Genomic DNA, 52,779 nt, shown 5'->3' on the forward strand with positions numbered 1-52,779 from the left:
TTGAACTCACGGCTAAACTTCCTTCGTTGCATCGATGCTCTCCGTTCGATGAAAACACCTTATCTCGGTGTCCATCAAACCGGCAGCACCTCAGAGGAAAGATGCTTGAGCGGCGCTCCAACTCAGCATTCTTCCGGTATGTCTCCGCGACCACATTCGCCGACGATGAATATCCGGGGCCGCTTGAGCATTGGTCGCTTACTACGCTCAATCACTGCGTTGATGTAGTGAGCGTGGGGCCACCGCGTGTGGTGTGGAGCACGCAACAAGGCTGAACGTCGAGGCGACGCCGAGGTCCGCAAGCCACCATAATGAGACGGGCGGCTCGCGCCCAGTCTTAGCCGTTCCGCAGCTTGCGCTTTGGCGCTAGAAGCGGACGTTCGTAGCAGGAGAGACACGTGCACGACCATCCGTGGCTAAGCGCATATGGTGAACCTTATGACCCTCGGCCCGCGATTGAATTTTGGCGCGCCGGGCAAGTCGAGGATGCCACGCAGGAACTATGGGATAAGCTCTACCATCAGGGGACGGTTAATTCGGCCTCATATGCGGCGGTTGGCGAAATCGTTATGATGATGCAGGAGCAATCGAAGCCTGATTGGAGCGCCTATTCGCTGGTAGCTTCAATCGAGGAAGCGCGCTTGGCCGATGGAAATCCACCTGTCCCTTCCGAACTCAAGCAGGATTACGAAAACGCTTGGGCCGCCATCCTCCCTATGGCATTACGAGACCTTGCGGAGGCGCAGGACGACCTTGTCGTCAGGGGCGCTCTGGCCGTCGTCGCTCATGCCAAAGGGCAGCATACGATAGGGACTATCGCGCTCCTTACAGAGGACGAGCGAGTGGAAATGCTGGGCGTGTAGCGTCCGTTTCGCCCTCCGATACGCTGAAAGCTGCTATTCCGCTCTCCACCATTTCTCGCCCGAAACGGCTGTTCCAGACACGACGCCGTTGCTGACATCGTTCGTTTATCCTAGCCTGCTGAATATCCGTTTGAGAATGGGTTGGGCGGCGGTGCCTCTTGTGATTCAAGCTCAGGATGTGGAACCGGACTTCTGGAGGAGCGGAGTTTTACCAATGATCCGTTTTTCTATCGCGACTGGACTCGCCATCAGTGTATTGGCATTTGGTCAATCGAATGCCGCACCCCTTCCGCGCGAAAAATGCCCAAAGCAGGCCTCAGTCGATCGCAAGGGCAGCGCGGTCAAAACAAGCAAAGATGCCCTTGCAATTGCGAAGATTTATGCCGCTTCGATCTACGGCATGGAAAAAGCAAATATATTTGAACCGAGACAAGCCAAGATGATTTCTCGGGATGTTTGGGAGATATATGGATTTACAGAGGGCGGGATTGGCCGAATGGTAATGCAAATAAATGCAAGAAATGGATGCCTTATTGTTTCAATTATTCAAGGTTGATCCTTGCGTTACGAAAATTATTGTCATTCCAGAGCCGACAATAAACTGGTCATAACGGGAATAGCGGGAATCCACGCCTTTCCTGCTGTAGCGAACGTTGCGCGAGAGGGGCCATAGCCGCCCGTTGTTCATGAAAGCCGGAAGGGTAGCTTTCCACCATATCTCGACGATAAGCGCCGTTCAGGACACGACACCGTTGCGGTCGTTCGTTGGAATGATAATCAAGGCATCACGGTAAAGGGATGCAGCATGAACTTCGGAAAATTATGGCGTTGGATCGATAATGATCTCAATCACGCTCATCCATGGAGCTTAATGCTAATCGTGCTTCCTTTTCTGCCATTTGGTGCAGCTCTCGGATTTGGTACAAGTGCAGATTCCGCCGATGCCATGCTTGCGTTCGGCATGATTGTGGCTGCTCCTTGGTTCTTTTATGCGTTCGTTTGGCGGGGATTCCGGCGTGTTATTCGCTCCACAAATGACACCGTTTCATATTTCCGCCGAAAGAATGACCGACTGGATTGAGCCACGCTTTGTCCGCTCCCCCTAACTTTCCCGCCATCGAGCGGCCGCACCTGCAATCCCCAAAGCTGCCGATCATTTAGCTCGGCATTGATTTGCCCCGCCTAGATCACGCCTGCCGCGATCAGGTCCGTCACCAGCGCCGCCAGCCTTTGCGAATGGGCCTGCAAGGCATTCGCCACGGCCTGCACCTCGGCCTTTGTCGGCGGATCGCTGATGGCCGGGGCGGCATAGGCGGCAAAAGTTGTTCGTGCGATTGTCCCGGTGGGGGCCGCCCATGCGGATGGATCGACCTTGCTCACCTTGTCGCCGCCGATGGCATCGCGGGCCTGCTCGGTCTGGTAATCGGTCAAGCCAACATCGGTAGGGGCCTGACTGCGCCGCATCGGTGCGCGCCCAAAATTCAATTCTGCCATAGAAAATCGGGGCCGGGATTGCTCCCAGCCCCTCCCCAAAATCAGGATGCCTTGCGGCCAGCCTTCACGGTGTCAGCCGAAGCATCGGCATCATCGGAATCGCTTTCCGTTTGATCCGAGGGATATTTATCAGGAAAGCGGGCCTGACATGCAGCCAGCGCCTCCGCATCCTGCGGCTCCCAGAATTTGCCGGGAATGGCCGAGGTGGTGAACAGGCCGCCATCGGCCACCATCCGCCCTTCACCACAAAGATAGACCGTGCTGCCATTGGCGCGATAAGTTGCCATCGTCATGCCTCCTTAGATTGCCACACCCATGGCGCTGTTGGTCTGGCGCGAGGCCACAATGCCCGCCGTGATCTTGCCGGTGGTGGGCGCCGTGCCGGTGATGTCGTAATAGAGGCGCACATAGCGCGCGTTGACGCCAAGGCCGAGTTCGGCCGGGCACTTGAACTGATAGCCCGCCACCAACTGAGCCACCGGCACTTCGCCCGACTGGTAAACCGTGGTCCAGGTGACGCCATCGGCCGAACGGTCCACCTTGACGTTCATCGAGGTCAGGTTGTTGAAGGTTTCGGTCACCAGAACCGAGATGGGAACCTTGCAACCCCCGCCAATGTCGCGGCTCAGCGCCGAGCCGCCGAAGGGCGTGCCGGTGGCGCCGAGGTCATAAATGTTGGTCGAGGCGGCATCGGCCGTAACGGCCTGATTGTCGCTGAACATTTCGATCTTGGAATAGAGCATCGCGGTTGTTCCTTACTGCACGCGGGTTTCGGCGTTGTTGAGCGCATCGGTGCAGCGGATCGGCATACCGCGCCACGAATCCACCACTTCGCCCTGGATCTCCATCGGCGTGAGGCGGATGAAGTTATCGACCGCGCGCGAATTGGTGCTTTCCGCATCCAGCGCCTCATAGGCGGTGCGGTTCATATAGATGGCGGTGCGCCCCGGCGATGCGACACCGGGCTTGTCCATCTTATAGGCATGGATGCGTTGGCACTTGTGATAGGCTTTGCGCAGGAGGGCATTGAGGCTGACCGTGCCTGCGATCAGGTCCGAAACATCGAGATTGGCGATGCGGACGTTATAGCGCCAATCCTTGACGCCAAGGCCCGCGTGCTGGGTAAAGGACTCTTCCTTGACATAGAACGGCTTGCCATCGGCATCGAGGACGCGCTGTTCGCCCTTGTCCTCACGCTGCAAACCGCCCGGAATGTTTTCCGGCAGCAGCATCGAGGTCTGCATATCGCCATGGGTCACCATCCAGATCGACATATTGTCCGATCCGGTGCCGCCCGCGTCGATCACGTTGGGGTTCGCCAGCGTGTTGTAACGCGGGGCGAGGCCGTGGAACTGCTTGGGCGCGGTGCGAACGTCCGAATAGAAGATGGCCGATTCCAGCGTCTGCGCAATGGCCTCGATATAGCCTTGCGCCTCCATCAGGCGCAGCTTGCCCGCCTGTTCGGGCTTGAGCTTGAGCAGGCGCGTGTCGATGCCCGACAGGCCCTCGACAAAGCCGGTCGTTTCCTCAACGGTCTGATAGCCGCCCTTGCTTTGGGTGATGCCCTGATAGAGCGCGCCCCAAGACACCTGCGGCAGGCCGGTGCGAATGGAAATGTCGTGCCGCGTGCCCTTGTTGCAGGTCAGAACATTCGCGTCCTTCAGGAAGGGCGAATACTGGTGCAGGGCCTCAACAATGCTCGCTTCGGCCAGAAGGTCTTTGGCCTTCAGCACATCGAGCAAACTCAGAAAGGTGGTTCCCATGATCGCCATGGCTTAGGCTCCTTCGTTCGGATAGAGGATCTTGTCGATTGAGGTGTTTTCGCGCGGCGCGGCGCCTTCGCGGGGAAACAGGCCATCCTCGCCCAGCATCTCGCCAAGGGCGCGAAAGGCGCGGATCATGTCGGGATGGTTGCCAAACCCGGTTTCATTGAGCGCGGCGCGGAACGGGTGAGGGGCCTTGCCATCCTCGCCAAAGCCGGTGGCCTTGAAGCCCAGCGCATCCAGCCCCTTGGCGGCCAGATGGGCGCTTTCCTCCATCTTGGCCCCGCCAATGTCGGGATCAGCCTTGAAGGCATCGTGCCAGCCCTTGCGCTGGGCTGCGCCTTGCTCGATCAGGTGCTGCACCACCGAGGATTGCGCCTTTTCCATGATCTGCGGCGCCAGCGGCAACAGGGCGTTGGCCTGATCGTTGGTCAGGTCCAGTTCCCGAAAGATCGGCTCTGCGGCGGCCACCAGATCGGCATCGAGCGCCACGCCTTCCAGCGCCAGTTCATAGGCTTCGGGCGCACCGGTGGGCGGGGCTTCCTCGCCTTCGGGCGCTACCGGCTCGTTGCCTTCGCCTTCAACCGGCGCTTCCGGGGCCTTGCCCCCCAGCACGGTATCAAGATCGCCGCCTTCATCAGCAGCGGGCGCGGACTCAGCGGGCGCAACTTCCGGCGCGGCGGCGGGCGCGTCAGTCGTCCCCGCCGAGGGCGGCGTATCGGTCGAGGCTGGGGTCTGGCTTTCGGTGGTCACGTTTCTTGTCCTTGGGTTTAGGCTTGGGGTTCAGGGCTTCGCGCAGGATCAGATCGAGCGTCGCCAGCGCTTCGGGCGAACGCAGCGGCTCAGGCTGACCGGCATCGGCAAGCATGAGCAATTCAAACCCCAGGCTCCGGCGCCCCTCGAAATGGCCGAGATCGCGCCCCATTTGCCCATTTGCAGAAGCGTATTGGCCGAGGATGCCCGCGCCTTGAATCGCGGTGAACAGGAAGCGCAGAAACTCCGGCCGGTTCAGGAGATATTCGGCATCCTCGCTGTCAAAGCCGCTCATTGGGCAATCAGCCGGTCAAGCATCGACTGGCCGCCCGCATCGGTTTCGGAGAGCAGGCGGGCCGCCTGTGCGCCCTGCTGCGCTGCTGGCGCCATCTCCGCCATTTGGGCTTGCCGCTGCTGGGCCGCGCGCTGCTGGCGGATCTGCCCGGCATCTTCGTCCGAACGCAGCATCTTGACCGGAGCGCCCACGCGATAGGCATATTCGTCAATCGTGGCGTCCGTATCGAGCTTGTCGAGCGCGCTGGGATCGGCCCCCGCCAGATTGCCGATGAAGCCCACCACGCGCTCAATCTGGCCAATGCCGATCATGCGCTGCATCTGGTGGAGGATCGAGATAAACTCGACCTTGATCGGCATACCCGCCTGCTGCGCCAGAACGGCGGGAACCGGCGGCAGCATCCCGCCGCGATCCATGATGCCAAAGGCCCGATCAATGGCCGGTTGCAGCTTCTCGTCCGAAACGCGCTCGATCACCGGGCCAAGCTGGGTCAGCTTCTCCTCATTGCGCGAGGCGATCTCCTCCATGTTGCGGGGCTGGATGCCCTGCATGTTGGTGATGGCGTTGAACAGTTCGGCATAGGAGAGGGCGTCGATCTGGGCATAGATCTTGTCGATCTCGCCGCCGATGGCCGCAACCGCCTGATAGGGGATCTGATAGGGGATGATGATCTGATCGGCGGTAATGCCGGTTCCGCGCACGGTGCGCCCCGGCTCCCCGGTCAGGCGGATCGAAGGCGGCGCGATCTTCTCCGGCTTGACCATCGCGTCAATCGCCTCATTGCGGCGCTTGGTCTGCATCTGCAATTCGCGCAGCGCGGGCAGGGCGTCCATGCCCGGCGAGACGCCATAGGTATCGCCGCCGATGACGTCCCAGCGCGGCGCCCAAAAGGGCTGTTCGTCAAAGCCGGAAATGCGCGTGATGCCATCGGCGCGTTGGTCGCCCTGATCCCAATAGACCGAGCGATAGGGCTTGGAACCCAGCTTCTCCGGGTTGTAATCCGGGTTGGGCTGGATCGCCTGATAATATTCAACCGTCTGGGTATAGTTCGAGCCATTATAGGCCTGCATCACCCATGGCGCCACGCGATTGCCAAAGGTCTGCACCGCCTGGCGAACGTCCATCGGGCAATAGCGAAAGAGCGTGTCAGGCTTGAGCGATGCGCTGATGGCGATCCAGTATTCGCCCACGGTCATCGCATGGCAGACCGCGCCGAATTGGCGATCCTCGACCATCACACATGCCTCAACGCCGAACAGGCCCAATTCGGCATATCCGGCCTTGAGCGCACCATAGAAGTTGGTCAGGGCAAGGAAGTCGTACAGCCGCTTTTCGACCTCGGCCAGCCACGCCTTTACATCGGGATGTTCGGCCAGTTCCGGGTCGCCAATGGTCAGGATGAACCACGGCCGCGAAATGCTCGACAGGCCCGAAGTCATGCCGTTGGTCAGGGTGCGAAACGCCTCAATGCCCTTGGGATCAAGCAGGCGATTATTGCGGATGCGCCGTCGCCCGCCCCGGTCGCGCGCATTGGTCAGGAACCGGGAGCGCGCAGGCTGGGCAAAGCGCGCAATATCGGACCATTCGCCTTCATAGTCGGCGCGAATGGATTTCATGCCGCCAAGCTGCAATTCCAGCTTCTGGCGCAGGCTCTGGCCCGCCGCGCGATCCATTATCCGAGGGTCGGCTTGGCCACGGTGGGCGCGCTCAGCGTCCCGGCCGGGCTGGTCATCAGGCCAGCAAGAGCCGCGCGCCGCAGCTTGGAGGTATCGACACCGGCATTCGTCGCGCCGCCATCGGGAACCTTCGTGGCCTGCCGCTCAGCAGGCGTCGAAATGTCAGGGGTGGAACAGATAGGAGCCTCCTGTGGTTAGGAGGCTGGCTATCGTTTATGCGGTGGGGCTTGAATCGCGGGGGTGGGGAGTATGTGCCCTCATCTGGGTTATCGCAGAGATCAGCCTTGGGAATGACGTAATGGCAAAACTATCACGCGCGTTTGCCGCCATATCGGTGCTGGCTATATTCGCCACGGTCCAATCGGGCGGATCGGTAATGGCGCGGTCCCGCCGTCTCTCTAGCTCCTTGATGCCCGTGCAGGCATATCTTCCGCCTCCCTCCGCGCAAGATATGGCGGACATGCGCCGCTATTACCCGATCAAAAAGTATCGATCCTTCCCCCGGTCAATACAATCCTTGCTGCAAAGAGCCGACAGTGAGCAGGGCGCTTGTCGCGGCTTGGCGGACGGCCAGAAATATAACGGCTTGAGCGGTCCAAGTCGGTGTAACCTGAGCCATCGGGCCCTTGTTCTTCTCGAAGAAAAAGGCTGGTGCTGGGGTGGATCGCACACTGAAGCCGAAAAACACTGGATGCGTTGTAAGGAGATTCCGCAATACGTTATCGGAACGCTCCGCGCAGAAGGCGACCCATTCACGGCGGCGGACATTCGGGAAGCAGAGCGCGATGCCCGATAGGGGCATTGAGGGCTGCACAATGCTGGAGAATGCGGTGTAGGCATAGAGCGGGGCAGCTTCCCGGCCCAACGCCAGATCTTCCCCCGTCATATCTCCTCATACCGATCCCGCCCCCTCGGCTCCGGCGCCTCAACCGGCGGAAACGGCATCGCATCGCGCGCAAACCTCTGCCGCAACGCTACCTCATTCCGGCGCAGCCAATGCCGATCATGGCCAAGGGCGATCATCCCATGGATGAAAACCGCATAATCATCAGTCGAGTTCCGCATATCGATCCCCTCCGCTTCCCTCGTAATTGTCTGGATTGAGATAGCCCGGCACCGCGCGCGGCATCACCGGCTCGGCAAAGGTGCAGGCCAGCGCATCACCCCAATCGGGCGATGGCAGGCCGCGCTTTTTCATGTCCTTCTTGCGCTCCAGCATGATCGAGGTGTCATCCCCGCCAAACGAATATGTCGGCCCGATCAGGTCATCACGCAGGCGATCCTCCGGCGGGATACAGGCCCCGCGCAGCCAGTGGCGCATCTTGGTCCACATTTCGGCGCGCTTGTTGGCGGTGTGGACGCGCACGCCCGGCTCCAATTCAGCATCGCGCCCCTCGGCGCCAAACCAGACCTCGATCACCGGCACATCAGGGCGCAACTGGCGCAACCGATCCACGATGGCCGCGCCGATGTTGCCCGCGTCAACGAAGATCATATCGGGATGGTATTTGTCCGCCTCCAAGGCAATGTCGCCCGCCAGCGTCATGCTGTCCATCTTGCTCCAGCGCTTCCATGGACGCGACACGGCATCACGCCCGCAACGAATGGCCAGAACGCTCTCGTCATCGCCCATGCGCGCGCAGTCCACGCCGAAGATAACCGGCTCAGACCCCAGTGCATCAAAGGGCTGGCGCTTCTGCGCGGCCTCGACCGCATCCAGCGCGATGAATTGCATCGAGGAGGCCGAGGGGAACAGCCCGCGCACACGTACCTTGGCAATATCGCTTTCCTCGCCATAGGTCCGCACCAGTTCATCCAGATAGGCCTTGTTCGTCCCCTCGACCGTGCGACTGTCAATCTGCTTGGTTTTCCAAAGATTGCGCGCCTTGCCAAAGCATTCGCGGAAAGCCCCGGTGTTCTGGGTGGGGTTGCCAAAGGCCAGCCACAGGATTTCAGTGTCCTCGTCGGTCAACGCGCCAAGCGCCACCTCCCAGACCTTGGCGGCAATGCCTGAGGCCTCGTCGAAAATCAGGACGATGCGCTTGCCCTGATTATGCAGGCCCGCGAAAGCCTCGGTGTTGTTCTCGCTCCAGGTCACAAGGTCGGTGCGCCATGCCTTGTCATGCCCGCGCATCAGCGAGGCGATGCTGGTGGCGCTGGGCTTGAACCAGTCCGAGGTCAGCGCCAACTGGCACCATTTGGTCAGTTCCGGCCCGGTCTTGGTCAGAAGCTGGCCCTCGGTGTTGGCCGTCACCACCACGCGCGTATCAACGCAGGTGTCGAGCGCCCACTTGTTCACCATCGAGATGCCGGCCGACTTCCCGATGCCATGGCCCGATGCCACCGCGATCCGGCAGGGCGTGTGCCGCGTGGCCGGGCTGCTCAAATGCTCCTCGATCTGCTGGAACATCTCGCGCTGCCATGTGCGCGGCCCGGTCGAGGGCAAGCGCTCCGTCTCCCACGGATAGGCGAACAGTGCGTGATTGACGGGCGAATAGCGAAACTCGCCAATCCGCCGCGCCAATTCCATCTTGGGGCTGACCTCCGCCATCAGCCGCCCGCCACCCGCGCATTGCCTGCCATGATCGCGGCGGCAAGGTCATCGCTCAGGCCATGGTCGATCCGCTCCTTGAAGGCCTGCACATCGACATGCTTGCCGATAAGCTCGATCACCTTGAGGCGGTCGGCCAGACGGATCTTGCGCACCCGGCCGATATGCTTGCGGTTCTCGCCCTGTCCCTCAAACAATTCCTCCACCTCGACACCCGACACCAGCCCCTTGCGAAAGGTGGCGGGCCATTCGCTGATCGGCTTGAGCGCGCCTGCATCATCGTAAAGGTCGGCCAGATCCGCCTCTGCGTCCCCAGCCAGACGCATCAGCACCCATTGGGCATCAATGCCGGTCTTTACCGACCTTTGCGTTTTCCGCCCTACAATGGCCTCCTGAACGTCAACATGGGTCAACAGTCTCTGGCCCTGCTGTTTTGCGGTCTTGGCGCTGTACCCCGCCCGGATCGCCGCCTGAGTGGCATTGAGGTCCACAAGGTATTCATCAACAAAGCGCGCCTGCTTGTCGTTCAGTTCAGCCACGCGGCAGCCCCCGCTTGTAATGCTTGCGCTCAGTCGGACGCGGAGAGCGCGCACCAGCCCCATATCCACGCGCCACATGCGGACGCACCACGTGCATATTCGCCGCCCGCGCCGTGCGCTTACCCGTTGCAATCACTTCAACCTCCCTGAATTTCTGAAAACGCTCGACCTTGATCAGCCCCTTGGCCTCAAGGCGGGCGACGGTGACGGAACCCATGCTGCTGGAATTGAAACCGGCAGCGACTTCGAAATCGATGTTGACCGGGCAGGGCTGGCCGTTCTCGGCCGCCTCATAGATCATCTGGTAAACCACCTGTTCGGCAGGGCTCAGTTCGGCCCGATGCGGAAACAGGTCCATTTGCCCGGCGCTATGGATATTCATCACTTCCCCCTTGCTGCTTGATGATAGCCCTTGAGATATGCGGGCCGGATGGTGCGATAGGCGCCCGATGCGCGGCGCTGGCCCAACTGGTCGTCGGTCAGCTTCTTCACGAACAGGTCGCAGATATATTCCGAGAGGGTGGCGGCAGGCGCGGAGGCCGGGGCAGGTGCAGGCTGGGGAGCCAAACGCCCGCGCTGATCGAAGCCGAGCCGCGCAAAGAGATCCTGCGCTTCGGTCATGCCGCCTCCCCGTCGATCCGCTGAGCCGCCGGGCGGGGCAGGGCGAAGCATCCCCCGCTCTCCACCAGCCAGCCCAGACGCGCCGCAGCCTGCGCCCACAACAGCGGGAGAGCATCAATCGCCCCCTGATCCATTTCGCCGCGGCTAAGTGCGGCCATGGCCCCATCATACCGGGCCTGCCGATCATGGCGCAGCGTGGCTTCGGCGCGGGCCTGCGCGCGGGCGTGTTCATCATCCCGCCGCCATTCCGCCGCGATCTCCAGAAGCTCGGCAATGGTGGGAAACCACCTGAGGCGAACCAGCGCCGTATCGACCACCCACACAAGCTGCGCGCCGGGCAGGTGGCCAAGCTGGCGCCGGTAGATCTCCAGCAGCACCTTGGCCTCATCAGCCCCGCCACGGCGCGAGGGCAGCACATTGAGGGCCGCCATGCAGCGATCAAAGGCTTGGTCAGAGCAAGGGCGCAGCGCGGGCAGTGGGGCCGAGGCGATGGCCGACAATTCGCGGCGCTGCTCAGCCGTCAAAGCCAAGGTCGGCATAGACCCCTTTGTCCCGCAGGACTTGTCCAAGCGCGGTGCCGGAAGGCTGGCCAGATGCTGACCAACGGTTTTGGTTTCGGTCTTGGTTGCCATGTTTCAGATACCTGCCTTCATCGTGAGCTTTGCGGAGCCAGTTTCGCCATGCCGCTTGCCAATCTTTCTTCACGGCGTTGGGGCCGCTGGTGGATGCTGCCCAATCCCGAAACCGGGCCAGTTCGCGCTCAAGGGCGCCGGGCGGCCATTGGGCGATGGCTTTGGCCAAATCCCCCGTCAGCGGTTCGGGAACCCAATCGACCGGAAGCCTCGTGCCTCGTGTGCGCGCGGTGTTTGTTTCCGGGTGGGTATGGGGGTGGGGGTTAGAATTAATTTCATTGGGGGAGGGGGAAAGGGCGGGGGAGGTAACGCAGGTAACGGCAACTAACGCGGGTAACGCGTTATCGGCGTTACCTTGCGTTACCGGGGGACGGTTCCGCTCCTTGAACTCCCGCTGGCGGCGGGCATTGTCCGCGCGCTTCTTTTCCTTGCGCGCCGCATCTTCTGCCTCCTGGCGCCGCACAACATCGGCGCGTGCGATCTCCATCGCCACTTCGGCAACGAGATCCGCAGGCGTGCCAGCGGCAATCAGGCGGGCAAGGAGATCGCTCACGGCAAAATCTCAATCTCGATCCGGCCGGGCTTTTCAGGGGCCGCAAATTCGAAGCTGGGCAGAAACCGGCTATCGTTGACCTTCAACGCATCCGCGAGGCCATCGAAGATCGGCTTCATCCGGTTGGGAAAGTTCACCCGGTCGCCGCGACGATCCGGCGGGATAAACCGGACGCGCACGGCAATGTCACCGGCATCGGGCGCCTGCGCCTTGGCCGCCAGAGCAGCAGCCTTGGCCCACGCGCGCCACTTGGCCGTAACAGCCGCCTTCCCGCGCCAATGCCCCTTGGCATGGCTCGACAGGCTGGAGGGTGGAAAGGGGAGGGAGATCACTCAAACATTTCCAATTGGTCCTGAGGATTGGCCAGCAGCCAAGCCGCCTTGTCCTCACGCGCCCGCACCAGTGCGGCAGCAGCGCCGCCAAGTTCTTCCTGTGCCCGCTCAAGGCGCAGGCCCGCGCGCTTCACCCGGCGCTCAGCGCAGGAGATAATCTCCTCGATGCTTTCCAGCGTGGGTTCGGAGGGGGTGAGGCCATCGATTTGCATCAGCGGCCTCCTTGACGCTTGGTGATGGCGGCATCGAGCTTCTCGCGGGCGTCCATCAGTTCTTTCAGGCCATCGTCATCATTGGCGAAGGCGGCGAAGCACCGGCCCTCAGGCTCGGTCAGGATCGAGAGAAGTTCGTCAGGGATCACGCCGAACAGTTGCACCAGCGCCGTCAAAGGCATCACCGCAGGGATCGCATCGCGGCCCAAGGGGAAGTAGCTGAGCAACGTGCTGTAAGAGATACCGCTGGCCGCGCTGACGGCCTTGAGGGCTATTCCCCGGCGATCCAGAGCCATGCGCAGATGCACCTGACGCTGGCGCATCTGGCACGAGATGTCGTTATCGTGCGCCATGATCTTGAGTCCTGAATTTGCTAGCTATTGCTGCATGATGGAAAGAAGATTGAGCATTCGCAGCAATGAGCGAATTGGGGTGGGCGGCGTTGACGCTCTGCCCACCCCAGCGACCCGAGACGGGCTCGGAGCAGTTTTTACGCGCGCGCCTGCTAAACGCGGCATAGCCGGTCATGCCGCCTTTTCGGTGGATCGAGGCAAGGGATGGGGCGGCCGATACGCGGCGATGAAATTGAGCACACGTGCGGCGTTGCGCAGCGTGAGCGATCGGCCGTTGCGCATATTCGGAATCAGATTGGGATCTCCGATAGCCTTGCGCCCAAATGTGGTTACGCCCATCCCCATTAGGCAGCAAAAATCCTCAACCTTTCGAAGGATGTCTGCGTCGCTCGCCAGCTTCGTGGTCATAACTTCCAACGTAGTTGGATATTTCCAGCCATGCAAGTAGGAAACTTCAATCTATCGGCAAATCCGGCCCAACTGGTACGGTTGGGAATGTCCGACACCAAAGATCTTCGCGGCATGGCGCTTTACGAAGCGCTCATGAAATTAAAGCCTGAAAGCCTGTCGCCAACCAATTGGGCGCTTCAGGCCGGAGTTAATCGAGGCTTTTTTAGCAATCTTAAAGTTGGAAATGGCGCGGTGCGGTCTGACAGTCTGCGCAAATTGTTGGCACAGATTGGGCGAACCGAAGATGAGCTCTATTCTGTGGCAGGCGGTGTGCAGCCAACATTGGTTGAAAATGTCCGGCCGATCTCAATTGAGACGATTGCCGAGGAGCAGGGCTGGGCGCTGATTGAGGAAATCGACCTTGCGTTAGGGATGGGGGCAACCTTTCTAGACGCGAACCGATTGCCTGAACGCCTGGGGATTATTCCTTTTAGGATGGACTGGCTGCGGGAGATTTATCGAGGGCCAATTGCTGGCCTAAAGATTGTTCGCGGGCGCGGCGACAGTATGGAGCCGACCATCCGTGATGGCGATTTTGTTTTGGTGGATACCTCGCGCCAACGCCTTGATGAGCAGGATGTGGTCTGGGCTGTCAGTTACGGCGATTTGGGGATGATCCGTAGGCTTCGTCAGATGCCAGGCGGCGGCATTCAATTGATGCCCGATAATCCGGTTGTGCGCCCGTTGGAGGCGCATGACGGTGAGATGCACATCATAGGCCGGGTCATTTGGATAGGGCGCAGGATGTGAGGAGTGGAAGATGACTTTCACGCAACTCGCATTCTATGCATTCGGCACGGCAGGTACGGCCTATTTTACATTGCTGCAGCAATTATTTCTCCGGTGTGGTTCTGTAAAAATGCGTCATTTGAGGCATTTTGTCGGAAATCAGAACGCCAAATTTTTAATTATACGCTTGGGTTAATTACACTATTTTCGATTGGGAGAGTTGTTTTTTTAGCTCTCTATGCCGTGACATATTCAATTCCTTCGAGTTGGAGCTCTGGGAGATCCCACCGTCTTTCACGCATTATGATGTTGTATCGTCAGTGTTGAAAAATAGATTTACTAGTTTTTGAAAAATATTGATTGACGGCATTATATGCTAAGGAAGTTTTGGCGATGAAAAGCGGTAAAATTAAAAAATATACAATAATGTTCTTTGTAATTTTAAATATTAACTCACAAGTTACTGCAGGGAGCTTTGTTCCTTGGGGGCTTGATGCAAAGCGCACTCCGCCAATGGATGATCCGCCGCTGGAGTGGTTTGTGTATAATACAGATCGTCTTGGCCGGAAAACGTATATGCAAGATTATTGCTTGTACGTTGATATAAGAAAAATAGCATATGCATGTGCTTCTTCGGAAGAAAAGAAGCATGCTATTGATATCGCTAAGCACGAGACTCAGCTTGAAGAATCCAAAGGAATTGAAAAAAAAGTTCATGATATTTTTGATGAACTTGTTCTCCGGAAGCGAGTTGCTGAGCGTGAAGCGGTCGAACAGAAGCGAATTCAGAGCCTCCCCCAAACTCATATTGATCGTATCTATCACCTTAGGGATCAAATTTATCGCGCTAAAATGACGGTTGAGCGTGAGCGACGAATTGGGCGTAGTGTTGGATATGTGAATGAACAAACTTTGTATCGGGCTGGCGAATATATTGAAAGGTGTCGTGAGGAAATCGCCAGCGAATATCAGCTGTATCGCGCTGTCGGCGGAAGGAAGCCTTTGGCTGCCTTGTAGATCTCACGCGCATTACTGGAGTGATATTTTTCGGTTGATTACCGCTTCGCGGGGGCGGTGTTACTTCGTTAGCTAACGCTGCAATGTCAGGCGCGTTGGCCATTATCTGGATCGTTCGGTGGTTCGAGCCATAGGGGAGGGCATCGCAGCACCTATCGGACTTGCGGGCCGCATCGGTGAGGGGGTGAGGACGGTACTGGAGGCGGCGGGAGTTGATTTGGGCGCAGTGGAAAAGTTAAGGTAACCGAGGCGGGAGGTTTATCAATACTAACAGGAGTGGCGAGTATTTATACGGTTGGTATGCTGGCGCTAACTGGGGCGATTCGTTGCCTATTTTCCGATTTCAATCATGTTGTGAGGGGCCATGCAATCAGCACCTGCTATTTTAGAATTCGGCTTGGTTGACGGAGCGAATGTTGACGCAAAGATTGCAGCTCAAGCGCTTATCGAGTGGGTTGAGGCTCTAAATGCAGCCGCCAAGGCCATAGATCCAAGCTCCAGCGTAGCAGTTGATTTAGTTAGTGCGGAGGCCGCCTGCCTACGTTTCTCAACGATTTTGAAATTTATAGAACAGGATGTTCTGGGGAAGGCGTCTGCTAAACTTGATGAATATCCACGAATAAAGAAGTTGATCGCGCTTAACCTACTCGTGATACCGGGCGCAGTTGTTGCAGGTCTTGTCACAGAGGCATTGAAGCCAGAAGATCCTGTTTTGGCGGAGTTAAAAAAGGTCATAGCGTCCTCTCCAGCCGTAAAAGAAAGAGTGGAATCCTTTTACAGAATTGTTCAGTCGGAAAAATCTATCCAAAACGTCGTGGTGCGAGAGAGCCGGGATGGCCCGCCTATCCTAAAGGTTGATCGCGCGGAATTTGCAGAACGAAGTGGGATGTGGCAGCCGCAGGATGCCCCTGTGCAAGAGAGGGATGGCGGTGGGAACTGGAGCGTGGTGGTCACGCATCCGGTCGCCATTGCAAAGCCTCTGATGTGGGGATTTATGAGGGATGGTCTCCCATTTCGCGCAAAGATGGCGGATGAGGCTTTTATCGCAGGGATAAGAAATGGTACTCTTCCCATTGCCATCCAAGAAGGCGTGGTGATGCAAGTCCACGTTTCATATAGAGAACGTCTTGAAGGGCAAATTTGGGTTCCTGTTCAAGGGACCTATAAAATCGACAAGGTAATTTCGCCAAGCTTTTAGTTCTTTGTCCCAGAAGTTACAATTGCCGCGCTGACTGTGGTGATAATTGAGGCAATAATTATTGTCTGGATCGGCCATCGTAATGTGCAGGCCACAGTACACACAGCGATAATGATGGTGGCTATCACCACCAATGGGTCGCGTAATCCGCTAAGGATGAGTTTGATGAACACGGCGGGCAGCTCCTGACCTGATAATCGCATGGGCGTCAATGCCGCGCAAGTTCGCTCCACCCCGTCCAGCTCCCGCTCGACGGGGTTTTCTATGCTCAAGTGTGCTATGTTAACCGAGAATTGGTCAGATTGAGGGGGCATGAATGCCATATTTCAATTCATCAGCAATCAAACGCGCTGAGTACGATGATGCAACAGGTCGGCTCACGATCTGGTTTCCTCAGGGACACAGCTATGATTATTGCGGGGTGCCGCCGGAAATCTGGCAAGGCCTCCTATCGGCTGGATCGCCGGGGCGATATTTCAACGCCTTTATAGCTGATCGATACCACTGTTAATCCTCATTTACCGTCACCCAGCGCGCACCCTCGGCTTTCAGGTCAAGCACTTCTCCCGGCAACAGGAACCGCGCTGTCACGCCCTGGCGCCCATTGAGTGCGTATTGCAGCGCATAGGTTGGCGCAGCCCGCAGCAGCCACGCCCAGATCGGCTCCATGATCCTTCGCATTCCACTTCTCCACGGCCCCCATGCGGGGCCTTTTTCGTAGGGAAGGATGCCATAGCTTGCCAAAAGTTGGAATTATCCAAATTCAAGTTTGACAAGCTGGATATATCCAACTATCCAACTCCCATCAGCAGCGAGTGAGCCACCAGCGCAGACCTCGCCGCCTCGATGGAGGTTTCACCTATGAACGCTCACACCCATTTTCCCGCACAGGTTCCGATGATCGCCACCGGCTTGGTGTTCGATCACTACCTGCGCGCCGCCCGCCAGAACCTTGAAAACCTCGTTCGCATCGCAGACGGCTTGAACGACACCGCCTTTGCCGAAGAGGCGAGGGGCCTCTTGCAGGGCTTTGAGGACAGCGCCGAGGGCTGCTTTGACCTGATCGAGCGCGCCAACTGCATCGAAGCGGAGGCGGCGTAATGGAAAATCAAATCGCCATCATCCGCGCCGCCTCGCTGGCCGGTTGGCTCAGCAATGACGAGTTCCGCGAGTTCACGCAGGAGATCGCCGCCGCCGTCGATGCGATGGAAATCGCGCCGATCCTGCGCCGCTGGAAGGTCGCCTTTCACCGCAACCGCATCGTCAATCTGGAGGTTGCATAATGGGCAATCACCACGCTTTCACGCTGCCCCACATCGAGGGCAGCGCCTATAACGCGCCGACCTATCGCGGGTGGGCGCTGGACGGGGCAGGGCTTGTTGGCTGGTCCGCTTTCAACGGCGAATATGAGGAACAGCTTTGGGCTTTGACCAAGCCCGCGCTGCTGGCCCAGATCGACGCCTACGAGGACGAGCTTGACCGCGCGCTGGCTGATGCACAGGCCCACCTTGCCGCCATGCCCGCCACCCGCCGCGCCCAGCTTGAAGGGGAGTGGGCCGCATGACCCTCCTTGCCCGTCAGGCGCAGGACGAGGCCGATGCGTAACCTGCGCGCCGCCTATGCAGAGTTCATGAGCCAGACGCCCGCCGAAATGGTCGCCGGTCTGCTCATTGTCGGGACGCTCTTTGGCACGATTGCCGGGCTTTGGTTCGTCACCCCCAACTGATTTCGGGCACCTGATCCAGCCCGAACGCCGGTGGCTCTGCCACCCACAGGCCACCGGCACCCCCTTTCGAGGATTTGACCATGCCCATCATCACCACGCCGGGCGCCTATCCCGACATTCCCGCCGAGGATTATCACGGCAACCTTGACCTACTGCCCGGCCCATCGCTGTCGTCCAGCGGGGCCAAACTGCTGCTGGCCAAATCGCCCTTCCATTTCTGGCACGCCAGCCCAATGAACGCGCATCGCGTCGAGGTGCAGAAGGCGCACTTCAATTTCGGCAAGGCCGCGCATGACATGATCCTGCTGCCGGGCCGCTGGAATGAGTTTTACCATGTGCTGCCCGAGGGCTTCACGCGCGCGGCAAGCAAGAAGTTTGCCTTGGAAATTGCCGAAGCTGATGCCGCGCAGGAAAGCGGCATGGTGGTGCTGTCTTTCGACCAAGCCGAAACGGTCAAGCAGGTTGCCGCAGCGATCCGCAAGAACGATCTGGCGGTGGCGACCCTCACCAATGGCGTCACCGAGGAAACGCTGGTTTGGCAAGATCCTCAGACCGGCGTGTGGCTCCGCGCGCGCCCTGATTTTCGCCCCAACAGCATTTTGACCAAACGCGCAGTGATGGTCGTTTCGGATCTCAAATTCGTGGCCGAAAGCCATGCCAGCCCCAAGGGGTTTGAACGGGCCATCGAAAACTTCGGCTATCATCAGAGCGCCGCGTTTTACATGGACGGCATCAAGGCGATCTACGGCCACTATCCGACCCATTGGGTGCATGTGGTGATCGAACGCGATGCACCGCATTGCGTGGCTCTCTACGAGCTTCCCGGCGAGGATATTGAGCGCGGGCGCGTGCTGAACCGCCGCGCAATCAACCTGTTCGACCGCTGCCTGCAAAGCGGGAAGTGGCCCGGTTACGCCGACGATCCCAAGCAGGTCGGCCTGCCGATCTGGGCGCGGATGCGGATCGACGATCTGAACCCCGAAGAAATGGCCTTTGCCGCCGCAGCTTGAAGGAGAGTCCAATGGCAACCCAGCTTGTCACCACGAATGAACAACCCAAGGCGCCTGCAAAGGTTGCCGTGGCCACCGGCGGTAAACTCGCCGCCTTTGTCCCGCAGACCATGGAAGAGGCATGGCGCCTGTCTGGCGCTCTGGCCGCGTCCGGCATGACGCCCAAGGCTTACGGAAGTGACCAGAACAAAATCATGGTCGGCATCATGGCCGGTGCAGAGGTTGGCCTCACGCCGTTTGCTGCACTCCAATCCATTGCCGTCATCGGCAACAATCCCTCGCTGTGGGGGGATGGTGCCTTGGCTCTGGTGCAGGCGTCAGGGCTTTTGGAGGACATGGAAGAAACCGACGATGGCAGCACCGCAACTTGCCGCCTCAACCGCATCGGCCGCTCAACGCCCATTGTCCGCTCATTCAGCATGGACGATGCCAAGAAGGCGGGCCTTGCCAGCAAAGCGGGGCCGTGGACGCAATATCCTGCCCGTATGCGCCAAATGCGCGCACGAGCTTGGGCGATGCGTGATGGCTTCTCTGATGTCCTCAAGGGGCTTCACATTGCCGAAGAGGCGCGCGACTACGCCAGCGCTGCAAACGCGCAAGCCGTGGATGGCCAGCCCCTGACCGGCGCCATGCTGATCGAGCAGGCCAAAGGCGAGGTTGTCGAGATCCGGCCCGCCAATGACCAAGCGCTGACCGAGGACAATTCCGCCGCCGCCGAAGGCCGCGCCGATGACCAACACGGCGACCAGCATGACGGAGGCGACGAGGCCCCCGCCTATGCCGGTTGGCTGGAAACCACATTCGAGCGCATCGAGGCCGCCACGAAACCCGCCGATCTGCGCGCGGTCGAAGCCGACATGGATCGCAACAAAGAAGCGCTGCCCGACGATGTTTGGGGCAGGCTGACGGATGCTGTCGCAACCAAGCGCGCCGCGTTGCTCAAGTGAGCCCGTTCGAGACGTAGGCCACCTAACCCACCACCCCAAGGGAGCCGGGCAGGCCCAACAAGCCGCCCGGTAGAGATTATGCCCCCCACAACGACTGGCGCAACGCTGACCTATGGCAGCGTATGCAGCGGCATCGAGGCCGCATCTGTCGCCTGGCATCCGCTGGGATGGCGCGCCGCCTTCTATTCTGAAATCGAGCCGTTCCCGCGCGCCGTCCTCGCCCACCATTACCCCGATGTGCCTTGCCATGGGGATTTCACCACCATCGGAGCCGATGACTATGGGCCAATTGACCTTCTTGTTGGCGGAACCCCCTGCCAATCGTTCAGCATCGGTGGACTGCGAAAGGGACTGGATGATAGCCGCGGCATCCTTGCGCTCGAATATTGCCGCCTGGCTGATCGAAAACGGCCCCGCTGGCTGGTTTGGGAGAACGTCCCCGGCGCCTTGTCAACTGACAGAGGGCGGGCATTTGGCTCCATCGTCGGGGCGTTGGCAGAACTCGGGTATGGGTGGGCCTATCGAATCCTGGACGCTCAGCACTTCGGTGTCCCCCAGCAACGCCCGCGCCTCATCCTTGTTGGATATCTTGGAAACGCCGGGGCCCCCATCGCGGTACTCTTTGAGCGAGAGAGCTTTGCAAGGCGTTCTGCAAAGAGATCGAAGGAGGTCGTGTCGGTTTGTATCACGCGGCGCGGGCCGGGCTCTCTCGATGACCGAGAAACATACATTGTTGAGGGCCAGACCCCCAGGCACATGACCCCAGTTGAGGTTGAGCGCTGCTTTGGCTTCCGGGATGGATACACTCATGTCCCATATCGCGGCAAGCCCGCAGCCGATGGCCCCCGCTACAAGGCGCTGGGCAACAGCATGGCCGTGCCGGTCATGGCCTGGATCGGCCAGCGCATTCAGATGGTCGAGGATCTAACCAAAGAGCAACAGGAGGCGGCATGAAGCCCTACACAATCACCCCCACCGTCATCGCGGGCTGCACCAGCATCGACCTCCTGCACCAGTGGCACGGCCTTTTCTACGCCGAGTTCGACCGGCTTGTGAGCGAGGTGGAGGCGGCCAAGATCGCCGGAACCCACAGCGACGCCCGCTTTCGGGGCCATGAAAAGAGCATCATGGTTTGCCGGTTGGGCATGAAGAACATTGAGCGCCGCGTGCTGGCGCTGGGCGAAGAACCGATCCTGACCCGCGACGGGCATGAGCGGCGGATCATCAAGCGCCTGCGCGCAGAGATTGAGGTTTTGCAGATGGGGAGGGCGGCTTGAGCGTCCTGTCCCCATGCGAAGCCCTTGTGAAACTGGACCGCAAACTCTCGCGTGCGCTGGTTGTCGGCAGGGGCATCAGGCTTGAAGCCGGTGATCTCGAATTGCTGGCCAGCCTCGGCATGATTGAACAAGTCGCCGATTCGAAGGCGAAAGCATTGAAGGAGCAGGCCCTGTGCCGACAATTAAGGGTGGCATCTATCAACGCGGCGAGTTCTGGCTTGATCTCGTCCGAGGCACAGATGGCAAGCCCACCAGCAATCGCTGGTATATCTGGTGGTATGATGCCCTCGCCAAGCGGCAGCAGCGCAAAAGCACGCGCACAGAGGATGTTCGGATAGCGTGCGAACGCCTTGATGAGCATTATCTGGCGTCTCACAACCCCACGGCGGCAGACCAGATGGCCTATACCGTCCAGGATGCGATGACCGATTACTGGATCGAGCATGGCCAGATGCAGACCAGCGCCGATGCCATCAAGGCCCGTCTCAAGCTGTTCCAGCGCTTCCTGCAAGCCGAGGATGATGCGGGGCGCCTCCCGGATCCATTCATGCCGGATGCCATCACAGACCGCATGGTGGAGCGCTTTCGCGCATGGGGCGTCACCGTCCCGATTGTGGCGCGAAAAAAGGATGCCAAGGGAAATTGGATCGACGGCAAATCGCGTCCTCGCAGCGCCGCGACGGTCGAAGAATCGGTTATCCAGATCAAGGCCGCCCTTAACCATGCGTATAAAGAGCGCCGGACCAGATATGTCCCGCCCATCCAGCACAAGACGCGCGATCAGGTGACGGCCAAGCGGACCTACCGGCTATCCATCGAGGCCATAGGCGAATTGCTCGATTACAGCTTGAACGGTGCGGGGAATTACAGCGGGCATAGTGACCGGCTGTTGCCGCTGCGCCGCTATCTGATCGCCAGCATCTGCACCTTGGCCCGGCCTGATGCGATTTTCGACCTGAGCGTTAACCCTGATCGTGAGCAATGGATGCGCAACGCCGGGCTGATCAATCTGAACCCGTCCGGCCGCATCCAGACCAAGAAGGTTCGCCCGGTTCTGCCGGTGGTCGGCCTGCTCGATTCGTGGTTCAAGGCGACCGATGATTGGTTCGTTTGCCGCGAGGTGGTCGAATATGACCATCAGCAGCAGATCGACGTAATGCGCCAGATCGGCGTGGATGCGATTCGGAGCGCGTGGACCGGCGCGCGCCAGCACCTCGGCATCCCGGCCGGGTGGGGGCCGAAGCTGTTGCGCCACTCGATGGCCACCATCCTAGCAAATCGTCGCGTCAATCTGATGGAGCTTGAAATGGCCCTTGGCCACCGTGTGCTGGGCAAGACCAGCAGCGCCTATGCGATCTTCGATCCCGACTATCTGGGCACCATTAAGCAGGGGATTGAGGATGTAGTTTCGGACCTGACAAAGATGGCTGGCCCGGCGCTTCACGCAAAACTCACGCAAAACTGCGATAAGATTTCCGTTTTGAAGGCATGAAAAAAGCCCGCCTAAGTCACTGACCTAGCGGGCTTTTTTGAATGGTGGGCGTAGGAAGGATTGAACTTCCGACCCCTGCGATGTCAACACAGTGCTCTACCACTGAGCTATACGCCCACACTTTCAAGTCCATCCCGGTTGGCGTTGTTGGCGTCCGCCGGGTGTGACGCGGCCTCTAACGGTGGTCTTCGATTAGCGCAAGAGCCTAATGTGAAATATTGCAATTTTTTTGCGTAAGGGCCTGTTTAGACGCTGATTTGGCTGGGCTGGCCAAACACGCGCTGCACTTCGGCCACCAGATCGCGCAGGTGGAAGGGCTTGGACAGCACCTTGGCCTGGGGCGCTTCGCGGCTTGCCTTGAGGGTTACGGCTGCAAAACCGGTGATGAAGATCACCTTGGTGTCCGGGCTCACCTCGGCGCAGCGCTGGGCCAGTTCGATGCCGTCCATTTCGGGCATCACGATGTCGGAGAGCAGAAGATCGAAATGCTCTCGTTCGAGAAACGGAAGCGCCGCCGTGCCACGATCCACCGCCACCACGTCATAACCGGCATTTTCCAGCGCGCGGGCCAGATATGTGCGCATGGCGGCTTCGTCTTCGGCAAGCAGGATTCGGATCATGGCGTTAACTCTCTTTATCGTTGCCTCTTTATATAGCGCAGCCCGAAGCAGAGTTCTTCTGCCATTTCCGCCATGCCCTGTTTTGAAACACTCCTCGGCCGATGTGCTACTTTTGACAGCGGGCCGGGAAAGCCGCAGTGTGGGGGATGGATGAAATTCGGGCTGATATGGGCGATTCGCAGGGTGTGACCCGCCGCGATGGTGGCGCGATTCCGGGGCATGATGGTCCTGCGTTTACCATTTCGGCACCGGCGGTATCGCGCCTGCCGGTGGTGATTGCCGCGCCCCACGGCGGGCGGTGCTATCCGTCCGATCTGCTGGCCCGGATGCGCCATCCCAATATTTCCACGCTGCGGCTTGAAGACCGCCTCGTTGATCGTCTGGCCGAAGTAGTGGCGCGCGAAACCGGTGCGGCGCTGATGACGGCCCATGCGCCCCGTGCGATGCTCGATCTGAACCGGGCGGATGATGATGTCGATTGGGATATGCTCGGCCTTGTCGCGCCGGGGCCTGCGCCTGCCAACGGCCGCGCGCGCAGCGGGCTGGGGCTGGTGCCGCGGCGCCTGCCGGGCATGGGCGAGATCTGGCGCGGGCGCCTGTCATGGGCCGAGGTTGAGGCGCGAATCGAAGGGATTCACAGGCCCTACCATACCGCTCTGGCCGATCTGTTGGCGCAGGAGCGTGAACGCTGGGGCGCGGTGCTGTTGATCGACCTGCATTCGATGCCGCCTCTGCCGCGAATCATGGGGCAGGAATCGGCCACGATTGTCGTGGGAGATCGTTTCGGGGCCAGTTGCCATGGCGCATTGGTCGCGCGGGCTTTTTCGCATTTTGCGGGTGCGGGCATGCTGGCGGCGCATAACCGGCCCTATGCGGGAGGATTCGCGCTCGATCACCATGCCGCGCCGCGTCGGGGTGTCCATGCCATGCAGTTGGAGGTGGACCGGGCGGCCTATCTCGATTCGCAACTGATCGAAACCGGGGATGGCTTCGATGCGATGGCGCGGCTCTTGTCCTCGCTGGTCTTTGCTCTGGGCGCGCAGGTGGCGGCCATGGGTGGCCAGCGTCCCGGAGAGGCGTGGTCCGAAGCGGCGGAATAAAGGCGCGCGCATCATCCGGGCACCGCATGATCCATGTCGCACATAAAAAACCACCTCGCGCGATGCGCGAGGTGGCCAAGGTTCAGGGAGGAAGTGCAACCGAAGTTGCACCAATCCAGTCGGGCCATGAGGGAAGCGCCAACCGGATGACTGTGTATTACCCTGACATTTTCGCCGCCGCAAGCGTTTAGTGATAAAATGCATCACTCAAAAAAGAAAATGCGACGAGTTGAAATTTATCCTTTTTGGTTCGCTCAAAACAAAACCCCGCCGGGCATATGCCGGGCGGGGTCTGTTTCAGTCATGGCCCGCAATCAGGCCATGGCGTTACGCGTTATGGGGCGTCACGCGTTCAGGCGACCGGGGCCACCTGCGGCACGACCACCGGGCCAAGGCCCAGCTGAACCTGACGGGCGAAGATTTCGCGCAGCAGGTCGAGGCTGAACAGGTGGGCGAACAGCAGCGGCAGCAGGCCCGACTGGTTCCAGCTGCGCAGCACGTCGCCGCGCACTTCGCGCAGCTTGGCCTGATCGACCATCTGGAAACCGCGATAAACGAAGGGCTGCTCATTGCCTTCCTGCTGGATGGCGACTTCGCCTTCCATCAGCAGGCTGTGCTTCTTCAGCTCTTCAACGAAAGCGGCGGTGCGCATACCGGCTTCTTCGAAGTTTTCGCAGAACTGCAGCATGTTCTTGGTGGCTTCGCTGGGCGCTTCGCCATCGAACAGCGGCGCGCCGTCCACTTCTGCGCCCAACAGGTCGGTGGTGGGGTCAAAGCAGAGCGAGAGTTCCTGCGCGTCGGGCGTCAGGCGGGCCAGCATAAAGGGATAGCGACGGACATAGGCCGGCACATAGACTTCCGAGGTCAGCTTGCCTTCGGCGTCGACGAAAACGTTCACGCCTTCGTTCAGGCCCATCAGCGCCAGCGGAACCGGCTGATCGCCGCTGGAGAAAACGATGGGGAAGTGGCGCGCGGCCTGCGGGAATTCCTCAACCGTCAGCGGAACGGCATGCTGGCCAATCAACCAGGTCGCCTTGTCGGTGCTCTGGCTCTTGAAATTGGCGTGGTCCCGGCTGTTGAGCGGAACGAGGTCGTTGTAGAACAGCGGCAGGTTGGCGTTCTGCGGCGCGCTGGCCATGAGGTCTCTCCGAAAACTGGGGCGATAAAGGCCCCACAAGGTCAATATTCAGATTGCAGGCCATAGGGCGCGGTTTTGCCCAAGGCAAGGCCACCCTGCACGGTTTCAGACCAAGGGCAACAGCTTTCCGGGGTTGAGCAATCCTTTGGGGTCCAGCGCGGATTTGACCGCGCGCATCAGGCCCAGCGAGGCCGGATCGCCAAGGCGTTGTAATTCCCCTACTTTCATCTGGCCGATGCCATGTTCTGCGCTGAGCGAGCCGCCCCATTGAGTGACCAGATCATGAACAAAACGGCTGATCGCCTTGCCGTCGGATGCCTCCCATGTGGCGCGTTCGCTGCCCGGCGGAGAGATTACGTGGAAATGCACATTGCCATCGCCCAAGTGCCCGAAAGCCACCGCATGAACGCCCGGATAGGCTGCTTCGACGCGAGCAATCGCATCGGTAATGAAGTCGGGCATCTTTTCCACCGGCACGGAAATATCGTGCTGCATCGCCGGCCCCTTGCTGCGCTCGGCCATGGGCACTGTCTCGCGCAGGCCCCAGAAAGCCTCGGCCTGCGATTCGCTGTTGGCGATGGCCGCGTCCTGCAGCAGTCCGGACTCAAACGCTTCGGCCAACATCGTCTCAACCCGTTCACCCAGCGTCGGCGCGTCTGCCGCATCGGCCACCACCTCGATCAGGGCATACCATTCATGAGCGCCCTCCAGCGGGGATCGCATGTCGGGCGCGTAATCGAACACGGCCTCAAGGCTGGGGTGGGGGATCACCTCGAACCCTTCCAGCGCTTCGCCCACCGCCTTTTCGGCATGGAGCAGCAGCGCGCGCGCGGCCTGAATGCTTTCCACCCCGGCCCAGACCACCCGTCGGTCGGCCCGCGCCGGTTCCAGCTTGAGCGTGGCCGCCGTCACAATGCCCAGCGTGCCCTCGGAGCCGATAAACAACTGCTTGAGGTCGAAGCCGCGATTGTCCTTCTTTAGCGGCGTCAGCGCGGAATAGACCGAGCCGTCGGCCAGCACGGCCTCCAGCCCCAACACCTGCGAACGCATATTGCCGTGGCGCAGCACCTGCGTGCCGCCCGCATTGGTCGAGATCAGCCCGCCTACCGTAGCCGAACCCTTGCCGCCCAGCGTGAGGGGAAAACGCAGCCCCACGGCCTCGGCGGCTTCGTGCAGGTTTTGCAGCACCACGCCCGCCCCGCAGGTCACGCGGCGATTTTCCAGATCGATGGGCCCGATAGTGTTCATCCGCCGCAGCGACACCAGCAACGAGGCCCCGCTGGCATCGGGCGTCGCCCCGCCGCTCATCCCCGAATTGCCGCCCTGCGGCACCAGCGTCACATTATGCTCTCCGGCCAGCGCCACCAATCGCGCCAGCTCGCCGCTGTCGGCGGGTGAGGCAAGCCCGATGGCCGCCCCCGTATAGCGCCCGCGCCAGTCCGTCAGCCAGGGCGCCAGAAGGTCAGGATCACAAGTCAATCCGCGCGGGCCAAGAAGGGCGGCGGCGGCGGCGAGAAAGGTGTCATTCTGCGTCATGGCCCGCCCTATGCCACAGACCCCGCGTCGCGGCCAGAAGGTGGAGGTTAAGCGGCTGTTCAAACAAATGTGATTATGTCACAAGACCGACAAACAGACATGAGGGTTACACGTTTGGCCTGCCTTATGGGCGGGTTGAACCATGCAAATATATGGTCAGGCTTCCCTTTCCGATCCTTTGGCGGCGCATGACTGGCGTCAGCTCCGGCTTGCGCCGGGGGCGTTGGGTGCTTGGGGGAGCTGTGGCGGCGCTGGGTCTTGTCGCTTTGCTTCATGGTGAGTCTCCCGCCGGGGCCGCGCCTTTGGTCGATACGGGCGAGAAAGTATGGCATGCCATGCAAGCGCACGGGCTCGATCTGGATGATGATTACAAACAGGTGCGCATCCAGCAGCAGTTTTCGATCCGCATTTCGCCGGGGCCTCCGGTGCCCCCGCCGGTCTTTGTCATCGAAAACGATCAGGAAGATCGTTCGACCCGTCTGGAAGAGCGCAATATGGGCAAATGCCTGCCCGCCTCCTCCATCGTCAGTGTGCAGAGCGCGCCGCGCAACCGTCTGCTGTTCTTTCTGCGCGATTCGCGCGTTGTGACGGCGGGGCTGGATAAATCATGCCATGCACATGATTTTTATTCCGGTTTTTACGTCGAACGCAACACTGATGGCCAGATCTGTATCGAGCGCGACAAGATCCATGCGCGCTCCGGCGCCAATTGCCTGATTCACGATTTACACGCTCTGGTCGAAGTTCCGGTGCGCCGTTAAGGCGGTTTCGGGCGATTTTCTTGACTTTCGTCGCGATTTGGCGCTAATGCCCCGACACCCGCGCCGCCTTGTCCGCCAAGGCGGCGGTTTTGTGCATCCGGCCACGGGTAGGGCGGATGCCCCCACTTGCGGAAACACCCCAAACCCATGAGTTTCGCCGATCTCGGCCTTTCCGACGAATTGCTGCAAAGCGTTACCGCTGCCGGCTATGACACGCCCACGCCGATTCAGGCACAGGCTATTCCTTCCGTGCTGATGATGCGCGACCTTATCGGTATTGCGCAAACCGGCACCGGCAAAACCGCCAGTTTCGTGCTGCCGATGATCGACATTCTCGCGCATGGCCGCCGCCGCGCGCTGATGCCGCGCTCGCTCATTCTTGAGCCGACGCGCGAACTGGCCGCGCAGGTGGCCGAGAATTTCGAGAAATATGGCAAGAACCATGATCTCAAGATGGCGCTGCTGATTGGCGGCGTGCAGATGGGCGATCAGGTCAAGGCGCTCTCGGATGGTGTGGACGTGCTGATCGCCACGCCGGGCCGGTTGATGGACCTGTTCGAGCGGGGCAAGATCCTGCTCACGGGCTGCGACCTGCTGGTGATCGATGAAGCCGACCGTATGCTCGACATGGGCTTTATCCCGGATATCGAGACGATCTGCTCCAAGCTGCCCGCTCAGCGTCAGACGTTGCTGTTTTCCGCGACGATGCCGCCACCGATCAAGAAGCTGGCCGACAGGTTTTTGAGCAACCCGAAATATATCGAGGTTGCCCGCCCGGCCAGCAACAACACCAGCATTGCCCAGCACAAGGTGAAATGCGGTCCCAAGCAGAAGCGCGAAGTGTTGCGCCATCTGCTGCGTCACGACAATGTGACCACGGCCATCATTTTTGCCAACAAGAAGACGACCGTGCGCGAATTGGCCAAGAGCCTGAAGCGCCACGGTTTTGCCGCTGGTGAAATTCACGGCGACATGGACCAGTCGAGCCGCATTGCCGAGCTGGACCGGTTCAAGGACGGCTCGATCAACATCCTTTGCGCCTCGGACGTGGCCGCGCGCGGGCTGGATGTGAAGGGCGTTTCGCACGTCTTCAACTTCGACACGCCCTGGCATCCCGATGATTATGTCCACCGCATTGGCCGCACCGGTCGCGGCGGCGCCACGGGTCGCGCCTTTACGATCTATTGCGACGCCGATCTGGAAGCGATCCAGAATGTCGAGAAGCTGACCGGCGGGCCGATCCCGGAAATCAAGCTGGAGATCGATCCCAAGGTTGAGAAGGCCGAGGAAAAGGCTGAGAAAACCGCGCATAAGCCGCGTGATCGCAAGGCGCCGGAACGCGCCACGCGCGAAGAACGGCCTGTGCGTGAAGAACGTTCGGCGCGCGAAGAGCGTCCGCGACGCGAGGAGCGGGCGCCCCGTGAAGAACGTGCGCCGCGCGAAGAACGCGCCCCTCGCCGTGAGCATCGGCACGAGCATCGTCAGGAAGAGCGCAGCCGTGGCCGCTGGCGCGACAATGATCCGCCGACGAAGCCGGGCGAATGGAACGGGCCGATTCCCGAATTCCTGGGCGTTTCCGCGCTGGGATGATTGGGCTGTCCTGCGCGCGGGTTAATCCGTTTGAGGGTTAACGGCGCGGCAGGCTCCAGATGACCTTGCTGGCAAAGATGCCTTCGATCGCATGCCCTTGAGCGTCGCGTGCGGGTTGAAAACGCAGGTGCTTCATAACCGAGGCGCAGCTTGCAGCATCAAGATCGGGTGAACCGCTCGATTGCGTAATCATACAGGCCGTGGCTTGCCCTTGGGGTCGATGGTCGCCTGATACGATGCGCTTCCCTCTCGGTTTTCGCGGAAGGCGCGTGAGGGGTAGCCCCTCACGAAATGCGCGGGCTTGAGGATCGGAGGTCGGGAAAGGTCGGTTGATGCGTCTTGGGGGGCTGGTGCGCTGCCATTGGCGGCCTGCGCCGCCAGCACGACTGCAAACAGCATCAGGCCCCTCTTATCTCCGGCTGCTGCCCCTCGGCAGCAAGCGCACCGGAACGCGCTTCTTTTCGCCCGGCGTGCCCGCGATCACGGACAGCAACCGGTCCACCAGCACCTCGCCAGCCGTTTGGAAATCCGGCTCGACCGAGGAGAGGGGCGGGGCCGAATGCGCGCCCGCACGAATGCCGTCAAAGCCGATCAGGCCGACCTGTTCGGGCACTGAAATCCCCTGTTCGCGCAGCACGCGCAGCGCGCCCAGCGCCATTTCGTCACAGCAGGCAAAGATCGCATCGAAAGGCACGCCCGAACGGATCAGTTCCACCGCCGCGCGGCGCCCCTGTTCATCGCGGCTCATCCCCTCCTCAAAGGTGATCAGGCGCGGCTCCATCCCCTGTTCGCGCAGCAATTCGGCATAGCCTTCATAGCGCTCCTTGAACTGGCGCTGGGCCGAGGTTTCCGAGGCGATGCAAACGATGTTGCGATAGCCCGAATCGATCAGATGCTGGGTCGCCATCCGCGCCCCGCCGATATTGTCCGACCGCACCCAGTCGAGATCCTCATGCGGGCTGCCCCAACAGACCAGATGCGCGCCCTCGGCGGCGATGGAGTGGAAGTAATCCCACGCATCCCAATTCTCGCTGGTGCCGATGACGATCAAGCCGTCGGCCTTGCGCTGTTCCTGATACAGGCCCCACAAGTGGTCGGACGCGCCCTGAAACGATACGATCGTTTCATGCCGCCGCCGCGAGGCCGCCGCGCAAACGCTGCCCAGAAGCGCGAAGTGGAAGGGGTTGAAGTTCTTGATATCTTCATCCGGGCGGCAGATCACCACCACGGCCAGAGTGCCCGTCCGGCCCGTGCGCAGGCGGGCGGCATTCTCGTCCACATGATAGTTCAGCTTGGCGGCGGCAGCGGCCACGCGCGCGCGGGTCGCCTCGCTGACCACCGGGTCGCCCGCCAGCGCGCGGCTGACCGTGGACTGGCTGACGCCCGCCTCGGCGGCTACATCGAAGGAGGTGACGCGATAACGCTTCTTTGCCTTGGAGGCGTCGATCAGCGTTTCGGCCTCGTCGGTCGAATGAAGCTTTGCGGTTTTGTGGCGATCATCTTCCCCCATGGCGGCGGTCTTGGCCCTCTTTGCTATCACTTGTCCAGAGGCCATTGGGCCACACGGTCGATTTCACCCCCGCGCAATAATCTGAGGCGCGAGCAGCATCAACAGTTTCACGTCAATCGCCATGCCCTCGGCGCGGCGCGCGGCGACAAATGCGCCGATGTCGGCAAGGGCCACGCGGTGGGTGATGATCTCTTCGTCATCCACCCCGCCGCCGGGGCCGACCTTCGTCAAGCCATGGGCGCGCAGCAGGGTAAAGCTCTCGGTCACCATGCCGGGTGAGGAGTAGAATTCGCCCACCACCTCCATGCGCGCCGCGTCATAGCCGGTTTCCTCGATCAGCTCGCGCCGGGCGGCATCGGTAGCCACTTCATCGGCATTGTCGTCAGAATCGCCCACCAAGCCGGCGGGTAATTCGAGGCAGGTGCGCTTTAACGGCACGCGATATTGTTCGACCAGCAGGACGTGATCCGCCTCGTCGATGGCCAGAATGACGGCGGCGCGGATGTTGCGCGCGCGGCTGACATATTCCCAGTTGCCGCGCTGCTTGGTCGCGATGAACCGGCCTTGCCAGACCACCTGCTCTTCGCTCTCGCGCCAGGTCTGGACGATCTTTTCCTTGGTCATCAAAGGCTCCGTTGCAACATCTTGTCGGCTAACCACCGCTTGGGGCAAAGTGCAAGGCATCAGGTTTAACGCGCAGGCATAAGGGACTGATAGGCGGTTGTGGTTAACATCGCCCTGTGGCAATTCTGGGTCAGGCAAAAGAGGGAAGGGGCATCATGCTTCAGGAATTCAAGACCTTTATCGCGCGCGGCAATGTGCTGGATCTGGCGGTCGGTGTGATCATCGGCGGCGCTTTCGGCAAGATCGTTTCCTCCTTGACCGATGATGTGTTGATGCCGGTGATCGGCAAGGTCACGGGCGGCATCGATTTCTCGTCCAAATTCGTCCTGCTGGGCGATATTCCCGCCAGTTATACCGGATCGCCCACCGATTATGCCGCGCTGAAAAAGGCGGGCGTGGCGATGCTGGGCTATGGCAGCTTTGTCACCGCGATCATCAATTTCCTTATCATGGCCTTCGTGATCTTCCTGATCGTCAAAGGCGCAAACAAGGCCACCGCCAAGCCCGTCGCCCCCGAGGCCCCGGTCGCGCCCACAGGCCCCACCGAGGTCGAACTGTTGGCCGAAATCCGCGATGCCCTGAAGGCTCGTTAAAACAGGCTCGTTGAAACAGGCGCGCTAAGACCTGCGATCATGACCAAGGGGGCTGCTGGGGAAATCCGGGCGGCCCCCTTTTCTTTTGCAAAATTACCCCTATATCACCCCTCGCCGGTTTCGACCGGCTATGGTGATAAATTGCGGCGTGCAATAGATGCAGCGGACCCGGGGGCGGTACCCGGCGGCTCCACCATCACTACCCGAACCTGTTTCGGGGCCTCGTTGTCGCGAGGGTGTTGATGGGGCCGAACTAGGATCGACGTGTGTTGAAAAGCGCTGTTTTTGCCCGGGCTGAGTAACCTGTAAAAGGCTCAAAACTCATAAGTGCCAACGACAACGAAGCACTTGCTCTGGCTGCGTAATTCTAGGCCTTAACGGGCTGAAGTTACAAACCTAGAACACGGTTGAACCCACCGGGTAACAGAAGGGAATTCGGGGGCCCGGGGTGGGCCTAGCAACAGAACCACCCCACCTATCTCCCCTACATTTTGACAGACCGCGCGCGAAAGCGCATGAGCGCGCGATGCAATTCGCCCAATTCGATGTCGCCGCCTTTCTCAACGCCCATTGGCAAAAGCGCCCGCTGCTGATCCGCAACCCTTGGAAGGCTTGGGCCAATCCGCTTGAGCCGGATGAACTGGCGGGCCTTGCCTGCGAGGAGGGCGTCGAATCGCGTCTGATTACGAGTGGCGGCAAGCAGGGCGGCGGCAAATTGGCGCTGGAACGAGGCCCCTTTGCCGAGGAACGCTTTGGCACGCTGGGCAAGGAGCCGTGGACGCTGCTGGTGCAGGCGGTTGACCATTATGTGCCCGACGTGGCCGCGCTGATCGAGCCGTTTCGTTTCGTGCCGGATTGGCGGATCGACGATGTGATGGTGTCCTATGCCAATGACGGCGGGGGCGTGGGGCCGCATTTCGATCAATATGATGTGTTTTTGATTCAGGGTCTTGGCCGCCGCCGCTGGCGCGTTGGGCCGGTATGCGATGCGCAAACCCCGCTGATCCCGCATGAGGATCTGCGTCTGATCGAGGATTTCGAGGCGACCGGCGATTGGGTGCTGGAACCGGGCGATATCCTCTATGTTCCGCCCGGCTTTGCCCATGATGGCGTGGCCGTGGGCGATGATTGCATGACCTATTCGGTGGGTTTTCGCGCCCCCTCGCGCGCCGAATTGGCCGAGGCATGGACCGCGCATCAGGTTGACGCCATGGCCGAGGATGACCGCTATGGCGACCCGGACCTGAGCCTGCAGGCGCATCCCGGCGAGATCACGGCCGAGGCGCTTGATCGCCTGCATGGCATGGTGCTGGCCTCGCTGGCGGATCGCGATGCCTTTGCCCGCTGGTTTGGCCATTATAACAGCCTGTCCAAATATGCCGAAACAGACTGGCGCCCTGAGGAGCAGATGGAGGCTGAAGAGGTCGCCGCGATGCTGGGCGAGGGGCATGGGCTGCATCGCAACCCCGCGCATCGCTTCGCCTTTATCGCGGCGGGCGAGGGGGTGTTGTTCTTCGTCGATGGCGTGTGCCGTGAATGCCGGGGCGAGGCCGCCCAACTGGCGCGCGACCTGTGCGCAGGGAACGAATGGAGCGGATCTCCGAGCGAGGAGGCTCTGGCCTTGCTCGCCGCGCTCATCAATCAAGGCAGCCTTGGTTTTGAGGAGGAGGACTGATGACCCTGATTCTCTTCAACAAACCCTTTGGCGTATTGTGCCAGTTCACTCCCGAACCCAATGGCCCGCCGCGCCCGACCTTGGCCGATTTTATCAACCGCCCCGGCGTCTATCCGGCGGGCAGGCTGGATCACGACAGCGAGGGCCTGCTGCTGCTGACCGACGATGGGCGGCTTCAGGCGCGGATCACAGATCCGCGCTACAAGGCGCCCAAGACCTATCTGGTGCAGGTGGAAGGTGAGCCGGACGAGGCGGCGCTCGAGGCTCTGCGGCGCGGCGTGCGGCTCAAAGACGGCATGACCTTGCCCGCCAAGGCCGAGCGGATTGACGCGCCCGACCTGTGGCCGCGCGATCCGCCGGTGCGGTTTCGCAAAACGGTGCCTGATTGCTGGATTTCGCTGACCATTCACGAAGGACGCAACCGTCAGGTTCGCCGCATGACCGCCGCCGTGGGGCACCCGACCTTGCGTCTGGTGCGCTGGCGCGTGGGGGAATGGTCGCTGGATGGATTGGCGCAGGGAGAGTTCAGAGAGGTTTAGGCTTTCGCGGTTTCCGGCTCGGCCTTGGCCGCTTCATGCTTGATGCAGTCGAGGATCTTGGCGCCCGCCATGAACACCGATCCGGTGCAGGCCAGAAACAGCAGCTTGCCGCCGAAACCTGGATATTGGCCCAGATAGACCTGTCCGCGCTGAACCGCGCCATTGGCCAGCGCGAAAATAACCAGAAACGCCTCAGGGCGAGTCTTGATGACGAAAAGACGGGCGAATTTTTGCCACATAAGCCAAACCTCTGCTGTGCCGTTCACAATCCTGCGAATGTCCGTGTCGGCCTGTGGCTCCACTCTGGCATAACCCCTATGAGGTGCAAGAGTGGTAAAAATGGTGTTAACCAATAAATGTCCGTCTTTGGGACATTTGGGGCCCAGCCTTAGGATAAAACCCGCAGGGCGTGCGAAAACGCGCTCGGTTTGACAAGCCGGTTGCCAAAGGCGGCGGCATCGGTCATAAGTCTATCTGTCTCTCCTCCCCGGAGTCCATGTATGCCATGCGTTTAACGCGCATGCCTTTATGTCGCTCAGGCATTTGCTTGCGCGGCACCTTGGATGAGGGTGAGTGATGATGAGCAAGTATCAGGACCGGGCTGGCCTTCAGGTTGATGGCGAACTGGCCCTTTTCGTCGAAAATCGGGTTTTGCCGCCGTTGGGGCTGGATGCATCGCGCTTCTGGTCGAGTTTTGCCGCGTTGCTGGGCGAATATGCGCCGCGCAACCGCGCGCTGCTGGCCCGCCGTGATGAGTTGCAGGCCGCCATCGATGGCTGGCACCGTGCGCGCGGCAAGGTGGCCGTGGACATGCCCGAATATGAGGGCTTCCTGCGCGCCATCGGCTATATCGTGCCCGAACCGGCGCCCTTTGCCATCACCACGCGCAATGTGGACGCGGAAATCGCGACGATGGCCGGGCCGCAACTGGTCGTGCCGGTTCTCAACGCCCGCTTCCTGCTCAATGCCGCCAATGCGCGCTGGGGCAGCCTGTATGACGCCTATTACGGCACCGATGCGCTCGATGCTCCGGCGGCCAGGAAGGGCGGCTATGACGTTGAACGCGGCTCGGCGGTGATCGCGGCGGGGCGCGCCTTCCTCGATTCGGCAGTTCCTCTGGCCGAGGGTTCGTGGGCCGATTGGGATGGCATCAGCCCCGAACGCGCTCTGCCCGCGCTGGCTCGCCCCGAGCAACTGGTCGCCCGCCGCGGCGATGGTCACAAGGGCGCTCTGTTGCTGGTCAACAATGGCCTGCATATCGAGATCGTGATCGACCACACCCATGTCATTGGCGCGACCGACAAGGCGGGGATCAGCGACATCATCCTCGAATCGGCGCTGACCACGATCTGCGACCTTGAGGATTCGATCGCGGCCGTCGATGCCGAGGACAAGATCGCCGCCTATGCCAACTGGCTGGGCCTGATGCGCGGCGATCTGACCGAAAGCTTTGAAAAGGGCGGCAAGATCCTGCACCGTGAACTGGCGGCGGATCGGGAATGGACGGCGCTGGATGGCGGTTCTCTGACCCTGCCGGGGCGCAGCCTGCTCTTCATCCGCAATGTCGGCCATCTGATGACCAATCCAGCGATCCTGCTGGCCGATGGCCGCGAGATCCCCGAGGGCGTGATGGATGCCGTCATCACCAGCGCGATTGCGATGCAGGATCTGAACGGCACGGGCCGCCATCGCAACAGCCGGACGGGCAGCATCTATATCGTCAAGCCCAAGATGCATGGGCCGGAGGAAGTTGCCTTCACCAACGACCTGTTCAACGCGGTTGAGGATCTGCTGGGCCTTGCGCGCCACACGATCAAGGTCGGCGTGATGGACGAGGAGCGCCGGACGAGCGTGAATCTGGCCGCCTGTATCGAAGCGGTGAAGGAGCGGATCGTTTTCATCAACACCGGGTTCCTTGACCGCACCGGCGATGAAATCCACACCTCGATGCAGGCTGGCCCGGTCATCCGCAAGAATGCCATCAAGGCCTCGCCATGGATTTCGGCCTATGAGGCGCGCAATGTCGGCATCGGCCTTGCCAGCGGCCTGTCGGGCAAGGCGCAGATCGGCAAGGGCATGTGGGCCGCACCCGACCGGATGCGCGACATGCTGGAGCAGAAGATCGGCCATCCGCGCGCCGGGGCCAACACTGCATGGGTGCCCTCGCCCACGGCGGCCACGCTGCATGCCACGCATTATCACGGGCTGGATGTTTTCGCCCGCCAGCGCGAGATTGCCGAACAACCGGTGCCGGGTCTGGAGCCTTTGCTGACGATCCCGCTGGCGCTGGGCACTAATTTCTCGGCCGAGGATGTAGCCGAGGAACTGGACAATAATGCGCAAGGCCTGCTCGGCTATGTCGTGCGCTGGATCGATCAGGGGGTCGGCTGCTCCAAGGTTCCCGACATCAACGATGTCGGCCTGATGGAAGATCGCGCCACGCTGCGTATTTCCAGCCAGCATATGGCCAATTGGCTGCTGCATGGCGTGGCCACGGGCGAGCAGGTCATGGATTCGTTGAAGCGTATGGCCGCCAAGGTTGATGCCCAGAACGCGGGCGATCCGCTCTATGAGCCGATGGCCGGTCGCTGGGAGGAAAGCTATGCCTTTCGCGCGGCCTGCGATCTGGTGTTCAACGGGGTGGAGCAGCCCAGCGGCTATACCGAACCTTTGCTGCACGCATGGCGCCTGAAGAAGAAGCAGGCGGCGCGGCAACTCGAAACGGTCTGATGCAAGAAACCCCCGGGGCCGATGCTCCGGGGGTTTTCTTCAGGCGCTCAGAATTTTGGCGATGCTGACGAATTCGGCCACGGACAGCGTTTCGGCGCGGCGGGCCGGGTCGATGCCCAATGTCTCCAATGCCTCCAGCGCACCGGGCAGACCTTTCAGGCTCTGCCGCAGCATCTTGCGCCGCTGGCCAAAGGCGGCCTCGGTCACGCGCTCCAGCATCCGGGCCGAGACGCCTTCGGGCATATCGCCGGGTTTGACATGGATGATCGCGCTCATCACCTTGGGCGGCGGGGTAAAGGCGCTGCGATGCACCTTCATCGCGATCTTGGGGGCGGCGCGCCATTGGCTGAGCACGGCCAGACGCCCGAAAGCATCGCTGCCCGATGACGCCACGATCCGCTCGGCCACTTCCTGTTGAAACATCAACGTCAGCGAAGTCCAGCGCGGTGGCCAAGCCTCACCCGACAGCCAGCCTGTGAACAGCGCCGTGCCGACATTATAGGGCAGGTTGGCCAGGATCGCATAAGGCTCACCATCAAACAGGTTGGCGTGGTCGATCTTGAGCGCATCGCCCTCGATCACCGTCAATTGCCCCGGAAACGCCTCGGCCAGCTCGCTCAGCGGCGCCATGCAGCGCTTGTCCATCTCGATGGCCGTGACCTTCGCCCCTGCGCGCAGCAGCGCGCGCGTCAGGCCGCCGGGGCCGGGGCCGACCTCCAGCACATTCTGGTCCTTCAGCCGTCCGGGGATGGCCGCGATGCGCGAGAGCAATTGCTCGTCGAACAGGAAGTTCTGGCCCAGCGCCTTGCTGGCGAAGAGGCCGTGCGCGTTGATAACCTCGCGCAGGGGGGGCAGGTCAGGCCTCGGTAAATCGGAATCGCTCATTATGCGGCCAATAGGGCCGCGCGGCTGCGCGCGCAATCGGCGGCAAGGCGCAGCGCCGAAACCGTGGCGCCGACATTGGCCTGCCCCTTGCCCGCGATCGGGAAGGCCGTGCCATGATCGGGCGAGGAGCGGATGATCGGCAGGCCCAGCGTGATGTTGACGCCATGGTCAAAATCCAGCGCTTTCAACGGGATCAGCGCCTGATCGTGATACATGCAGATGGCCACATCAAACCCCGCCCGCCCCCGTGCGGCAAACAGGCCATCGGCGGCATGGGGGCCGCTGGCGTTGATGCCCTCGGCGCACAATTGTTCGATGGCGGGGGCCACGATGCGCTGGTCCTCGTCGCCAAAGCGCCCATCTTCGCCCGCATGGGGGTTGAGCGCGGCAATCGCGATGCGTGGGTGGGCCAGCCCGAAATCACGCTCCAGCGCGCGCGCCACCACCCGCGCCCGGCGCAGGATCAGGTCTTGCGTAATCAGCCCCGGCACGGCCGAGAGCGCGACATGGACTGTTAGCGGCACCGTGCGCAGATTGGGGCCAGCCAGCATCATCACCGCATCCTCGGTCTCAACGCCTGCCGCGGCGGCCACGAATTCGGTTTGCCCCGGATAATCAAAGCCCACTTCGGCCAGCCGCGATTTGGCAATCGGCCCGGTCATCAGCGCGCCCGCTTGACCCGACACGGCCAGAGCGGTGGCCTGCGTCAGGCTTTCCAGCGCCAGCACCGCGCCCTCGCGATCCGGCGCACCGGGGCGGTATTCGCCATCGAAATCGCCGATGACGGGCAGAGCGCGATCATAGACCAGCGCCGCTTCCTCCATCGAGCCGACACGTTCGACCGGAATGTCCAGCCCCCGCGCCCGCGCCGCCGACGCCAGCAAACCCGCGCCCCCCACCGCGCAAAAGGCGGGCAGGGCATGAACGCGGCGGGCAAACCATGCCGCCGCGATCAGTTCCGGCCCCACACCGGCCGGATCGCCCAGCGAAACGGCCAATGGAAGGATTGCTTGGGCCACGGTTCTTGTCCTTAGTTATACTCGATGATCGCGTCGCGGCGAAGGTCGCGCATATACATTTGAGCGCGCTTGTTGACGCGGTCTTCTTCCATTTGCGACATCAGTTCCTCGAACGAGGGACCGCTGGCCGCCTTGGGATCGTCGCGGCCACACAGCATCAGCATGCGGATGCCTTCCTGCACCGAACCAAACGGCGGCGTGGTTTCGCCAAGGCTGAGCGCCAGCAGCGACTGCTGAAGCGGGGCGGGCAGATCGCGCGCGCGGATCTGGTCATTGGCCACGACCTGCGCGCCCAGCTTGCCCGCAACCGCATCAACGCCGCCGCAGCCCTTGGCCGATTTGATCGCGGTGGAAAACTCGTCGATCTTCTTATTGGCTTCGGCCTCGGCAATATTGGCGGGCAGGGCCAGCGTGATCTGCTTGAGCGCCAGAACCGCATCGCGCGGATCGGCGGTCAGCACCTGACGCTTGTCGATCAGATAGAGGATCGAGAAACCGCCGCGCATTTCGATCGGGCCGACCAACTGGCCGGTCTGCATCTCGCGCGCGGAGGCGGCCAGTTCGGTGGGCAGTTGCGCCAGCCGGATCCAGCCCAGATCGCCGCCCACCGCCTTGGTCGAGGCTTCGGAATATTGGCGGGCATAGGCGGCAAAGCTGCCGCCTTCCTTCAACTGGCTCATGATGCGCTGGGCGTTTTCGGCCACGATGCCCCGGCTGTCGGGCGTGGCCGAGAGGTAGATTTCACCCAGGCGATATTCCTCGGTGCCCTTCGAGGCCTTCATCCGCTCCAGCAGTTCTTTGACTTCCTGCTGGCTGACATTGACGAAAGGCTGAACATTGCGGCGCAGCACGCGGTTCCAGGCCATTTCGCCCCGGATCTGGCGCTTCAACGAATTGGGCGAAGAGCCGATGCGCGCCAGATAGGCGTCGAGCGCGGCCGGTTCCTGCTTGAAATTTTCCTGCGCGACGCGGGCATAGGTGCCATCGACCTCGCCCTCGTCGATCTTGATGTCGGCGTTCTTCGATTCCTGAATCTGCAAGGTTTCGTCGATCAGGTTGCGCAGCACCTGCGCGCGCAGACGTTCGACTTCCTCAGGCGCGACCTTGCCGCCATTGGCCGCCAGAATCAGCGCCAGACGCTGATTCACATCGGTGCCGGTGATGATATCGCCATTCACGATGGCGGTGGCGCGGCGCAGATTGGGATTATCCTTGCCCAGCATGGTCACATTCTGGCCAATGCCGAAAGGATCGCTGGCCGTTGGCGCTGCCGCTTCGGCGGGCTTTGCCGCGGGCGCTTTGGCGGCGGGCGTCTTGGCGGCTGCCGCAGGGGCCTTGGTGCGCGCGGGAGCTTGCGCAAAACCTTGTGCGGCCAGCGCCAGAGACAGGCCGACGAGCGCCCCCATCCGGGCCGCCGTCCTTGCGCGCGCCACAGCCGACCCAGATCCTGCCTTTTTCGTCACCACCATAATCTTGCGCTCGATCCTGTTCTTGTCGCCCTGCATCTGAACCATCCGGGCTTAACCCCGGCTGAGCCAGCAGCGATCCGGCCGTATTTGCGGGCAGTCGGCCTTGCTTCGGCGCAGGCGATAGCGCCTTTGTCTGGCCCTGCCAACAGATGCTTGAAGTCGTTTACCGGAAACCCAGATTGCGCAGCGAAAAGCGCAATTCAAAGCTGCTGCCGCGCACAGCGTCACCAATCGTCACATAGTCGCGCCGCCAGTTCAGATCGAACTGAAAGCAGTCGGTCTGAAACGAAACGCCCAGCCTTGTGCGCAAGGGCTGGAACGAGGCGGTGCTGGTGTTGGCCAGCAGGCTCTTGTCTGAAAGGTCGAACACGCCCGACCCGAACACCGACCAGAATTTGGCAAAGGCGATTCGTCCCGCCGTGCGCAATTCGTTGCTGTCCACCAGATCTTCCTGACTGGTGGTGATATTGCGGTTCAGGCGTGCATAGCCGACCTCCAGATAGGTCGTGTCGCTGCCCAGCGCTGCGTCCACTTCGTTGCGGCGGAACACGAAACTGTCGTGATCCAGCCGATAGCGGTGGGTAATCTTGAAGAAATCGCGATAGCGGATTTCGGTGCGCCCGACGATGTCGGACATGCGATCCGAAAGGCCCGTGCCCTGCGGCAACAGCGTCGGCTCGCTGCTGAGGCGATAGGATTGCCCGACATTGGCGTTGATGCGCCAGCTTGGCCGCTCCAGCCGCCATTCCATGCCATAGGTGACGCGGTTGCCATCCTCGATCCGGTCATAGCCGGGAAAACGGTTGAGCGCGAAGAGGTTGACGTCTTCGAGTTCGATGGCGCGCGCATCCTCGTTGGGGATGGCCATGTTGCGCGTGGGCGGGGCGGCCACCACCTGCACATGGGGCGTCAGCACCTGCGTGCCGCCAAACAGCGGGCCGACCAGCGGCCATGTGATGTCCACGGCGGCCGTTGCCGTGGCGCGGCCCTGCCATCCGGCCGTGCCGCGATAGATCGCGGTGCTGGTCAGCAGATTGTCGCTCGAATGATAGACATCGCCTCGGCCCAGCGCGGTCAGCGTGATGATCTGGCCCATGGGCGTCATCTTGCGCAGGTTCCATTCCGCGCTGGCAAAGGCGCGCTGCATGTCCTGTCCGGCGCTGCGGGTGATGGCCAGCGTGTTGACGCGCAGTTCGATCTTGCCGCCCAGCACATTCTCGTTGAACCGCCGCCGATAGTCGATCATCGGCACGGCCAGCGGCACCTGCCCTTGCGTGCCGGTGGCGCGCAGGGTCTGGAACGCCCAGCCCGAAAGCGAAAAATACGACGTTTGGCCAATACGTTCCAGATTGATGTTCGAGCGCAATGTATCATCCGACGAGATGTAATAGCGGCGCAGGAACGTGCGGTCAGAAGCAAACCGGCCCGAGAAATCGAGGCTCCAGTTTTCGGAAAGCTGATATTTGCCGTTGGCGTCGAAATAGCCGCGCCATTTCTGCTGGGTGGTCAGGCCCGAAACGTCGGTGGCCGCCGAACGGGTCAGGTATCCGGTGATCTGAAACGCGCCGGTATCGCCCAACTGGCGGTAATGCACCTTTGCCATCGGATTGGCCTTGGTAAAGGCATAGCCGGTGATGGCCAGATCCTTGTTATTGGCAAGGCGGGCATAATAGGTGCTGGAAAATTCAAACCCGTTGGCCGCCGATGTGCGGAAATCGGGCACCAGAAAGCCGGGCAGGGGGCGTCCATCGGTGGCCACCTGCAAGCTGGGCAGCGGCACGATCGAGGCCCCGAACAGCGACAGGCGCGCGCCTTTGAAGCGCACGATCTTCTTGTCGGGATCATATTCGACGTGGCGCGCCGTCACCTTCCAGATCGGCTTTTTCTCGCACCCCTTGCTGTCCACCACATCGCAGCCCGTATAGGCCGCCTGAGTAAGCACGAAATGGCCGTTGGAATCGCGCCGCCCTTCATTGGCCGCCAGACGCCCGCCCTCGCGCATCAGCATCAGCATGTTATGCGTCAGCCCAACGCTTAAATCCTCGCTCAGCTCCATCTGGTCGGTGAGCAATTCATTGCCATTGGCATCGACTACGCGAAGCTGGCCCTGCGCCATGATCTGGCCGGTCTTGCGATTCCATCGCACCGTGTTGGCGCGCACCGTCTGTTCGCCGCGCCGCAGGAATACATTGCCGGTGGCCACGACGACATCATTGGTGTCGTCATAATCGACCTGATCGGCGGCAAAGTCGATCTTGTCCTCGTCATGGCGCGTGCGCAGGGGCAGATCGGACGCAGGGCCCGCCGCCTCGGCAGACGCGCCGCCCCCGACTGCGTCATCGCGCATCGCGGCCGCCCATGCCGGATCGGCGGCCAGCGCAACGCAGAGCGCCGCCCATGGCGCCATCTGGCGCAGGACAATGGAAAGGTTCGGTTTGGTAAGGGGCGCAAGAGGCCCAATCAACGCAGGCATGGCTTGCCTATCGCAGAGGGGATGCCTAACTGCAATCCATGAAGGCGATGAGATTGGCATCGGTCCACCGCATCGCGATTTTTGCCCAATGCTTTTGAACGGGCCGCTCGTCCGGCCTGCAAGGAGTTACCATGATCGTCACATTCCTCGCCAACCCGCCCGCTTCTGTCCTTGCGCCGGTCGCCCGTTTCGTGGGCGGCGAGGGATGGGACGAAGGTTTGCCCGCCGTGATCGCGGCGGGCGCGCGGGCGGCGCGCTTTGCGGGGCGCACGGGGCAATTGTTCGAAGGCTTTGCCGATGTCGATGGCGTGGTCAGCCGTCTGGCGCTGGTGGGCCTTGGCGAAAGCGATGGCGACGATCGCCGCGCCGCGCTGGAAAAGGCGGGCGGCGCGCTGGCGGCCAAGTATCGCACCTCTGGCGCGGCGCAGCTTTTGCTGGATGGCGCGGGTCTGGGGGCCGATGAACTGGCCTCGGTCTTGCTGGCGCTGCGTTTGCGCCTGTGGAAACAGGATTCGTACCGCACCACGCTCAAGGATGATGAAAAGGCCAGCCTTGAGGAAATCGTGGTGATGAATGCCGCCGACGGCGGGCAGGCCGCATGGGACGCCGCCACCGCCATTGCCGAGGGCGTCGAATTCACCCGCGAGCTGGTGACTGAACCGGCTAATGTGCTTTATCCCGAAAGCTTTGTGGAGCGCATCCGTCAGCGCTTCGCCGGGACGGGCGTCGACATCCGCGTGCTGGACGAAAAAGAGATGCGCGCGCTGGGCATGGGTTCGCTGCTGGGTGTGGCGCAGGGTTCGGCGCGGCCGCCCCGGATGGTGGTGCTGGACTGGCGCGGGGGCGAGGCGGGCGCGGCCCCGCTGGCCTTTGTCGGCAAGGGCGTGACCTTTGACACCGGCGGCATCAGCCTCAAGCCCGGCGCGGGCATGGAGGACATGAAGTGGGACATGGGCGGCGCAGGCGCGGTGTCGGGCGCGATGCTGACGCTGGCCCGGCGCAAGGCCAAGGCCAATGTCGTGGGCGTTCTGGGGCTGGTTGAAAACATGCCCGACGGCAATGCCCAGCGTCCCGGTGATGTGGTCACATCCATGTCGGGCCAGACCATCGAGGTCATCAACACCGATGCCGAAGGCCGCCTTGTGCTGTGCGACGCGCTCACCTTTGTTCAGCGCGAGTATAAGCCTGCCAAGATCGTCGATCTGGCCACGCTGACCGGCGCGATCATCATGAGCCTTGCGCATGAATATGCCGGGCTGTTCTCGAATGACGATGCGCTCTCGGCCGATCTGACCAAGGCGGGCGCGGCCACTGGCGACAAGCTGTGGCGGATGCCGATGGGCGCGGTCTATGACAAGATGATCGACAGCCCGATTGCCGACATGAAGAATGTGGGCGGGCGTTTCGGTGGCTCGATCACGGCGGCCCAGTTTCTCGCGCGCTATATCGACAAGGGCACCCCTTGGGCGCATCTCGACATCGCGGGCACGGTGTGGACCGACAAGCCGGGCGCGACATGGGACAAGGGTGCGACCGGCTTTGGCGTGCGCCTGCTCGACGCTCTGGTCCGCGACACCGAAGCCTAAATGCAGGCCGACTTCTACCTGCTGGAATCCGGCGGCCCGGAACTGGCCCTTGCCCCGCTTGCGGGCAAGGTGCTGGAGACGGGCGGCCGTCTGCTGGTGGTGGCGGGCGAGGCGGGGGCGCGGGAGCGGATCTCGCAGGCCTTGTGGAGCGCCGGGCCGGAGCGGTTTCTGGCCAATGGCGTTGCCGGGGGCGACCATGATGCGCGCCAGCCCATCTTGATCGCGCCTGATGTGGCCCCGGCCAATGGCGCGCGGTTTCTGGCTCTGGCCGATGGCGTCTGGCGCGAGCCGGGCGAGGGGGATTTCGACCGCGTCCTGCTGGTCTTTGGCGAGGCCGAACGCGTGGCCGCGCGCGAAACATGGCGCCTGCTGAAAACCCGCGAGGGGTGGCAATGCCGCTTCTTTCGCCGGGAAGGCCGGAAATGGACGCAAGCGGGATAATGGTCACCCTTGCAGGAGGCGGCGCGAAAGGCTAGTGGGCCGCGCAACAGGGCCTTCAAGGTCCGTCCAACGCAAGGAACTTATGTCATGGCGCTTACCCGCACCTTCTCGATCATCAAGCCCGACGCCACCCGCCGCAACCTGACCGGCGCCGTCACCAAGATGCTGGAAGAAGCCGGCCTGCGCGTCGTCGCCAGCAAGCGCATCCAGATGAGCAAGGAACAGGCCGAAGGCTTCTATGCCGTTCACGCCGAGCGCCCCTTCTTCAACGACCTGGTTTCGTTCATGATCTCGGGCCCGGTCGTGGTTCAGGTTCTGGAAGGCGAAGACGCCGTGAAGCGCAACCGCGACATCATGGGCGCCACCAACCCCGCCAACGCTGACGCCGGCACCATCCGCAAGGAACTTGCCGAATCGATCGAAGCCAACTCGGTCCACGGTTCGGACAGCGAAGAAAACGCTGCGATCGAAATCGCCTATTTCTTCAAGCCGGAAGAAATCGTCGGTTAATTCCTGACGGTTTGACGGTATGAAAAAGCCGCCGGAGGGAATGACCTTTCCGGCGGTTTTTTTGTTGTGGGTTTTATGCCTCCGGCGGGCAAAGGGTCTCGTCCCTTTGCAATCCCGATACTGTCTTTGTTGCGCTTCGTATCATCGTCGCGCGACCTTGCAGTTTTAAACCGCTTCGCGGAACAGCGCTTTTCCGGGCAAATTTGGCGCAACCCATTCATGGGATTGCAAAGGGTCGAGACCCTTTGCCCGCCGGAGGCCCTTAAACCTTAAAACTGTTCCGCCACATCCATCAACCGCGTCAACCGCTTAGGCGCGACCGACCGCCAGCTACGCGCCAGCCAATCGCTGACCTGATCCCAATCCACATCCGCCCGGTTCAGGATCAACCCTGCCCAGCCCGAAGCCCCGTAATAGGCAGGCCGGAACCAAGCCTCGGGATCGGCGTCGATCAGGGCGTTCATTTCATCCTGCCCACTGGTTTTCACCAGCAGGGCAATATGCTGTTCACCATGGTGGCGATCATTGAAATAGGCGAAGAATTTGCCGCCCTTGATCGACCATGCGGGCGACCCGTGGCTCTCGCGCGCCTCAACCTCGGGCAGGGCGGCGGCCAGTTCCGACACGCGTGCCAGCAGCCAGTCGGCGCGATAGGGCCGCGTCACCAGTTCGGCCAGACAGCGGGCATAGAGCTGATGCTCGGCAAACAGCACGCGCCCGGCGAGGCTCTCGGCCGTATCGCCGGGGATGATCGCCACCGGCGTCTGGCCCAGAATCGGCCCGTCATCCAACTCGGGCGTCACCAGATGGACAGTCACGCCGCCATGGCTGTCGCCCGCCTCGATGGCGCGTTCGTGGGTGTGCAGCCCCTTGTATTTGGGCAGCAGCGAGGGATGGATATTGACCATCCGCCCCGCCCAACCGGAAACGAATTCCGCCGTCAGGATGCGCATATAACCGGCCAGCGCGACATATTCCGCCCCCGATGCCCGGATCGCCGCGTCCATCGCCCTATCATGATCGGCCCGTGCCATGCCCTTGTGGGGCAGGGCAAAGGTTGGCACGCCCTCGGCGGCGGCCAGTTTCAGGCCGCCCGCCTCAGGGTTATTGCTGGCCACCAGCACGATTTCGAAGGGGCATTCCGGCGCGCGGCTCGCATAGAGCAGCGCGGCCATATTCGTACCCCCGCCCGAAATCAGGACGGCGACCTTTGCCTTATGCATTGTGGGTCGCGGTCCATGTCTGCCGTGCGCTCCACGCCTCGGCGCTGCCCGAAACGGTGCAGCCGCGCGCGCCTTCGCGGATTTCGCCGATGCGGAACACCGTCTCGCCCACAGCGGCCAGATCCGCGGCCAGCGCTTCGGCTTCCTCAGGCTTCACCGCCAGCACCATGCCGATGCCGCAGTTGAAGGTACGTGCCATTTCGCCCGGCTCGATATTGCCCTGCGCCTGAAGGAAGGCCATCAGGCGGCTCTGTTCCCAGCTATCTGCGTCGATGAAGGCATGAAGCCCCTCAGGCAGCACGCGGGGGACGTTTTCCAGCAAACCGCCGCCCGTGATATGTGCCAGAGCGTTGATGCGACCCGAACGGATAAACGGCAGCAGCGTCTTCACATAAATGCGAGTCGGCTCGATCAGATAGTCGATCAGCAGGCGGTCGGCATCGAACAGCGCGGGGCGGTCCAGCTTCCAACCCTTGTCGGCGGCCAGACGGCGCACCAGCGAATAGCCGTTCGAATGCACCCCCGACGAGGCGAGACCCAGCAGCACATCGCCCGCGGCAACCCGGTCGCCCGTCAGTTGCTCGCCGCGCTCCACCGCGCCGACACAGAAACCGGCAAGGTCATAGTCACCGGCGGCATACATGCCCGGCATTTCGGCGGTTTCGCCCCCGATCAGCGCACAGCCCGCGATGCGGCAGCCTTCGGCAATCCCGGCGATGACGCGCTCGGCCACGCCGTTTTCCAGCTTGCCCGTGGCGAAATAGTCGAGGAAGAACAGCGGCTCGGCCCCCTGCACGATCAGGTCGTTGACGCACATGGCGACAAGGTCAATGCCGATCTTGTCATGGCGGTCATGGTCGATAGCCAGCTTGACCTTTGTGCCAACGCCATCATTGCCCGCCACCAGCAGAGGATCTTTATAGCCCGCTGCCTTGAGGTCAAAGAAGCCGCCGAAACCGCCAAGATCCGCGTCCGCGCCGGGGCGGCGGGTCGATTTGGCCAGCGGGCCGATGGCCTTCACCAACGCATTGCCGGCGGCAATCGAAACGCCGGCGTCCTCATACGTGTAATTGGTGGGGCCAGAGGCTGTGGTGTCGGTCATGGGGTCTTGCTCGCTTACGAAGAAATCATGTTTGCGCGCCGCCTAGCGCTTTCCTGCTTGGATTTCCATGCCCGATTGGGCAATAGCGACCCTTGAACATGACAAATCCGGCAAATCTTCTCGCACAGCGTGGCCTGATCGCGCTTCTTCCCCGTGGTTTTGTCGCGCGCGGCGCGCTGGCGGCGGGTCTGCTGGCGGCGGGCGCGGTGGCTTTTGTCGGCCCTGATCGCCTGTTGGCGCAAATCGAGGGCGAGCGCGGCATCGCCCCGGTGGTGGCCAGCAATGACATCGAAATCGGCAATATCGAGGTCGACGCCACCGGCAAGAATGCGCAGGAAGCCAAGCTCAATGGCTGGCGCGAGGCCTATAAGAAGGCCTGGGAAGCCGCGCATGGCCCCGCGCTGGACGTTGGCACGATCGAGAGCATCGTGGCGGGCGTGGTGGTGGACCGCGAGGAAATCGGGCCGCATCGTTATCGTGCAAAGCTGGTGATTGCCTTCGACCGCGCGCGCGCCGGGCAATATGGTGCGGGCAATGGCGGCGTTGCTGTGCGTTCGGCGCCGATGCTGGTGATTCCCGTGCTGACATCGGGCGGGGTGGGACAGGTGTTTGAAGTGCGCAGCCCTTGGCAAAAGGTCTGGGCCGAATATCGCACCGGGGCCAGCGCGATTGATTATGTGCGCGCCAATGGCGGCGGGGCCGATTCGCTGCTGATCAACGCGGGCCAGCCCGGACGCCGCAGCCGCGTCTGGTGGCGCGGTCTGCTGGACCAGTTCGGTGCCTCGGATGTGCTGATCCCTGCCGCGCGGCTCGAACGGCAATGGCCCGGCGGGCCGGTGAAGGGCTTTTTTACCGCGCGCTATGGTCCGGACAATATTGCGCTGGGTTCGTTTGAACTGAATGCTTCGGATGACAGCGCCGTGCCCGCGATGCTGGCGCAGGCGCTGGCGCGGATGGACCAGATCTATACCGATGCGCTGACGCGCGGGCTGTTGCGGCCCGATCCCACGCTCTCGGTCGATCATCCCACGATGGAGCCGGGGCTGGCCTCGCTGATCGCCGCAGGCCGCGCCGCCGAGGCCGCCGCCGCCGCGCAGGCCGCCGCCGAACATGCCGCCGATGAGGCCGCCGCCGCCGAGGCTGTTGCCGCACAACCGGTTGCGCCCCAGCCCAAGCCGGGCGGCGCGGCGCTGACCATTCAATTCGCTTCGCCCGATGCGCGCGCGGTGGATCAGGCGCTGGCCGCGGTGCGCGGCGTGGCGGGGGTGGACAATGCGGCCACCACTTCGATCGCGATTGGCGGAACCTCGGTGATGCGCGCGCAGTTCAACGGCAATGCCGACGCTTTGGCGGCGGCTTTGCGCAAGGCAGGGTGGCAGGTCAGCGTGGCAGGGGCCGCGCTGCGCATCCGCCGATAGAGATTTATGAGCAAAATTATGAAAAAAAACGCATCCAGTCAGTTCGCGCTGCCGCTGGCCCCCGATCAGTCGCCCAGCGCCGCGCGCATTGTCGTGGGCGAGGGCAATGCCTCGGCGATTGCCGCGCTGTCCGCGCCGGAAAGCTGGCCTTTCCGCACCGCGATCCTGTCCGGCCCGCCGCGTTCGGGCAAGAGCCTGCTGGCTGCATGGTTTGCCGAGAGCGGCGGCGTGGCGCTGGACGATGCCGACACGATGGACGAAACCGCTGTGTTTCACCGCTGGAACCGCGCGCAGGAGGAAAAGACGCCTCTGCTGTTGACCACCACCGCGCGTGAGGGCGGGTGGAAGATCACGCTGCCCGACCTTGGCTCGCGTATGGGGGCCGCGCTCTGGCTGGACATTGAGGCGCCCGATGACGAGATGATGGCCGACCTGATCGCGGCCCATGCCGAAACGCGCCTGCTGCCTTTGACCGACGATCACGCGCGCTATCTTGCAAGCCGGTGTGAGCGTACCCATATCGTTGCTGAACGTCTGGTGGCGACGATTGACCGGTTGTCTCTGGAGCGCAAGGCGCCGCCGGGACAGGCGATCTTGCGGGACGCGCTGGAGGAGTTGAATGGATCTGCCGAACCGCGTATGTTGTAAAACATAGCGATAAAGGCGGACGTAGGATTACCTGCGGCGCGCAGAGGGATTTTGAGGGATGGTTTCAGGTCTGATCGCCTATCTGGACTCGATTGTCGCGCGCGATCCCGCGCCGCGCTCGCGTTGGGAAGTGCTGCTTTATCCGGGCCTCTGGGCGGTGGGTTTCCATCGCGTGGCGCATCGCCTGTTCCGGGCGCGGCTGTTCTTTCTGGCCCGCGCGGTCAACCATCTGGCGCGGTTTTTCACCGCCATCGACATCCATCCCGGCGCGACCATCGGGCGGCATCTGTTCATCGACCATGGCTTTACCGTGATCGGTGAAACGGCCGAAATCGGTGATAATGTCACGATCTATCAATGCGTGACGCTGGGCGGGACCAATCCGGCCAATGGCGTCGGCGGCAAGCGCCACCCGACCTTGAGCGATGACAGCATCATCGGTTCGGGCGCGCAGATTCTGGGCCCGATCACGATTGGCCGCCGCGCCCGCGTGGGCGCCAATGCGGTGGTGACCGAGGATGTGCCCGAGGGCGCGACCATGGTGGGCGTCAAGGCGCGCAGCACGCTGGTGGCGGCCGAGACATGGGCCAAGGATTTCATCCCGTATGGCACGCCCTGCAAGGAGCCTTGCGCGGATGCCGAACCGGCGGTGGGTCGGATCTGTAAGCTGGAGGCCGAAATCGCCGATCTGCGCGCGCAGGTGGCCGATCTGCTGGCCGCCGATCAGCGTCATGACGGGACCAAGGGGTAATCCGGCGCGATGGAGCCGGAGAAGCCGCCTACAGTCGTTGCCTTTCCCCGCCCGGTTTTGCAGGTGGCCTTTGACCGGGCCGAACTGATGCGCATCCTCGACCTTTATGGCCGGATGGTCGCGGCGGGCCAGTGGCGCGATTATGCGATGGATTTCGGCAAGGAAGCCGCCAGTTTCTCTGCCTTTAAACGCAGCGCCGAAAGGCCGCAGGCGCGGATCGAAAAGCGCCCCTCGCTGCGCGGAAAACAGGGCATGTGGGCGCTTTATGGCGAGGCCGGGCAGGTTCTCAAGCGCGGCCATGAATTGGCGGGCGTGCTCAGTATTATCGAGCGGCGGCTGGTCAAGATCGTCGAGGGTTAATCGCCCAGTGCGAGTTCCACGGCCGCGGCAGCATGCAGCGCGGTGGTGTCCAGCAGCGGCACCGGACTGTCGCTCTCATCGACCAGCAGCATGATTTCGGTACAGCCAAGGATGATCGCCTCGGCCCCCTGTGCGGCCAGGCGATGCAGGATAGCGCGATAGCTCGCGCGCGAGGCCGGCGAGACGATGCCCGCGATCAGTTCGTCATAGATGATGCGATGGATTTCGGCGCGATCAGGCGCCTCCGGTGTGATGACCTCCAGCCCATGAGTGGCCAGACGATCTCGCAGAAAGGGCTGCTCCATGGTAAAGCCCGTGCCGATCAGGCCGACCCGCCGCGCGCCCAGCGACAGCGCGGCCCGCGCCGCAGGATCGGCAATATGCAGCAGGGGCAGGGGCGTTGCCGCCTGAATATCCGGGGCGAGGCGATGCATTGTGTTGGTGCACAGCACCAGCGCCTGCGCGCCCGCCCGCTCCAAGGCGGTTGCGGCTTCCACCATCCGGGCCGAGAGCGCGTCCCAGTCTCCGGCATGTTGCAGGGCGGCGATTTCGGAAAAATCGAAAGACCACAGGATGCAGCGCGCCGAAGTGGTGGCCCCGCGCACGGCGCGCACGCCTTCATTGATCAGCCGGTAATAATGGGCCGAGCTTTCCCAGCTCATCCCGCCGATCAGGCCCAGTTGCTTCATTTTCCGCCCAATTGCTCCAGCGCGGGCACCAGCGCGTCGAAATGGTCGATCACCGCATCGGCGCCCAAATGCTCGGTCCGGCCCTGATTAAAGCCAAAGCTGCACACCACGCAGGGGATATTGGCCGCCTGCGCCGCGCCCGTGTCGAAATGGGTGTCGCCGATATAGGCGGTGCGCGGCGAGGCCATGCCCGAGCGTTCAACCATCAGATGCAGCAGATCGGGCAAAGGCTTTTGCCGCCCCGGCCCCAGCGTGTCGCCGCCGATGATCGTATAGAATCGCTCGGTCAGCCCCAGTTCGCCAAACAGCTTACGCGCCAGATGCTCCATCTTGTTGGTCACCACCGCCAGCCTGACCCCGCGCCCGGCCAGATCGTCGAGCATCTCCGCGCCGCCCGGAAACAGGCGCGAATGGACCGCGATATTGGCGTCGTAATAGCGCACCAGTTCAGCCGCCATTGCGGTCAATCCGTCATCGTCGAGCGTCGCCCCCTGAACCGCCAGCGCGCGCTCCATCAGCACCCGCGTGCCGCCGCCGACAAGGCGCGGGATCATGTCGAGCGGAACCGCCGCAAAGCCGCCTTGCTCCAGCGCATGATTGAGCGCCACGCCAAGGTCGAGTTTGGTGTCGAGCAGCGTGCCGTCGAGGTCGAATCCGACGATATCGAAAGGAAAATTGTGCATGACTGACGCCGATGCCGTGTCCGTATGGAATCTGCAAGGATTTGCTGGCATGGGGGCGATATGACAAATATTCCGACACCGCTCGCCGTCGTTGTCCTTGCCGCGGGCAAGGGAACCCGCATGAAAAGCGACACCCACAAGGTGTTGCACCCCATCGCCGGGAGGCCGATGCTCGAGCACCTGCTTTCCAGCGCGGCGGAACTGGCGCCTGCGCGGCAGGTGGTGGTGGCGGGACATGGCCGCGATCAATTGGAAAAGGCGCTGGGCGCGCGGGCGACCATCGCCGTGCAGGACCCCCAGCATGGCACCGCCCATGCGGTGCAGATGGCGCAGGATGCTCTGGCCGATTTTGATGGCGATGTGCTGGTGCTGTATGGCGATGTGCCGTTTGTGACCGCCGAGACGATGCGTTCGATGATTGCGCGCCTGCATGCGGATGATGCGCCCAAGGTGGTCGTGCTGGGCTTTGCGCCCGATGATGCGCTGGCCTATGGGCGGGTGATTGCGGACGGCGACGCCATTGTGAAGATGGTCGAATTCAAGGACGCCACCGAGGTCGAGCGCACGACGAAATTGTGCAATTCGGGTCTGCTGGCCGCGCGTTCGGGCGATCTCTTTGCGTT

Annotated in this window: 67 protein-coding genes, 1 tRNA gene and 1 other RNA gene (1 of these 69 only partly in view); 33 read left to right on the plus strand and 36 right to left on the minus strand. The window is 61.7% G+C overall.

Annotated elements, in window-relative coordinates; genetic code table 11:
* The 4 genes from GGR38_RS23985 to GGR38_RS18835 all read left to right on the plus strand — a co-directional run.
* Positions 1-275, plus strand: a 275-nt coding sequence (locus tag GGR38_RS23985; RefSeq protein WP_221227158.1) for a hypothetical protein, incomplete at its 5' end; no start/stop codon positions are given.
* 123 nt (positions 276-398) lie between these two features.
* A complete protein-coding gene (locus GGR38_RS18825) occupies positions 399-863 on the plus strand; it encodes a hypothetical protein (protein WP_183627695.1) in 465 nt (154 codons plus the stop codon).
* Positions 864-1,077: 214 nt separating this feature from the next.
* Positions 1,078-1,419 carry a hypothetical protein gene (locus GGR38_RS18830; RefSeq protein WP_183627696.1) on the plus strand — a complete coding sequence of 114 codons (342 nt, stop codon included), beginning with the start codon at positions 1,078-1,080 and terminating at the stop codon, positions 1,417-1,419.
* 249 nt (positions 1,420-1,668) lie between these two features.
* Positions 1,669-1,944, plus strand: a complete 276-nt coding sequence (locus tag GGR38_RS18835) for a hypothetical protein (protein ID WP_183627697.1) — start codon at positions 1,669-1,671, stop codon at positions 1,942-1,944.
* 101 nt (positions 1,945-2,045) lie between these two features.
* Here GGR38_RS18835 and GGR38_RS18840 read toward each other — a convergent pair whose 3' ends face one another.
* From GGR38_RS18840 to GGR38_RS18925, 18 genes are all read right to left on the minus strand, one after another.
* Positions 2,046-2,327, minus strand: a complete 282-nt coding sequence (locus tag GGR38_RS18840; RefSeq protein ID WP_183627698.1) for a hypothetical protein — start codon at positions 2,325-2,327, stop codon at positions 2,046-2,048.
* A 71-nt stretch (positions 2,328-2,398) separates the two neighbouring features.
* Positions 2,399-2,650 carry a hypothetical protein gene (locus GGR38_RS18845; RefSeq protein WP_183627699.1) on the minus strand — a complete coding sequence of 84 codons (252 nt, stop codon included), beginning with the start codon at positions 2,648-2,650 and terminating at the stop codon, positions 2,399-2,401.
* 6 nt (positions 2,651-2,656) lie between these two features.
* Positions 2,657-3,100, minus strand: a complete 444-nt coding sequence (locus tag GGR38_RS18850; protein ID WP_183627700.1) for a Bbp16 family capsid cement protein — start codon at positions 3,098-3,100, stop codon at positions 2,657-2,659.
* A 12-nt stretch (positions 3,101-3,112) separates the two neighbouring features.
* Positions 3,113-4,129: a major capsid protein gene (locus GGR38_RS18855; protein WP_183627701.1), complete on the minus strand. Its 1,017-nt coding sequence runs from the start codon at positions 4,127-4,129 to the stop codon at positions 3,113-3,115.
* A 3-nt stretch (positions 4,130-4,132) separates the two neighbouring features.
* The gene (locus GGR38_RS18860) at positions 4,133-4,873 is read right to left on the minus strand and encodes a hypothetical protein (protein ID WP_183627702.1); all 741 of its coding nucleotides are present in this window, start codon (positions 4,871-4,873) and stop codon (positions 4,133-4,135) included.
* Positions 4,812-5,168 (minus strand): hypothetical protein, encoded by a 357-nt coding sequence (locus GGR38_RS18865; protein WP_183627703.1) that lies wholly within the window; start codon positions 5,166-5,168, stop codon positions 4,812-4,814. The genes GGR38_RS18860 and GGR38_RS18865 overlap by 62 nt, the downstream gene beginning before the upstream one ends.
* A complete protein-coding gene (locus GGR38_RS18870) occupies positions 5,165-6,841 on the minus strand; it encodes a portal protein (RefSeq protein WP_246405027.1) in 1,677 nt (558 codons plus the stop codon). Before GGR38_RS18870 ends, GGR38_RS18865 begins: the two co-directional genes overlap by 4 nt.
* A gap of 508 nt (positions 6,842-7,349) precedes the next feature.
* Positions 7,350-7,730 (minus strand): hypothetical protein, encoded by a 381-nt coding sequence (locus GGR38_RS18875; RefSeq protein WP_183627704.1) that lies wholly within the window; start codon positions 7,728-7,730, stop codon positions 7,350-7,352.
* 162 nt (positions 7,731-7,892) lie between these two features.
* Positions 7,893-9,395 carry a terminase gene (locus GGR38_RS18880; protein ID WP_183627705.1) on the minus strand — a complete coding sequence of 501 codons (1,503 nt, stop codon included), beginning with the start codon at positions 9,393-9,395 and terminating at the stop codon, positions 7,893-7,895.
* Complete coding sequence (locus GGR38_RS18885) at positions 9,395-9,934, minus strand: terminase small subunit (protein WP_183627706.1); 540 nt, start codon at positions 9,932-9,934, stop codon at positions 9,395-9,397. Before GGR38_RS18885 ends, GGR38_RS18880 begins: the two co-directional genes overlap by 1 nt.
* Positions 9,927-10,316, minus strand: a complete 390-nt coding sequence (locus tag GGR38_RS18890) for a helix-turn-helix domain-containing protein (protein ID WP_183627707.1) — start codon at positions 10,314-10,316, stop codon at positions 9,927-9,929. Before GGR38_RS18890 ends, GGR38_RS18885 begins: the two co-directional genes overlap by 8 nt.
* Positions 10,316-10,555 carry a hypothetical protein gene (locus GGR38_RS18895; RefSeq protein ID WP_183627708.1) on the minus strand — a complete coding sequence of 80 codons (240 nt, stop codon included), beginning with the start codon at positions 10,553-10,555 and terminating at the stop codon, positions 10,316-10,318. The genes GGR38_RS18890 and GGR38_RS18895 overlap by 1 nt, the downstream gene beginning before the upstream one ends.
* Positions 10,552-11,085: a hypothetical protein gene (locus tag GGR38_RS18900; protein ID WP_183627709.1), complete on the minus strand. Its 534-nt coding sequence runs from the start codon at positions 11,083-11,085 to the stop codon at positions 10,552-10,554. The genes GGR38_RS18895 and GGR38_RS18900 overlap by 4 nt, the downstream gene beginning before the upstream one ends.
* Positions 11,069-11,740, minus strand: a complete 672-nt coding sequence (locus tag GGR38_RS18905) for a hypothetical protein (protein ID WP_183627710.1) — start codon at positions 11,738-11,740, stop codon at positions 11,069-11,071. The genes GGR38_RS18900 and GGR38_RS18905 overlap by 17 nt, the downstream gene beginning before the upstream one ends.
* Positions 11,737-12,072 (minus strand): RusA family crossover junction endodeoxyribonuclease, encoded by a 336-nt coding sequence (locus tag GGR38_RS18910; RefSeq protein WP_183627711.1) that lies wholly within the window; start codon positions 12,070-12,072, stop codon positions 11,737-11,739. Before GGR38_RS18910 ends, GGR38_RS18905 begins: the two co-directional genes overlap by 4 nt.
* Positions 12,069-12,284, minus strand: coding sequence for a hypothetical protein (locus GGR38_RS18915; protein WP_183627712.1), 216 nt, complete (start codon positions 12,282-12,284; stop codon positions 12,069-12,071). Before GGR38_RS18915 ends, GGR38_RS18910 begins: the two co-directional genes overlap by 4 nt.
* Complete coding sequence (locus GGR38_RS18920; protein ID WP_183627713.1) at positions 12,284-12,637, minus strand: hypothetical protein; 354 nt, start codon at positions 12,635-12,637, stop codon at positions 12,284-12,286. The genes GGR38_RS18915 and GGR38_RS18920 overlap by 1 nt, the downstream gene beginning before the upstream one ends.
* Positions 12,638-12,808: 171 nt before the next feature.
* The gene (locus tag GGR38_RS18925) at positions 12,809-13,045 is read right to left on the minus strand and encodes a hypothetical protein (protein ID WP_183627714.1); all 237 of its coding nucleotides are present in this window, start codon (positions 13,043-13,045) and stop codon (positions 12,809-12,811) included.
* Between the two features lie 30 nt (positions 13,046-13,075).
* Here GGR38_RS18925 and GGR38_RS18930 point away from each other — a divergent pair, with 30 nt between their 5' ends.
* From GGR38_RS18930 to GGR38_RS24660, 4 genes are all read left to right on the plus strand, one after another.
* On the plus strand, positions 13,076-13,837 hold the full coding sequence (locus GGR38_RS18930; RefSeq protein ID WP_183627715.1) for a S24 family peptidase: 762 nt from the start codon (positions 13,076-13,078) through the stop codon (positions 13,835-13,837).
* 372 nt (positions 13,838-14,209) lie between these two features.
* The gene (locus GGR38_RS18935) at positions 14,210-14,833 is read left to right on the plus strand and encodes a hypothetical protein (RefSeq protein ID WP_183627716.1); all 624 of its coding nucleotides are present in this window, start codon (positions 14,210-14,212) and stop codon (positions 14,831-14,833) included.
* A 364-nt stretch (positions 14,834-15,197) separates the two neighbouring features.
* Positions 15,198-16,031: a hypothetical protein gene (locus GGR38_RS18940; RefSeq protein ID WP_183627717.1), complete on the plus strand. Its 834-nt coding sequence runs from the start codon at positions 15,198-15,200 to the stop codon at positions 16,029-16,031.
* A 316-nt stretch (positions 16,032-16,347) separates the two neighbouring features.
* On the plus strand, positions 16,348-16,542 hold the full coding sequence (locus GGR38_RS24660) for a KTSC domain-containing protein (protein ID WP_183627718.1): 195 nt from the start codon (positions 16,348-16,350) through the stop codon (positions 16,540-16,542).
* Here the strand turns inward: GGR38_RS24660 and GGR38_RS18950 are convergent.
* Positions 16,539-16,712: a hypothetical protein gene (locus GGR38_RS18950; RefSeq protein WP_183627719.1), complete on the minus strand. Its 174-nt coding sequence runs from the start codon at positions 16,710-16,712 to the stop codon at positions 16,539-16,541. The genes GGR38_RS24660 and GGR38_RS18950 overlap by 4 nt on opposite strands.
* Positions 16,713-16,892: 180 nt before the next feature.
* Here GGR38_RS18950 and GGR38_RS18955 point away from each other — a divergent pair, with 180 nt between their 5' ends.
* The 9 genes from GGR38_RS18955 to GGR38_RS18990 all read left to right on the plus strand — a co-directional run bounded on the left by GGR38_RS18955 (position 16,893) and on the right by GGR38_RS18990 (position 22,483).
* Complete coding sequence (locus GGR38_RS18955; protein WP_183627720.1) at positions 16,893-17,132, plus strand: hypothetical protein; 240 nt, start codon at positions 16,893-16,895, stop codon at positions 17,130-17,132.
* Entirely contained in the window at positions 17,132-17,314 is a 183-nt protein-coding gene (locus GGR38_RS18960; RefSeq protein WP_183627721.1) for a hypothetical protein, read from the plus strand. Before GGR38_RS18955 ends, GGR38_RS18960 begins: the two co-directional genes overlap by 1 nt.
* Entirely contained in the window at positions 17,314-17,595 is a 282-nt protein-coding gene (locus tag GGR38_RS18965; protein ID WP_183627722.1) for a hypothetical protein, read from the plus strand. Before GGR38_RS18960 ends, GGR38_RS18965 begins: the two co-directional genes overlap by 1 nt.
* 33 nt (positions 17,596-17,628) lie before the next feature.
* Entirely contained in the window at positions 17,629-17,757 is a 129-nt protein-coding gene (locus GGR38_RS24470) for a hypothetical protein (protein WP_281379457.1), read from the plus strand.
* Between the two features lie 80 nt (positions 17,758-17,837).
* Positions 17,838-18,767: a PD-(D/E)XK nuclease-like domain-containing protein gene (locus GGR38_RS18970; protein ID WP_183627723.1), complete on the plus strand. Its 930-nt coding sequence runs from the start codon at positions 17,838-17,840 to the stop codon at positions 18,765-18,767.
* Between the two features lie 11 nt (positions 18,768-18,778).
* A complete protein-coding gene (locus tag GGR38_RS18975) occupies positions 18,779-19,714 on the plus strand; it encodes a hypothetical protein (protein ID WP_183627724.1) in 936 nt (311 codons plus the stop codon).
* 78 nt (positions 19,715-19,792) lie between these two features.
* Positions 19,793-20,668, plus strand: coding sequence for a DNA cytosine methyltransferase (locus tag GGR38_RS24275; RefSeq protein ID WP_183627725.1), 876 nt, complete (start codon positions 19,793-19,795; stop codon positions 20,666-20,668).
* Positions 20,665-20,991 carry a hypothetical protein gene (locus tag GGR38_RS18985; RefSeq protein WP_183627726.1) on the plus strand — a complete coding sequence of 109 codons (327 nt, stop codon included), beginning with the start codon at positions 20,665-20,667 and terminating at the stop codon, positions 20,989-20,991. Before GGR38_RS24275 ends, GGR38_RS18985 begins: the two co-directional genes overlap by 4 nt.
* A gap of 172 nt (positions 20,992-21,163) precedes the next feature.
* Positions 21,164-22,483, plus strand: a complete 1,320-nt coding sequence (locus GGR38_RS18990) for a tyrosine-type recombinase/integrase (protein ID WP_221227159.1) — start codon at positions 21,164-21,166, stop codon at positions 22,481-22,483.
* Positions 22,484-22,525: 42 nt separating this feature from the next.
* Here the strand turns inward: GGR38_RS18990 and GGR38_RS18995 are convergent.
* Positions 22,526-22,600: transfer RNA gene (locus GGR38_RS18995), tRNA-Val, on the minus strand.
* A 128-nt stretch (positions 22,601-22,728) separates the two neighbouring features.
* Positions 22,729-23,103, minus strand: a complete 375-nt coding sequence (gene cpdR / locus GGR38_RS19000; RefSeq protein WP_183627727.1) for a cell cycle two-component system response regulator CpdR — start codon at positions 23,101-23,103, stop codon at positions 22,729-22,731.
* Between the two features lie 146 nt (positions 23,104-23,249).
* On the opposite strand from cpdR, the gene GGR38_RS19005 reads away from it, so the two are divergent.
* Positions 23,250-24,203 (plus strand): N-formylglutamate amidohydrolase, encoded by a 954-nt coding sequence (locus GGR38_RS19005; protein ID WP_183627728.1) that lies wholly within the window; start codon positions 23,250-23,252, stop codon positions 24,201-24,203.
* 352 nt (positions 24,204-24,555) lie between these two features.
* On the opposite strand, the gene GGR38_RS19010 is transcribed toward GGR38_RS19005, so the two are convergent.
* On the minus strand, positions 24,556-25,341 hold the full coding sequence (locus GGR38_RS19010) for a SapC family protein (RefSeq protein WP_183627729.1): 786 nt from the start codon (positions 25,339-25,341) through the stop codon (positions 24,556-24,558).
* A gap of 105 nt (positions 25,342-25,446) precedes the next feature.
* A complete protein-coding gene (locus tag GGR38_RS19015; RefSeq protein ID WP_183627730.1) occupies positions 25,447-26,877 on the minus strand; it encodes an FAD-binding oxidoreductase in 1,431 nt (476 codons plus the stop codon).
* A gap of 227 nt (positions 26,878-27,104) precedes the next feature.
* Here GGR38_RS19015 and GGR38_RS19020 point away from each other — a divergent pair, with 227 nt between their 5' ends.
* Together GGR38_RS19020 and GGR38_RS19025 are read left to right on the plus strand one after the other, a co-directional pair.
* On the plus strand, positions 27,105-27,638 hold the full coding sequence (locus tag GGR38_RS19020; RefSeq protein ID WP_183627731.1) for a hypothetical protein: 534 nt from the start codon (positions 27,105-27,107) through the stop codon (positions 27,636-27,638).
* Between the two features lie 147 nt (positions 27,639-27,785).
* Complete coding sequence (locus GGR38_RS19025) at positions 27,786-29,228, plus strand: DEAD/DEAH box helicase (RefSeq protein ID WP_183627732.1); 1,443 nt, start codon at positions 27,786-27,788, stop codon at positions 29,226-29,228.
* Positions 29,229-29,265: 37 nt separating this feature from the next.
* Here the strand turns inward: GGR38_RS19025 and GGR38_RS24665 are convergent, their stop codons facing one another.
* From GGR38_RS24665 to GGR38_RS19040, 4 genes are all read right to left on the minus strand, one after another.
* Positions 29,266-29,421, minus strand: a complete 156-nt coding sequence (locus GGR38_RS24665) for an energy transducer TonB (RefSeq protein ID WP_425497071.1) — start codon at positions 29,419-29,421, stop codon at positions 29,266-29,268.
* Positions 29,418-29,627: a hypothetical protein gene (locus GGR38_RS24000; protein ID WP_221227160.1), complete on the minus strand. Its 210-nt coding sequence runs from the start codon at positions 29,625-29,627 to the stop codon at positions 29,418-29,420. Before GGR38_RS24000 ends, GGR38_RS24665 begins: the two co-directional genes overlap by 4 nt.
* 10 nt (positions 29,628-29,637) lie before the next feature.
* On the minus strand, positions 29,638-30,738 hold the full coding sequence (locus GGR38_RS19035) for a substrate-binding domain-containing protein (protein WP_183627733.1): 1,101 nt from the start codon (positions 30,736-30,738) through the stop codon (positions 29,638-29,640).
* Positions 30,739-30,801: 63 nt separating this feature from the next.
* The gene (locus GGR38_RS19040; RefSeq protein WP_183627734.1) at positions 30,802-31,362 is read right to left on the minus strand and encodes an NUDIX hydrolase; all 561 of its coding nucleotides are present in this window, start codon (positions 31,360-31,362) and stop codon (positions 30,802-30,804) included.
* Positions 31,363-31,517: 155 nt separating this feature from the next.
* Here GGR38_RS19040 and mscL point away from each other — a divergent pair, with 155 nt between their 5' ends.
* The 4 genes from mscL to GGR38_RS19060 all read left to right on the plus strand — a co-directional run bounded on the left by mscL (position 31,518) and on the right by GGR38_RS19060 (position 34,169).
* The gene (mscL, locus tag GGR38_RS19045; protein ID WP_183627735.1) at positions 31,518-31,955 is read left to right on the plus strand and encodes a large conductance mechanosensitive channel protein MscL; all 438 of its coding nucleotides are present in this window, start codon (positions 31,518-31,520) and stop codon (positions 31,953-31,955) included.
* A gap of 74 nt (positions 31,956-32,029) precedes the next feature.
* Positions 32,030-32,393: a transfer-messenger RNA gene (ssrA, locus tag GGR38_RS19050) on the plus strand.
* A gap of 88 nt (positions 32,394-32,481) precedes the next feature.
* On the plus strand, positions 32,482-33,630 hold the full coding sequence (locus GGR38_RS19055; protein ID WP_183627736.1) for a cupin domain-containing protein: 1,149 nt from the start codon (positions 32,482-32,484) through the stop codon (positions 33,628-33,630).
* Positions 33,630-34,169 (plus strand): rRNA large subunit pseudouridine synthase E, encoded by a 540-nt coding sequence (locus GGR38_RS19060; protein WP_183627737.1) that lies wholly within the window; start codon positions 33,630-33,632, stop codon positions 34,167-34,169. The genes GGR38_RS19055 and GGR38_RS19060 overlap by 1 nt, the downstream gene beginning before the upstream one ends.
* On the opposite strand, the gene GGR38_RS19065 is transcribed toward GGR38_RS19060, so the two are convergent.
* Complete coding sequence (locus tag GGR38_RS19065; RefSeq protein ID WP_183627738.1) at positions 34,166-34,408, minus strand: hypothetical protein; 243 nt, start codon at positions 34,406-34,408, stop codon at positions 34,166-34,168. The genes GGR38_RS19060 and GGR38_RS19065 overlap by 4 nt on opposite strands.
* Positions 34,409-34,748: 340 nt before the next feature.
* Here GGR38_RS19065 and GGR38_RS19070 point away from each other — a divergent pair, with 340 nt between their 5' ends.
* Positions 34,749-36,899, plus strand: a complete 2,151-nt coding sequence (locus tag GGR38_RS19070) for a malate synthase G (protein ID WP_183627844.1) — start codon at positions 34,749-34,751, stop codon at positions 36,897-36,899.
* Positions 36,900-36,938: 39 nt separating this feature from the next.
* Here GGR38_RS19070 and rsmA read toward each other — a convergent pair whose 3' ends face one another.
* From rsmA to GGR38_RS19090, 4 genes are all read right to left on the minus strand, one after another.
* Entirely contained in the window at positions 36,939-37,784 is an 846-nt protein-coding gene (gene rsmA / locus GGR38_RS19075; RefSeq protein ID WP_183627739.1) for a 16S rRNA (adenine(1518)-N(6)/adenine(1519)-N(6))-dimethyltransferase RsmA, read from the minus strand.
* Positions 37,784-38,803, minus strand: a complete 1,020-nt coding sequence (gene pdxA, locus GGR38_RS19080; protein ID WP_183627740.1) for a 4-hydroxythreonine-4-phosphate dehydrogenase PdxA — start codon at positions 38,801-38,803, stop codon at positions 37,784-37,786. Before pdxA ends, rsmA begins: the two co-directional genes overlap by 1 nt.
* A gap of 11 nt (positions 38,804-38,814) precedes the next feature.
* On the minus strand, positions 38,815-40,317 hold the full coding sequence (locus GGR38_RS19085; protein ID WP_246405029.1) for a peptidylprolyl isomerase: 1,503 nt from the start codon (positions 40,315-40,317) through the stop codon (positions 38,815-38,817).
* A 118-nt stretch (positions 40,318-40,435) separates the two neighbouring features.
* Complete coding sequence (locus GGR38_RS19090) at positions 40,436-42,745, minus strand: LPS-assembly protein LptD (RefSeq protein WP_183627741.1); 2,310 nt, start codon at positions 42,743-42,745, stop codon at positions 40,436-40,438.
* Positions 42,746-42,876: 131 nt separating this feature from the next.
* Between GGR38_RS19090 and GGR38_RS19095 the strand changes: the two genes are divergently transcribed.
* From GGR38_RS19095 to ndk, 3 genes are all read left to right on the plus strand, one after another.
* Entirely contained in the window at positions 42,877-44,331 is a 1,455-nt protein-coding gene (locus GGR38_RS19095) for a leucyl aminopeptidase (protein WP_183627742.1), read from the plus strand.
* Entirely contained in the window at positions 44,332-44,772 is a 441-nt protein-coding gene (locus GGR38_RS19100) for a DNA polymerase III subunit chi (protein ID WP_183627743.1), read from the plus strand.
* 87 nt (positions 44,773-44,859) lie between these two features.
* On the plus strand, positions 44,860-45,282 hold the full coding sequence (gene ndk / locus GGR38_RS19105) for a nucleoside-diphosphate kinase (RefSeq protein ID WP_172341420.1): 423 nt from the start codon (positions 44,860-44,862) through the stop codon (positions 45,280-45,282).
* Between the two features lie 269 nt (positions 45,283-45,551).
* Here ndk and purN read toward each other — a convergent pair whose 3' ends face one another.
* Positions 45,552-46,505 carry a phosphoribosylglycinamide formyltransferase gene (purN, locus tag GGR38_RS19110; protein WP_183627744.1) on the minus strand — a complete coding sequence of 318 codons (954 nt, stop codon included), beginning with the start codon at positions 46,503-46,505 and terminating at the stop codon, positions 45,552-45,554.
* Entirely contained in the window at positions 46,498-47,607 is a 1,110-nt protein-coding gene (purM, locus tag GGR38_RS19115) for a phosphoribosylformylglycinamidine cyclo-ligase (RefSeq protein ID WP_183627745.1), read from the minus strand. Before purM ends, purN begins: the two co-directional genes overlap by 8 nt.
* A gap of 98 nt (positions 47,608-47,705) precedes the next feature.
* Here purM and GGR38_RS19120 point away from each other — a divergent pair, with 98 nt between their 5' ends.
* The 4 genes from GGR38_RS19120 to GGR38_RS19135 are packed head-to-tail and all read left to right on the plus strand — an operon-like array spanning position 47,706 to position 50,784.
* On the plus strand, positions 47,706-49,025 hold the full coding sequence (locus GGR38_RS19120) for a heavy-metal-associated domain-containing protein (RefSeq protein ID WP_246405031.1): 1,320 nt from the start codon (positions 47,706-47,708) through the stop codon (positions 49,023-49,025).
* An 18-nt stretch (positions 49,026-49,043) separates the two neighbouring features.
* The gene (locus GGR38_RS19125) at positions 49,044-49,673 is read left to right on the plus strand and encodes a P-loop NTPase family protein (protein ID WP_183627746.1); all 630 of its coding nucleotides are present in this window, start codon (positions 49,044-49,046) and stop codon (positions 49,671-49,673) included.
* Between the two features lie 58 nt (positions 49,674-49,731).
* Positions 49,732-50,424, plus strand: coding sequence for a serine O-acetyltransferase EpsC (gene epsC, locus GGR38_RS19130; RefSeq protein WP_183627747.1), 693 nt, complete (start codon positions 49,732-49,734; stop codon positions 50,422-50,424).
* Positions 50,425-50,433: 9 nt separating this feature from the next.
* Positions 50,434-50,784, plus strand: coding sequence for a DUF2794 domain-containing protein (locus tag GGR38_RS19135; RefSeq protein ID WP_172341425.1), 351 nt, complete (start codon positions 50,434-50,436; stop codon positions 50,782-50,784).
* Here GGR38_RS19135 and GGR38_RS19140 read toward each other — a convergent pair.
* Positions 50,781-51,473, minus strand: a complete 693-nt coding sequence (locus GGR38_RS19140) for an aspartate/glutamate racemase family protein (RefSeq protein ID WP_183627748.1) — start codon at positions 51,471-51,473, stop codon at positions 50,781-50,783. The two genes, GGR38_RS19135 and GGR38_RS19140, sit on opposite strands and share 4 nt — an antisense overlap.
* Complete coding sequence (locus GGR38_RS19145) at positions 51,470-52,156, minus strand: HAD hydrolase-like protein (protein WP_183627749.1); 687 nt, start codon at positions 52,154-52,156, stop codon at positions 51,470-51,472. The genes GGR38_RS19140 and GGR38_RS19145 overlap by 4 nt, the downstream gene beginning before the upstream one ends.
* A gap of 60 nt (positions 52,157-52,216) precedes the next feature.
* Between GGR38_RS19145 and glmU the strand changes: the two genes are divergently transcribed.
* Positions 52,217-52,779: the beginning of a bifunctional UDP-N-acetylglucosamine diphosphorylase/glucosamine-1-phosphate N-acetyltransferase GlmU gene (gene glmU / locus GGR38_RS19150; protein WP_183627750.1), read on the plus strand. It continues 802 nt past the right edge of the window; 563 of the gene's 1,365 nt are visible here — the first part of the coding sequence; the start codon lies at positions 52,217-52,219; the stop codon falls past the right edge of the window.

Source organism: Novosphingobium sediminicola (assembly GCF_014196525.1).
Classification (GTDB): Bacteria; Pseudomonadota; Alphaproteobacteria; order Sphingomonadales; family Sphingomonadaceae; genus Novosphingobium; species Novosphingobium sediminicola.

What these genes read in the sequence shown, in the direction of transcription:
- GGR38_RS18830 (WP_183627696.1), top strand. Translation starts at nt 1,078, where the DNA reads ATGATCCGTTTTTCTATCGCGACTGGACTCGCCATCAGTGTATTGGCA.
- GGR38_RS18835 (WP_183627697.1), top strand. Translation starts at nt 1,669, where the DNA reads ATGAACTTCGGAAAATTATGGCGTTGGATCGATAATGATCTCAATCAC.
- GGR38_RS18840 (WP_183627698.1), bottom strand. Translation starts at nt 2,327, where the DNA reads ATGCGGCGCAGTCAGGCCCCTACCGATGTTGGCTTGACCGATTACCAG.
- GGR38_RS18845 (WP_183627699.1), bottom strand. Translation starts at nt 2,650, where the DNA reads ATGACGATGGCAACTTATCGCGCCAATGGCAGCACGGTCTATCTTTGT.
- GGR38_RS18850 (WP_183627700.1), bottom strand. Translation starts at nt 3,100, where the DNA reads ATGCTCTATTCCAAGATCGAAATGTTCAGCGACAATCAGGCCGTTACG.
- GGR38_RS18855 (WP_183627701.1), bottom strand. Translation starts at nt 4,129, where the DNA reads ATGGCGATCATGGGAACCACCTTTCTGAGTTTGCTCGATGTGCTGAAG.
- GGR38_RS18865 (WP_183627703.1), bottom strand. Translation starts at nt 5,168, where the DNA reads ATGAGCGGCTTTGACAGCGAGGATGCCGAATATCTCCTGAACCGGCCG.
- GGR38_RS18870 (WP_246405027.1), bottom strand. Translation starts at nt 6,841, where the DNA reads ATGGATCGCGCGGCGGGCCAGAGCCTGCGCCAGAAGCTGGAATTGCAG.
- GGR38_RS18875 (WP_183627704.1), bottom strand. Translation starts at nt 7,730, where the DNA reads ATGACGGGGGAAGATCTGGCGTTGGGCCGGGAAGCTGCCCCGCTCTAT.
- GGR38_RS18880 (WP_183627705.1), bottom strand. Translation starts at nt 9,395, where the DNA reads ATGGCGGAGGTCAGCCCCAAGATGGAATTGGCGCGGCGGATTGGCGAG.
- GGR38_RS18890 (WP_183627707.1), bottom strand. Translation starts at nt 10,316, where the DNA reads ATGAATATCCATAGCGCCGGGCAAATGGACCTGTTTCCGCATCGGGCC.
- GGR38_RS18895 (WP_183627708.1), bottom strand. Translation starts at nt 10,555, where the DNA reads ATGACCGAAGCGCAGGATCTCTTTGCGCGGCTCGGCTTCGATCAGCGC.
- GGR38_RS18915 (WP_183627712.1), bottom strand. Translation starts at nt 12,284, where the DNA reads ATGCAAATCGATGGCCTCACCCCCTCCGAACCCACGCTGGAAAGCATC.
- GGR38_RS18920 (WP_183627713.1), bottom strand. Translation starts at nt 12,637, where the DNA reads ATGGCGCACGATAACGACATCTCGTGCCAGATGCGCCAGCGTCAGGTG.
- GGR38_RS18925 (WP_183627714.1), bottom strand. Translation starts at nt 13,045, where the DNA reads ATGACCACGAAGCTGGCGAGCGACGCAGACATCCTTCGAAAGGTTGAG.
- GGR38_RS18930 (WP_183627715.1), top strand. Translation starts at nt 13,076, where the DNA reads ATGCAAGTAGGAAACTTCAATCTATCGGCAAATCCGGCCCAACTGGTA.
- GGR38_RS18935 (WP_183627716.1), top strand. Translation starts at nt 14,210, where the DNA reads ATGAAAAGCGGTAAAATTAAAAAATATACAATAATGTTCTTTGTAATT.
- GGR38_RS18940 (WP_183627717.1), top strand. Translation starts at nt 15,198, where the DNA reads ATGCAATCAGCACCTGCTATTTTAGAATTCGGCTTGGTTGACGGAGCG.
- GGR38_RS24660 (WP_183627718.1), top strand. Translation starts at nt 16,348, where the DNA reads ATGCCATATTTCAATTCATCAGCAATCAAACGCGCTGAGTACGATGAT.
- GGR38_RS18950 (WP_183627719.1), bottom strand. Translation starts at nt 16,712, where the DNA reads ATGCGAAGGATCATGGAGCCGATCTGGGCGTGGCTGCTGCGGGCTGCG.
- GGR38_RS18955 (WP_183627720.1), top strand. Translation starts at nt 16,893, where the DNA reads ATGAACGCTCACACCCATTTTCCCGCACAGGTTCCGATGATCGCCACC.
- GGR38_RS18960 (WP_183627721.1), top strand. Translation starts at nt 17,132, where the DNA reads ATGGAAAATCAAATCGCCATCATCCGCGCCGCCTCGCTGGCCGGTTGG.
- GGR38_RS18965 (WP_183627722.1), top strand. Translation starts at nt 17,314, where the DNA reads ATGGGCAATCACCACGCTTTCACGCTGCCCCACATCGAGGGCAGCGCC.
- GGR38_RS24470 (WP_281379457.1), top strand. Translation starts at nt 17,629, where the DNA reads ATGCGTAACCTGCGCGCCGCCTATGCAGAGTTCATGAGCCAGACGCCC.
- GGR38_RS18970 (WP_183627723.1), top strand. Translation starts at nt 17,838, where the DNA reads ATGCCCATCATCACCACGCCGGGCGCCTATCCCGACATTCCCGCCGAG.
- GGR38_RS18975 (WP_183627724.1), top strand. Translation starts at nt 18,779, where the DNA reads ATGGCAACCCAGCTTGTCACCACGAATGAACAACCCAAGGCGCCTGCA.
- GGR38_RS24275 (WP_183627725.1), top strand. Translation starts at nt 19,793, where the DNA reads ATGCCCCCCACAACGACTGGCGCAACGCTGACCTATGGCAGCGTATGC.
- GGR38_RS18985 (WP_183627726.1), top strand. Translation starts at nt 20,665, where the DNA reads ATGAAGCCCTACACAATCACCCCCACCGTCATCGCGGGCTGCACCAGC.
- cpdR (WP_183627727.1), bottom strand. Translation starts at nt 23,103, where the DNA reads ATGATCCGAATCCTGCTTGCCGAAGACGAAGCCGCCATGCGCACATAT.
- GGR38_RS19005 (WP_183627728.1), top strand. Translation starts at nt 23,250, where the DNA reads ATGGATGAAATTCGGGCTGATATGGGCGATTCGCAGGGTGTGACCCGC.
- GGR38_RS19010 (WP_183627729.1), bottom strand. Translation starts at nt 25,341, where the DNA reads ATGGCCAGCGCGCCGCAGAACGCCAACCTGCCGCTGTTCTACAACGAC.
- GGR38_RS19015 (WP_183627730.1), bottom strand. Translation starts at nt 26,877, where the DNA reads ATGACGCAGAATGACACCTTTCTCGCCGCCGCCGCCGCCCTTCTTGGC.
- GGR38_RS19025 (WP_183627732.1), top strand. Translation starts at nt 27,786, where the DNA reads ATGAGTTTCGCCGATCTCGGCCTTTCCGACGAATTGCTGCAAAGCGTT.
- GGR38_RS24665 (WP_425497071.1), bottom strand. Translation starts at nt 29,421, where the DNA reads ATGATTACGCAATCGAGCGGTTCACCCGATCTTGATGCTGCAAGCTGC.
- GGR38_RS24000 (WP_221227160.1), bottom strand. Translation starts at nt 29,627, where the DNA reads ATGCTGTTTGCAGTCGTGCTGGCGGCGCAGGCCGCCAATGGCAGCGCA.
- GGR38_RS19035 (WP_183627733.1), bottom strand. Translation starts at nt 30,738, where the DNA reads ATGGGGGAAGATGATCGCCACAAAACCGCAAAGCTTCATTCGACCGAC.
- GGR38_RS19040 (WP_183627734.1), bottom strand. Translation starts at nt 31,362, where the DNA reads ATGACCAAGGAAAAGATCGTCCAGACCTGGCGCGAGAGCGAAGAGCAG.
- mscL (WP_183627735.1), top strand. Translation starts at nt 31,518, where the DNA reads ATGCTTCAGGAATTCAAGACCTTTATCGCGCGCGGCAATGTGCTGGAT.
- GGR38_RS19055 (WP_183627736.1), top strand. Translation starts at nt 32,482, where the DNA reads ATGCAATTCGCCCAATTCGATGTCGCCGCCTTTCTCAACGCCCATTGG.
- GGR38_RS19060 (WP_183627737.1), top strand. Translation starts at nt 33,630, where the DNA reads ATGACCCTGATTCTCTTCAACAAACCCTTTGGCGTATTGTGCCAGTTC.
- GGR38_RS19065 (WP_183627738.1), bottom strand. Translation starts at nt 34,408, where the DNA reads ATGTGGCAAAAATTCGCCCGTCTTTTCGTCATCAAGACTCGCCCTGAG.
- GGR38_RS19070 (WP_183627844.1), top strand. Translation starts at nt 34,749, where the DNA reads ATGAGCAAGTATCAGGACCGGGCTGGCCTTCAGGTTGATGGCGAACTG.
- rsmA (WP_183627739.1), bottom strand. Translation starts at nt 37,784, where the DNA reads ATGAGCGATTCCGATTTACCGAGGCCTGACCTGCCCCCCCTGCGCGAG.
- GGR38_RS19085 (WP_246405029.1), bottom strand. Translation starts at nt 40,317, where the DNA reads ATGGTTCAGATGCAGGGCGACAAGAACAGGATCGAGCGCAAGATTATG.
- GGR38_RS19090 (WP_183627741.1), bottom strand. Translation starts at nt 42,745, where the DNA reads ATGCCTGCGTTGATTGGGCCTCTTGCGCCCCTTACCAAACCGAACCTT.
- GGR38_RS19095 (WP_183627742.1), top strand. Translation starts at nt 42,877, where the DNA reads ATGATCGTCACATTCCTCGCCAACCCGCCCGCTTCTGTCCTTGCGCCG.
- GGR38_RS19100 (WP_183627743.1), top strand. Translation starts at nt 44,332, where the DNA reads ATGCAGGCCGACTTCTACCTGCTGGAATCCGGCGGCCCGGAACTGGCC.
- ndk (WP_172341420.1), top strand. Translation starts at nt 44,860, where the DNA reads ATGGCGCTTACCCGCACCTTCTCGATCATCAAGCCCGACGCCACCCGC.
- purN (WP_183627744.1), bottom strand. Translation starts at nt 46,505, where the DNA reads ATGCATAAGGCAAAGGTCGCCGTCCTGATTTCGGGCGGGGGTACGAAT.
- purM (WP_183627745.1), bottom strand. Translation starts at nt 47,607, where the DNA reads ATGACCGACACCACAGCCTCTGGCCCCACCAATTACACGTATGAGGAC.
- GGR38_RS19120 (WP_246405031.1), top strand. Translation starts at nt 47,706, where the DNA reads ATGACAAATCCGGCAAATCTTCTCGCACAGCGTGGCCTGATCGCGCTT.
- GGR38_RS19125 (WP_183627746.1), top strand. Translation starts at nt 49,044, where the DNA reads ATGAAAAAAAACGCATCCAGTCAGTTCGCGCTGCCGCTGGCCCCCGAT.
- epsC (WP_183627747.1), top strand. Translation starts at nt 49,732, where the DNA reads ATGGTTTCAGGTCTGATCGCCTATCTGGACTCGATTGTCGCGCGCGAT.
- GGR38_RS19135 (WP_172341425.1), top strand. Translation starts at nt 50,434, where the DNA reads ATGGAGCCGGAGAAGCCGCCTACAGTCGTTGCCTTTCCCCGCCCGGTT.
- GGR38_RS19140 (WP_183627748.1), bottom strand. Translation starts at nt 51,473, where the DNA reads ATGAAGCAACTGGGCCTGATCGGCGGGATGAGCTGGGAAAGCTCGGCC.
- GGR38_RS19145 (WP_183627749.1), bottom strand. Translation starts at nt 52,156, where the DNA reads ATGCACAATTTTCCTTTCGATATCGTCGGATTCGACCTCGACGGCACG.